The 56505-nt window shown below is 56.6% G+C and carries 61 protein-coding genes (1 of these 61 cut by a window edge); 12 read left to right on the plus strand and 49 right to left on the minus strand.

Annotation, left to right across the window (positions count from 1 at the left end):
* The first annotated feature begins 292 nt into the window (after positions 1-292).
* Positions 293-871, plus strand: coding sequence for a TetR/AcrR family transcriptional regulator (locus FHS21_RS00555; RefSeq protein ID WP_112527231.1), 579 nt, complete (start codon positions 293-295; stop codon positions 869-871).
* Here the strand turns inward: FHS21_RS00555 and tgt are convergent, their stop codons facing one another.
* Genes tgt through coaD form a run of 5 tightly spaced genes read right to left on the minus strand, consistent with a single transcriptional unit; the run spans position 872 to position 4726 of the window.
* On the minus strand, positions 872-2005 hold the full coding sequence (gene tgt / locus FHS21_RS00560; RefSeq protein WP_112527229.1) for a tRNA guanosine(34) transglycosylase Tgt: 1134 nt from the start codon (positions 2003-2005) through the stop codon (positions 872-874).
* Complete coding sequence (gene queA, locus FHS21_RS00565; protein WP_183660755.1) at positions 2002-3081, minus strand: tRNA preQ1(34) S-adenosylmethionine ribosyltransferase-isomerase QueA; 1080 nt, start codon at positions 3079-3081, stop codon at positions 2002-2004. The genes tgt and queA overlap by 4 nt, the downstream gene beginning before the upstream one ends.
* 12 nt (positions 3082-3093) lie before the next feature.
* Positions 3094-3603: a peptidylprolyl isomerase gene (locus FHS21_RS00570; RefSeq protein ID WP_112526958.1), complete on the minus strand. Its 510-nt coding sequence runs from the start codon at positions 3601-3603 to the stop codon at positions 3094-3096.
* Between the two features lie 35 nt (positions 3604-3638).
* Entirely contained in the window at positions 3639-4217 is a 579-nt protein-coding gene (locus tag FHS21_RS00575; protein ID WP_112526956.1) for a peptidylprolyl isomerase, read from the minus strand.
* A 14-nt stretch (positions 4218-4231) separates the two neighbouring features.
* Entirely contained in the window at positions 4232-4726 is a 495-nt protein-coding gene (coaD, locus tag FHS21_RS00580) for a pantetheine-phosphate adenylyltransferase (protein ID WP_112526954.1), read from the minus strand.
* A 186-nt stretch (positions 4727-4912) separates the two neighbouring features.
* Between coaD and FHS21_RS00585 the strand changes: the two genes are divergently transcribed.
* Positions 4913-5053 (plus strand): hypothetical protein, encoded by a 141-nt coding sequence (locus FHS21_RS00585; protein WP_162701844.1) that lies wholly within the window; start codon positions 4913-4915, stop codon positions 5051-5053.
* 16 nt (positions 5054-5069) lie between these two features.
* Here the strand turns inward: FHS21_RS00585 and gyrA are convergent, their stop codons facing one another.
* Complete coding sequence (gene gyrA / locus FHS21_RS00590; protein ID WP_210283302.1) at positions 5070-7787, minus strand: DNA gyrase subunit A; 2718 nt, start codon at positions 7785-7787, stop codon at positions 5070-5072.
* A 340-nt stretch (positions 7788-8127) separates the two neighbouring features.
* On the opposite strand from gyrA, the gene FHS21_RS00595 reads away from it, so the two are divergent.
* Positions 8128-8757, plus strand: a complete 630-nt coding sequence (locus tag FHS21_RS00595; protein ID WP_183660757.1) for a MarC family protein — start codon at positions 8128-8130, stop codon at positions 8755-8757.
* Between the two features lie 9 nt (positions 8758-8766).
* On the opposite strand, the gene FHS21_RS00600 is transcribed toward FHS21_RS00595, so the two are convergent.
* The 3 genes from FHS21_RS00600 to FHS21_RS00610 form a co-directional block, all read right to left on the minus strand.
* Positions 8767-9219, minus strand: a complete 453-nt coding sequence (locus tag FHS21_RS00600) for a UCP034077 family protein (RefSeq protein WP_183660758.1) — start codon at positions 9217-9219, stop codon at positions 8767-8769.
* Positions 9194-10495 (minus strand): NAD(P)/FAD-dependent oxidoreductase, encoded by a 1302-nt coding sequence (locus tag FHS21_RS00605; RefSeq protein ID WP_183660759.1) that lies wholly within the window; start codon positions 10493-10495, stop codon positions 9194-9196. The genes FHS21_RS00600 and FHS21_RS00605 overlap by 26 nt, the downstream gene beginning before the upstream one ends.
* A 74-nt stretch (positions 10496-10569) precedes the next feature.
* Complete coding sequence (locus FHS21_RS00610) at positions 10570-11463, minus strand: AraC family transcriptional regulator (protein WP_183660761.1); 894 nt, start codon at positions 11461-11463, stop codon at positions 10570-10572.
* Positions 11464-11500: 37 nt separating this feature from the next.
* Here FHS21_RS00610 and FHS21_RS00615 point away from each other — a divergent pair, with 37 nt between their 5' ends.
* Positions 11501-11908 (plus strand): DUF2000 family protein, encoded by a 408-nt coding sequence (locus tag FHS21_RS00615; RefSeq protein ID WP_112526942.1) that lies wholly within the window; start codon positions 11501-11503, stop codon positions 11906-11908.
* 7 nt (positions 11909-11915) lie between these two features.
* On the opposite strand, the gene FHS21_RS00620 is transcribed toward FHS21_RS00615, so the two are convergent.
* Together FHS21_RS00620 and FHS21_RS00625 are read right to left on the minus strand one after the other, a co-directional pair.
* A complete protein-coding gene (locus FHS21_RS00620) occupies positions 11916-12350 on the minus strand; it encodes a YqaA family protein (protein ID WP_183660923.1) in 435 nt (144 codons plus the stop codon).
* Between the two features lie 46 nt (positions 12351-12396).
* On the minus strand, positions 12397-12909 hold the full coding sequence (locus FHS21_RS00625; RefSeq protein WP_183660763.1) for a single-stranded DNA-binding protein: 513 nt from the start codon (positions 12907-12909) through the stop codon (positions 12397-12399).
* A 448-nt stretch (positions 12910-13357) separates the two neighbouring features.
* Between FHS21_RS00625 and uvrA the strand changes: the two genes are divergently transcribed.
* The 4 genes from uvrA (at position 13358) to glnA (ending at position 19181) form a co-directional block, all read left to right on the plus strand.
* A complete protein-coding gene (uvrA, locus tag FHS21_RS00630; protein ID WP_183660765.1) occupies positions 13358-16279 on the plus strand; it encodes an excinuclease ABC subunit UvrA in 2922 nt (973 codons plus the stop codon).
* Between the two features lie 28 nt (positions 16280-16307).
* On the plus strand, positions 16308-17111 hold the full coding sequence (locus tag FHS21_RS00635) for a DUF72 domain-containing protein (RefSeq protein ID WP_183660767.1): 804 nt from the start codon (positions 16308-16310) through the stop codon (positions 17109-17111).
* A gap of 251 nt (positions 17112-17362) precedes the next feature.
* The gene (locus FHS21_RS00640) at positions 17363-17701 is read left to right on the plus strand and encodes a P-II family nitrogen regulator (RefSeq protein WP_008123000.1); all 339 of its coding nucleotides are present in this window, start codon (positions 17363-17365) and stop codon (positions 17699-17701) included.
* 70 nt (positions 17702-17771) lie between these two features.
* On the plus strand, positions 17772-19181 hold the full coding sequence (gene glnA / locus FHS21_RS00645; protein WP_183660770.1) for a type I glutamate--ammonia ligase: 1410 nt from the start codon (positions 17772-17774) through the stop codon (positions 19179-19181).
* An 80-nt stretch (positions 19182-19261) separates the two neighbouring features.
* Here the strand turns inward: glnA and FHS21_RS00650 are convergent, their stop codons facing one another.
* The 3 genes from FHS21_RS00650 to crcB are packed head-to-tail and all read right to left on the minus strand — an operon-like array spanning position 19262 to position 21470.
* Positions 19262-20056 carry an ATP12 family chaperone protein gene (locus tag FHS21_RS00650; RefSeq protein WP_183660771.1) on the minus strand — a complete coding sequence of 265 codons (795 nt, stop codon included), beginning with the start codon at positions 20054-20056 and terminating at the stop codon, positions 19262-19264.
* Positions 20057-20072: 16 nt separating this feature from the next.
* Positions 20073-21059: an RluA family pseudouridine synthase gene (locus tag FHS21_RS00655; RefSeq protein WP_112526933.1), complete on the minus strand. Its 987-nt coding sequence runs from the start codon at positions 21057-21059 to the stop codon at positions 20073-20075.
* A 33-nt stretch (positions 21060-21092) separates the two neighbouring features.
* Entirely contained in the window at positions 21093-21470 is a 378-nt protein-coding gene (gene crcB, locus FHS21_RS00660; RefSeq protein ID WP_112551416.1) for a fluoride efflux transporter CrcB, read from the minus strand.
* Positions 21471-21669: 199 nt separating this feature from the next.
* Here crcB and FHS21_RS00665 point away from each other — a divergent pair, with 199 nt between their 5' ends.
* Positions 21670-23445 (plus strand): glucan ABC transporter ATP-binding protein/ permease, encoded by a 1776-nt coding sequence (locus FHS21_RS00665; RefSeq protein ID WP_112551417.1) that lies wholly within the window; start codon positions 21670-21672, stop codon positions 23443-23445.
* Between the two features lie 47 nt (positions 23446-23492).
* On the opposite strand, the gene FHS21_RS00670 is transcribed toward FHS21_RS00665, so the two are convergent.
* Together FHS21_RS00670 and FHS21_RS00675 are read right to left on the minus strand one after the other, a co-directional pair.
* Positions 23493-24806 carry a replication-associated recombination protein A gene (locus FHS21_RS00670; protein ID WP_183660774.1) on the minus strand — a complete coding sequence of 438 codons (1314 nt, stop codon included), beginning with the start codon at positions 24804-24806 and terminating at the stop codon, positions 23493-23495.
* A 218-nt stretch (positions 24807-25024) separates the two neighbouring features.
* Positions 25025-26452, minus strand: a complete 1428-nt coding sequence (locus tag FHS21_RS00675; RefSeq protein ID WP_376772049.1) for a DegQ family serine endoprotease — start codon at positions 26450-26452, stop codon at positions 25025-25027.
* A gap of 193 nt (positions 26453-26645) precedes the next feature.
* Here FHS21_RS00675 and FHS21_RS00680 point away from each other — a divergent pair, with 193 nt between their 5' ends.
* Positions 26646-27452 (plus strand): AraC family transcriptional regulator, encoded by an 807-nt coding sequence (locus FHS21_RS00680; protein WP_183660775.1) that lies wholly within the window; start codon positions 26646-26648, stop codon positions 27450-27452.
* 88 nt (positions 27453-27540) lie between these two features.
* On the plus strand, positions 27541-28152 hold the full coding sequence (locus FHS21_RS00685) for a LysE family translocator (protein ID WP_183660777.1): 612 nt from the start codon (positions 27541-27543) through the stop codon (positions 28150-28152).
* A 62-nt stretch (positions 28153-28214) separates the two neighbouring features.
* Here the strand turns inward: FHS21_RS00685 and rplQ are convergent, their stop codons facing one another.
* The 31 genes from rplQ to rpsL form a co-directional block, all read right to left on the minus strand.
* Positions 28215-28643 (minus strand): 50S ribosomal protein L17, encoded by a 429-nt coding sequence (gene rplQ / locus FHS21_RS00690; RefSeq protein WP_112526919.1) that lies wholly within the window; start codon positions 28641-28643, stop codon positions 28215-28217.
* Between the two features lie 124 nt (positions 28644-28767).
* Positions 28768-29781 carry a DNA-directed RNA polymerase subunit alpha gene (locus FHS21_RS00695; RefSeq protein WP_106716793.1) on the minus strand — a complete coding sequence of 338 codons (1014 nt, stop codon included), beginning with the start codon at positions 29779-29781 and terminating at the stop codon, positions 28768-28770.
* Between the two features lie 111 nt (positions 29782-29892).
* Entirely contained in the window at positions 29893-30282 is a 390-nt protein-coding gene (rpsK, locus tag FHS21_RS00700) for a 30S ribosomal protein S11 (RefSeq protein ID WP_008124952.1), read from the minus strand.
* A 131-nt stretch (positions 30283-30413) separates the two neighbouring features.
* Entirely contained in the window at positions 30414-30782 is a 369-nt protein-coding gene (gene rpsM / locus FHS21_RS00705) for a 30S ribosomal protein S13 (RefSeq protein WP_008124949.1), read from the minus strand.
* A gap of 212 nt (positions 30783-30994) precedes the next feature.
* Positions 30995-31645: an adenylate kinase gene (locus FHS21_RS00710; protein WP_112526917.1), complete on the minus strand. Its 651-nt coding sequence runs from the start codon at positions 31643-31645 to the stop codon at positions 30995-30997.
* On the minus strand, positions 31642-32982 hold the full coding sequence (gene secY, locus FHS21_RS00715; RefSeq protein ID WP_112551421.1) for a preprotein translocase subunit SecY: 1341 nt from the start codon (positions 32980-32982) through the stop codon (positions 31642-31644). Before secY ends, FHS21_RS00710 begins: the two co-directional genes overlap by 4 nt.
* Positions 32983-33117: 135 nt before the next feature.
* Positions 33118-33594, minus strand: coding sequence for a 50S ribosomal protein L15 (rplO, locus tag FHS21_RS00720; RefSeq protein ID WP_112526913.1), 477 nt, complete (start codon positions 33592-33594; stop codon positions 33118-33120).
* A gap of 17 nt (positions 33595-33611) precedes the next feature.
* Positions 33612-33812 (minus strand): 50S ribosomal protein L30, encoded by a 201-nt coding sequence (gene rpmD, locus FHS21_RS00725; RefSeq protein WP_106663217.1) that lies wholly within the window; start codon positions 33810-33812, stop codon positions 33612-33614.
* Positions 33813-33879: 67 nt separating this feature from the next.
* Positions 33880-34443: a 30S ribosomal protein S5 gene (gene rpsE, locus FHS21_RS00730; RefSeq protein ID WP_091922984.1), complete on the minus strand. Its 564-nt coding sequence runs from the start codon at positions 34441-34443 to the stop codon at positions 33880-33882.
* A gap of 213 nt (positions 34444-34656) precedes the next feature.
* The gene (gene rplR, locus FHS21_RS00735) at positions 34657-35019 is read right to left on the minus strand and encodes a 50S ribosomal protein L18 (RefSeq protein WP_106716799.1); all 363 of its coding nucleotides are present in this window, start codon (positions 35017-35019) and stop codon (positions 34657-34659) included.
* Between the two features lie 12 nt (positions 35020-35031).
* On the minus strand, positions 35032-35565 hold the full coding sequence (gene rplF / locus FHS21_RS00740; RefSeq protein ID WP_112526911.1) for a 50S ribosomal protein L6: 534 nt from the start codon (positions 35563-35565) through the stop codon (positions 35032-35034).
* A 25-nt stretch (positions 35566-35590) separates the two neighbouring features.
* Entirely contained in the window at positions 35591-35989 is a 399-nt protein-coding gene (rpsH, locus tag FHS21_RS00745; RefSeq protein ID WP_106716801.1) for a 30S ribosomal protein S8, read from the minus strand.
* A gap of 12 nt (positions 35990-36001) precedes the next feature.
* A complete protein-coding gene (gene rpsN, locus FHS21_RS00750) occupies positions 36002-36307 on the minus strand; it encodes a 30S ribosomal protein S14 (RefSeq protein WP_106716802.1) in 306 nt (101 codons plus the stop codon).
* A 25-nt stretch (positions 36308-36332) separates the two neighbouring features.
* The gene (gene rplE, locus FHS21_RS00755; RefSeq protein ID WP_112526909.1) at positions 36333-36890 is read right to left on the minus strand and encodes a 50S ribosomal protein L5; all 558 of its coding nucleotides are present in this window, start codon (positions 36888-36890) and stop codon (positions 36333-36335) included.
* Complete coding sequence (gene rplX / locus FHS21_RS00760) at positions 36883-37194, minus strand: 50S ribosomal protein L24 (RefSeq protein WP_106716804.1); 312 nt, start codon at positions 37192-37194, stop codon at positions 36883-36885. The genes rplE and rplX overlap by 8 nt, the downstream gene beginning before the upstream one ends.
* Before the next feature lie 10 nt (positions 37195-37204).
* A complete protein-coding gene (gene rplN / locus FHS21_RS00765; protein WP_008124924.1) occupies positions 37205-37573 on the minus strand; it encodes a 50S ribosomal protein L14 in 369 nt (122 codons plus the stop codon).
* A gap of 84 nt (positions 37574-37657) precedes the next feature.
* Positions 37658-37900: a 30S ribosomal protein S17 gene (gene rpsQ / locus FHS21_RS00770; protein WP_112526907.1), complete on the minus strand. Its 243-nt coding sequence runs from the start codon at positions 37898-37900 to the stop codon at positions 37658-37660.
* An 11-nt stretch (positions 37901-37911) separates the two neighbouring features.
* The gene (rpmC, locus tag FHS21_RS00775) at positions 37912-38112 is read right to left on the minus strand and encodes a 50S ribosomal protein L29 (RefSeq protein ID WP_008124920.1); all 201 of its coding nucleotides are present in this window, start codon (positions 38110-38112) and stop codon (positions 37912-37914) included.
* Positions 38113-38124: 12 nt separating this feature from the next.
* Positions 38125-38538, minus strand: coding sequence for a 50S ribosomal protein L16 (rplP, locus tag FHS21_RS00780; protein WP_106716806.1), 414 nt, complete (start codon positions 38536-38538; stop codon positions 38125-38127).
* Positions 38539-38578: 40 nt separating this feature from the next.
* A complete protein-coding gene (gene rpsC / locus FHS21_RS00785; protein ID WP_112526905.1) occupies positions 38579-39289 on the minus strand; it encodes a 30S ribosomal protein S3 in 711 nt (236 codons plus the stop codon).
* Positions 39289-39678: a 50S ribosomal protein L22 gene (gene rplV, locus FHS21_RS00790; protein WP_112526903.1), complete on the minus strand. Its 390-nt coding sequence runs from the start codon at positions 39676-39678 to the stop codon at positions 39289-39291. The genes rpsC and rplV overlap by 1 nt, the downstream gene beginning before the upstream one ends.
* A gap of 2 nt (positions 39679-39680) precedes the next feature.
* The gene (gene rpsS, locus FHS21_RS00795) at positions 39681-39959 is read right to left on the minus strand and encodes a 30S ribosomal protein S19 (protein WP_008124912.1); all 279 of its coding nucleotides are present in this window, start codon (positions 39957-39959) and stop codon (positions 39681-39683) included.
* A 15-nt stretch (positions 39960-39974) separates the two neighbouring features.
* Positions 39975-40808 (minus strand): 50S ribosomal protein L2, encoded by an 834-nt coding sequence (rplB, locus tag FHS21_RS00800; protein ID WP_112526901.1) that lies wholly within the window; start codon positions 40806-40808, stop codon positions 39975-39977.
* 20 nt (positions 40809-40828) lie between these two features.
* Positions 40829-41122, minus strand: coding sequence for a 50S ribosomal protein L23 (locus FHS21_RS00805; protein ID WP_106716810.1), 294 nt, complete (start codon positions 41120-41122; stop codon positions 40829-40831).
* The gene (rplD, locus tag FHS21_RS00810; protein ID WP_183660779.1) at positions 41119-41739 is read right to left on the minus strand and encodes a 50S ribosomal protein L4; all 621 of its coding nucleotides are present in this window, start codon (positions 41737-41739) and stop codon (positions 41119-41121) included. Before rplD ends, FHS21_RS00805 begins: the two co-directional genes overlap by 4 nt.
* The gene (gene rplC / locus FHS21_RS00815; protein ID WP_112526897.1) at positions 41739-42491 is read right to left on the minus strand and encodes a 50S ribosomal protein L3; all 753 of its coding nucleotides are present in this window, start codon (positions 42489-42491) and stop codon (positions 41739-41741) included. The genes rplD and rplC overlap by 1 nt, the downstream gene beginning before the upstream one ends.
* 25 nt (positions 42492-42516) lie before the next feature.
* Positions 42517-42825 (minus strand): 30S ribosomal protein S10, encoded by a 309-nt coding sequence (rpsJ, locus tag FHS21_RS00820; RefSeq protein ID WP_008124902.1) that lies wholly within the window; start codon positions 42823-42825, stop codon positions 42517-42519.
* 63 nt (positions 42826-42888) lie between these two features.
* On the minus strand, positions 42889-44064 hold the full coding sequence (gene tuf / locus FHS21_RS00825) for an elongation factor Tu (protein ID WP_114429373.1): 1176 nt from the start codon (positions 44062-44064) through the stop codon (positions 42889-42891).
* A gap of 65 nt (positions 44065-44129) precedes the next feature.
* Positions 44130-46217 carry an elongation factor G gene (gene fusA / locus FHS21_RS00830; protein ID WP_112531263.1) on the minus strand — a complete coding sequence of 696 codons (2088 nt, stop codon included), beginning with the start codon at positions 46215-46217 and terminating at the stop codon, positions 44130-44132.
* A gap of 33 nt (positions 46218-46250) precedes the next feature.
* Entirely contained in the window at positions 46251-46721 is a 471-nt protein-coding gene (rpsG, locus tag FHS21_RS00835; protein ID WP_099999168.1) for a 30S ribosomal protein S7, read from the minus strand.
* 60 nt (positions 46722-46781) lie between these two features.
* Positions 46782-47153, minus strand: coding sequence for a 30S ribosomal protein S12 (gene rpsL / locus FHS21_RS00840; protein WP_008121760.1), 372 nt, complete (start codon positions 47151-47153; stop codon positions 46782-46784).
* 499 nt (positions 47154-47652) lie between these two features.
* Here rpsL and FHS21_RS00845 point away from each other — a divergent pair, with 499 nt between their 5' ends.
* A complete protein-coding gene (locus tag FHS21_RS00845; protein WP_112531265.1) occupies positions 47653-47934 on the plus strand; it encodes a hypothetical protein in 282 nt (93 codons plus the stop codon).
* Positions 47935-48278: 344 nt separating this feature from the next.
* On the opposite strand, the gene rpoC is transcribed toward FHS21_RS00845, so the two are convergent.
* Positions 48279-52487 (minus strand): DNA-directed RNA polymerase subunit beta', encoded by a 4209-nt coding sequence (rpoC, locus tag FHS21_RS00850; RefSeq protein WP_112531266.1) that lies wholly within the window; start codon positions 52485-52487, stop codon positions 48279-48281.
* 140 nt (positions 52488-52627) lie between these two features.
* Positions 52628-56505, minus strand: the 3' portion of a protein-coding gene (gene rpoB, locus FHS21_RS00855; RefSeq protein WP_112531267.1) for a DNA-directed RNA polymerase subunit beta. 280 nt of this gene lie beyond the right edge of the window; only the last 3878 of its 4158 coding nucleotides appear in the window; its start codon lies beyond the right edge, outside the window; it ends in the stop codon at positions 52628-52630.

A 56505-nucleotide genomic window follows, 5' to 3' on the forward strand; every position in this document is an offset into this window, starting at 1 on the left:
CCAACGAAGACTAGGATTCCGACTGCCGTGGGTAGTATGTAACCCTTGAACTCCGGAGCCTTTGTCCACACTAATCCACTGATCACCGCGACCAGGATTAGAACGATTAGGGGTGCAATGTAGCGCTTAATCATGGAAAGGCGGCTCCAACAAAACAATGGCCAGCAAAAAGTCTGCCAGCCTGTCATATGAATGTGAATCGTGTGGACTTGATGACCACGCGCAATGTACTGTACCGTCCGGACGGTAATGTCAATACGGGCGATAAATGCCCTACATCGAAAGCGTTGGAATGGCGAGTGATACCCTCTCTACAAAAGACAAGATCCTGCAAGCAGCAGCCGAAATCGCCAAGGAAGTCGGGCCTGTGCACCTTTCACTCGATGCCGTGGCCCGGCGGGCGGGTCTTTCAAAGGGAGGATTGCTCTATACGTTTCCGACCAAGGCCAAATTGCTCGAAGCACTCGTTGAACAACACGTTTCGGAGTTTGACGAATCACTGCGCAAGGAAGAGGCGGCCCGAAAACACGGTCCCAACAGCGTCGTTCTAGCGTGCATCGCCGTCTATAGGGCAGAGTTTCTTTGCAACGAACCGGAGCCTTCCGGTATTCTTGCGGCCATCGCCAACGATCCGGGATTTCTTGAGCCAATCCGGCGATACAACAAGCAGCTTCTGCAGCGTATGCGCGAGAACGCAGAAGATCCTACGCTTGCAATGATGGTGTTTTTGACGATCGAGGGGCTACGCAGCCTAAAATTGTTCGAAATGGGTCTGCTCAGTAAGGACGAACAGATCGCCGCAATCGACCGGTTAAAGAACCTGTTCGAACCGGCTGATGCTCAAACGGCAGACGTGCCCGTTACCGCCTGATCACGCAAATAGGGGTATATCGCCCCGCGCCCACGCGACTTGAGTTTCTTCCGTGAAGCGATTGAAATTGCTTGATTCTATAGCGTCACGTATACCCTGCATCAGTTGCTGGTAATAGGAAAGATTGTTCCACGTCAGCAGCATGGCGCCAAGCGCTTCCCCTGATTTGACCAGATGATGCAAATAGGCGCGGCTGTAGTCGCGCGCCGCCGGACAGGGCGACTCCTCGTCCAAAGGACGCGGATCATCCGCGTGTCGCGCATTGCGCAGGTTGACCTTGCCGCGCCGGGTAAAGGCGAGACCGTGGCGCCCTGCCCGCGTTGGCATCACACAGTCGAACATGTCGATGCCACGAGCCACCGATTTCAGGATATCGTCCGGTGTGCCAACACCCATGAGATAGCGCGGCTTGTCGTCCGGAAGTTCCGGACAGGTGACGTCGAGCATTTCCAGCATGACGTCTTGCGGCTCTCCAACCGCCAATCCGCCCACGGCATAGCCTTTCAGATCCATGCTCTTCAGCGCCTGCGCAGAGCGAATACGCAGATCGGCGACATCACCGCCCTGAACGATGCCGAACATGGCTTTGCCGGGCTGGTTGCCAAAGGCAGTCTTGCAGCGTTCTGCCCAGCGCAGCGACAGTTCCATAGCTCGCTGGATGTCTTTCGGTGTCGATGGTAAGGCCACGCATTCGTCGAGCTGCATCTGGATATCCGAATCCAGCAGCCCTTGAATCTCGATCGAGCGCTCTGGCGTCATCTCATACGCACGACCATCGATATGCGAGCGAAACGTCACGCCGCTTTCAGTCAGCTTGCGCAATTGCGCCAGCGACATGACCTGAAACCCGCCAGAATCCGTCAGTATTGGCGGCTGCCAGCGCGCAAACTCATGCAATCCACCAAGTTTCGCCACACGCTCGGCGCCCGGCCTCAGCATCAGATGATAGGTATTACCTAGGATGATATCGGCACCAAGGTCACGCACCTGGTCCATATACATGGCTTTGACAGTTCCACCGGTGCCAACCGGCATGAAAGCCGGAGTGCGCACAGTCCCGCGCGGCATGGTAATTTCGCCGCGGCGCGCCTTGCCATCCGTGGCAATCAGTTTGAATTCGAAATTTTCGCTCATGATGCGGATCGCCATAACAGGCTTGCATCGCCATAGGAATAGAAACGGTAGTTATTCTTGACGGCATATTGATAGGCTGAATGCATCCGCTCGAACCCGCTGAAGGCCGAAACCAGCATGAACAGCGTGGAACGTGGCAGATGAAAATTCGTCATCAGCATGTCGACTGCACGAAACTTATAACCTGGGGTAATGAAAATATCCGTCGGACCCGACCATGGCCCGATAACGCCATCTTCGCCCGTTGCACTTTCAAGCAGACGCAGCGATGTGGTTCCGACGGAAACGATCCTCCCGCCTCGTGCTCTAACCGCGTTGAGGGCATCTGCCGTGCGCTGATCGACCGTCCCGATTTCCGCATGCATCTTGTGATCGGCTGTATCGTCGGCCTTGACGGGGAGAAACGTCCCCGCCCCCACATGCAGCGTAACGAAATGCTCTTCGATCCCGCGCTTCTTCAGATCGTCCAGCAGTTCGGGTGTGAAATGCAGTCCTGCAGTCGGTGCAGCAACGGCACCTTCTTCCCGGGCGTAAACGGTCTGGTAGTCTTCGCGATCACGCACATCATCGGCACGTTTCGAAGCAATATAGGGTGGCAGCGGAATATGCCCAACCGCGGCAATTGCCTGGTCGAGATCGGCACCACCGAAATCGAAAACCAGTAGTGCTTCGCCCGCATCGCCTTTCTCAGTGACAGTCGCCTGCAAAGACCCAAGCAGACAGGCATTGTTACCGTGGCCGAAGTCGATCCGCTCCCCCTCCTTGATGCGCTTTGCCGGGCGCAGGAAGGCCTTCCAGCGATCTGGTCCGGTCCGCATATGGAGCGTCGCGCCAATCTGTGCTTTCACACCTTCGCGCTCGCGAAAGCCTTCAAGTTGTGCCGGTATCACCTTGGTATCATTGAATACCAGTGCGTCGCCAGCCTTCAGAAAATCACCAAGATTGTGAACTTGACTGTCCTGGAATTCAGAACCGTCCGCCCGCACAAGCAAAAGCCGCGCTGAATCGCGCGGCTCTGCAGGTCTCAACGCGATGCTCTCCTCGGGCAGATCGAAATCGAAAAGATCAACGCGCATAATGCATCAATATTATTCGGTGTCTGCAGCAACGCGCATGGAAACGATGGAATCCGGATCCTGCACCGGCTCGCCGCGCTTGATCTTGTCGACGTTGTCCATACCCTCGATGACCTGGCCCCACACCGTGTACTGACGGTTGAGAAATGCCGCATCGTCAAAGCAGATGAAGAACTGCGAATTGGCAGAATTCGGGCTTTGCGAACGCGCCATCGAACAAGCGCCGCGGCCATGGTTGGCATTGGAGAATTCAGCCTTGAGATCCGGCTTGTCCGAGCCACCCATGCCGGCACGGCCCGGGTTGAAGGAACTTCCGCCCTGCTTGCCGAATTTGACGTCGCCGGTTTGCGCCATAAAGCCATCGATTACGCGATGAAAGACGACGCCATCATAGGCGCCTTCCCGTGCGAGTTCCTTGATACGCTCGACATGTCCGGGCGCGAGGTCCGGATACAGTTCGATAACGACATCGCCCTTTGTGGTTTCGAGAAGGATGGTGTTTTCTGGATCTTTGTAAGCCATATCCGGCAATCTCCTGATTTTATTGAATTGCGTGATTACTTGCCCGCGCCAACGGTGACCTTGAGCATCTTGTCGGGGTTGTCGACAGCGCCATTATCTGCCTCCGAGCCCTTCTTGATCTTGTCGACGATATCCATGCCGCTCGTGACCTTGCCAACGACTGTATATTGGCCATCCAGCGAGGGGTACTCTTTGAACATGATGAAAAATTGCGAATTTGCAGAATTTGGACTTTGAGCCCGTGCCATGCCAACTGTTCCGCGCACGAAAGGTTCCTTCGAGAACTCAGCGGGCAGATCGGGCCGTGTCGAACCGCCGGTGCCTGCAGCCTGCGGATTGAAGCCTTTTTCCGTATTGCCGTACTGGACGTCGCCTGTCTGTGCCATGAAGCCTGGGATGACCCGGTGGAACACGACATTATTATAGGCGCCTTCCTTGGCGAGCGCCTTGATCTGCTCGACATGTTTCGGCGCCAGATCGGGGAGCAGCTCGACCTTGACGTCGCCGTCCTTGAGCTTGATCGTCATCGTGTTGGCGTCGTCTGCACGCGCCAGACTTGCAAATGACAGGGATGAGACGGCAGCAACGAGAAGCGCTGTGCGAAATACGGACATGGAAAACTCCGGGGTCAGGATTTGAATTTTGTCTTGAGTGCGTCGGCTACAAGAGCGGGAACGAAATGGCGAACGTCGCCGCCCATGGCTGCAATCTGGCGAACCAATGTGGCAGTAATGGTGCGAACCGCCGGATCGGCCGGCAGGAATACCGTTTGTAGCTCGGGCGCCATCTTGCCGTTCATTCCGGCCATCTGCATCTCATAGTCGAGATCGGTACCATCGCGCAAACCGCGAACCATCAGGGACGCCCCGTATTTGCGTGCAGCGTCGATCAGCAAACCATCGAATGCAATAACGTCGATCCGCTCGCCATCCCTGCCGAAAACATCCGTCGCAACGCGCTTGATCAGATCGACGCGTTCTTCGAACGAAAACAGCGGCGCTTTACCCGGGTGAACACCGATCGCCACGAAAACCTTGTCCGCAAGCCGAAGCGAGCCCTGCAGGACATCCATATGGCCGTTGGTAATGGGATCGAATGATCCTGCATAGATCGCGATTGTCATGCCGCTTCGTAGCCTTTTTGTCTGGCGCTTTCAATGGTCGGCAATCGATCAGATGAACGGGAGATGAACGTGGCAATCAGCAAGCATTCAGGCACTCTCAACTATGTGTGAAAAAATCAGATGAAACCATTTCGAAGTTAGCACGTTGCTAACCATGAAAGACAGCAAGATCGAAGGGACAAATTCATGTTTATTCTTCTAAGCATTGCTATGATGGTTGCCATGATGGTTTCAGCATTGATCATGATTATCGAAGAGAACAAAAAACGGGAAGCCCCAATTAAGACTTCCCGTTTTGGTGTCTATCATCCCCGTCGCGATCACTGATCGCAAACAAACAGCTCTAGATTTCTTCAGAGCCGTCTGTTGTGTCCGGTGATACGACTTCACCTTCAAGTACGGTTTCAGCCTCGATTTCATCGGTTTCGGTTTCCGAAATCCGCTCTACCGAAACAACCTTCTCGCCATCGGCTGTATTGAATATCGTGACGCCCTTTGTGGAGCGCCCGGCAATACGGATGCCGTTGACCGGCACACGGATCAGCTGCCCCCCATCGGAGACAAGCAGGATCTGATCCGACGCGTCTACAGGGAACAAGGATACGAGCTTGCCAATTTCATCCGTCTTCGACGTATCGGTCGCGCGAATACCCTTGCCACCCCGCCCAGAAACGCGGAACTCATAGGACGATGAGCGTTTGCCGTATCCGTATTCGCTAACTGTAAGCACAGTCTGCTCGCGATCACGCAGTTCGGAATAGCGTTCCGGCGACAGGTCCGCAACGTCCGTTGCTTCCTCACCAACGAGTGCCACCTCTTCCGCGTCGTCCGCACCCTGTGCGCGTCGATCCGCTGCTGCCTGCTTCAGATAGGCCGAGCGTTCGGCAGGACTTGCCTCGACGTGCCCGAGGATAGCCATCGATATGATTTTATCGCCTGGAGCCAGCGAAATACCGCGAACGCCGATTGAGTTGCGACCGACGAAGACACGCACATCGGTTACCGGGAAGCGGATGCACTGACCACCGGCGGCAGTCAGCAACACATCATCGAATTCGTCACACGTATCGACGCTGAGGATTTCGTCGCCCTCGTCCTCCAGCTTCATCGCGATCTTGCCATTGCGATTGACCTGTACGAAGTCCGACAACTTGTTGCGGCGCACCGTCCCACGTGTCGTGGCAAACATCACGTCGAGATTAGCCCAGCTTGCCTCATCCTCCGGCAGCGGCATGATTGTGGTAATGCGTTCGCCCTGTTCGAGCGGCAGCATGTTGATCAAGGCCTTGCCGCGCGATTGCGGTGTGCCGATCGGCAGGCGCCAGACCTTTTCCTTGTAGACGATACCGCGCGAAGAGAAGAACAGCATCGGCGTATGCGTGTTGGCGACGAAGAGCCGTGTGACGAAATCCTCGTCCTTCATCGACACGCCCGAGCGGCCCTTGCCGCCGCGGCGCTGTGCGCGATAGGTCGCCAGCGGAACGCGCTTGATATAACCGGCATGGCTGACGGTCACGACCATGTCTTCACGGGCGATGAGATCTTCATCGTCCATGTCGGCGCCGCCATCGGTCAATACCGAGCGGCGCGGTGTGCCGAATTCATCGCGAATGGCGATCAATTCATCCTTGACGATGCCCATGATTCGCAGGCGCGATGCCAGGATCTCAAGGTAGTCGGCAATTTCGACACCGATCTTATTGAGCTCATCTGCGATTTCGTCGCGTCCGAGTGCTGTAAGGCGCTGCAGGCGCAGATCGAGAATGGCACGCGCCTGCTCTTCCGACAAATTGTAGGTGTTGTCGTCGTTGAGCTTGTGGCGCGGATCGGCGATCAACTGGATCAACGGCGCGACATCACTCGCAGGCCACCGGCGTTCCATCAACTGATCGCGGGCCGTCTGCGGATCCGGTGCCCGGCGGATCAACGCGATGATCTCATCGATATTGGCAACGGCAATCGCAAGACCAACCAGTACATGAGCGCGGTCACGCGCCTTGCGCAGCAGGAATTTGGTGCGGCGGCTGACGACTTCCTCGCGAAAGCTGACGAAAGCCCGCAGAATGTCGAGAAGGTTGAGTAGCCCCGGCTTGCCGCCGTTGAGCGCAACCATGTTCGCGCCAAAAGACGACTGCAGTGGCGTGAAACGATAAAGCTGGTTGATGATCACGTCAGTGACGGCATCACGCTTCAGTTCGACCACAACGCGATAGCCGTCGCGATCGGATTCATCGCGAATGTCGGAAATGCCTTCGATGCGCTTGTCGCGCACCAGATCGGCCATCTTCTCGATCATCGTCGCCTTGTTTACCTGATAAGGCACCTCGGTGATGATGATGGCCTCACGATCACCCCGCATGCTTTCGACAGCGACCTTGCCGCGCATCAGGATCGAGCCGCGGCCTGTACTGTAAGCCGAGTAAATACCGGAACGGCCAAGGATCAGGCCACCGGTCGGAAAATCCGGACCTGGAATATGTTCCATCATTTCCGGCAGTTCGATGGCCGGATTGTCGATCAGCGCTATGCAACCGTTAATGACCTCGGCCAGATTGTGCGGCGGAACGTTCGTCGCCATGCCGACGGCAATGCCACCAGAACCATTGACGAGAAGATTGGGGAAGCGCGCCGGTAGAACAGTCGGCTCTTGCTCGCGGCCGTCATAATTGTCCTGGAAATCGACAGTTTCCTTGTCGATATCGGAGAGCAGCGACTCCGTCACCTTCTCCAGACGGCACTCTGTGTACCGCATCGCCGCGGGGGAATCGCCATCGATCGAACCGAAATTGCCCTGCCCGTCAACCAACGGATCACGCAATGACCAGTCCTGCGCCATACGGACGAGCGCATCATAAATCGAAGCGTCGCCATGCGGATGGTATTTACCCATCACTTCACCGACGACACCTGCCGACTTGCGATAGGACCGGTTCCACGACAGGCCCATCTCGTTCATCGCATGCAGTATACGTCGATGCACAGGCTTCAGGCCGTCGCGCACATCGGGAAGCGCACGGCTAACGATCACGCTCATCGCGTAGTCGAGATAGGAGCGCTGCATTTCCTCGATGATGGAAATCGGCTCGATCCCGAAGGACGGTCCAGGTTTATCGTCTTCGGAGCCAGGAGGTGGAGTTAAATCAGACACGAGGCACTCATCTTTCGGATAGAATCAATCTTTGATCTTATAGAGGCTTTTCAAGCCAAAAGCCAATAAACGGCACGTTAATACACAGCTGAAAACCCTTTAAAATCAATGGGATAAAATGGCATTTCTCATGCGGTGAAAAACTTCTGGTCTGAATCGCACGTTTCTCGACGTTGGATAGCGAATCCGGTAGGTTGAATCCGGGACAACAGTTGGGTTGGTGCAGCTTTAACCAGAAAAGAAAAGCAAAATCGTGGCGTACTCAGACACCATCCTCAATGCCTTTGTGACGCTCATGGTAACGATTGATCCGCCCGGTCTCGCACCATTGTTTCTGGCCCTGACGACGGGCATGAACCGGGCGGAACGCAGTCAGGTTGCCCTCCGGTCCAGCCTCACGGCATTTATCGTTCTCACCGTTTTTGCAATTGCCGGTGCACAGATACTTGCCCTCTTCGGCATTACGCTCGGCGCCTTCCGCATTGCGGGTGGTCTGCTTCTCTTCTGGATAGCCTTCGAGATGATCTTTGAGCGGCGTAACGAGCGCAAGGAGAGAAGTGCGGAGGTTGCGATTACAAAGGATCACATCCGTAACATTGCCGCCTTTCCTTTGGCGATACCGTTGATTGCCGGTCCAGGCGCGATTTCCGCTACTATTCTTCTTGCCGGAACGCTTTCGAGTGCCACATCGCGACTGGCGTTGATCGGCATAATCCTGATCTGCATAGCCTCGTGCTACATTGTGTTTTTTCTTGCCGAGCGTATCGACCGTTTTCTTGGTGAAACGGGCCGTTCGATATTGACCAGACTACTCGGCGTAATTCTCGCCGCCCTCGCAGTCCAGTTCGTAGCGGACGGCATCCGGACCCTCGTCAACAGCTGATACCAGGCTCTAATAACCCGGGCTTATGCGGACATCGACGCCGTCGCTAAATACGACCGTCAAGGGCGTGCCTGCGATGACGTCCCCCAGTTCGGGTGCAATCGCCAAAGGGACTGCCTTGTTGACGGTTTCCAGCGCCGAAGACACGAACGCCTCCTGGATGACGCGGTCGCCGCCCGGCGTTCTGAAAGTGACGCGCGGCATTGCGATGACCGTACCATCCCGCCGCAATGCAAAGCGCAACGTCACGCCCATATCTTCGGAGCCAGTTGGCCGGACCCAACAGGCAAGAAGTGCCGAACCGATTTCTCTTGTTGAATAGATCGGTTCGCTTTTGCCGCAAGTTTGTTCGGATGCCAATGCCGGCGTCAGACCGGGCACTGCGAGAGCCATTGCCGCCGAAAGGAACCACCGCAGGGACCGCATGACAACCAATTCAGCGCGCCTCTGCTTCGGGTCCATCCGCCGCATCCCTTTGCGTGATCAATCGTGCGCTGCGAACACCGCTGACAGAAATCCACAGCCAGCTCAATGCCACGGCCAACCGGTTGCGTACGCCGATGAGAAAATAGATGTGTGCCAAGCCCCAGAGCCACCAGGCAAGATAGCCCTTCAGTTTGATCCAGCCGAAGTCTGTGACCGCCGCGCGCTTGCCGATCGTCGCAAGATCGCCGGCATGGCGATAAACAAACGGCCGCGACGTCTGATCACCGGCTAGCCTTGCCTTGATGATTTCAGCGATGTGCTTACCCTGCTGTTTCGCTGCCGGCGCAATCCCCGGCACGGTGCCCTTGTCGCCGTTCGGAACCGTTGCAGTATCGCCGATCACAAATATTTCCGGATGGTCCGGCGCGGTCAAGTCGGGATTGACGACAACGCGCCCTGCTCGATCGGATGGCGCGCTCAGCCATTTAGCTGCGGGAGACGCCTGCACGCCGGCCGCCCAGATGATGGTCCTGGCACGCAGCGACTGGCCGCCGAATTCAACGCCGTCGGCATGACATTCTGTGACCGGATGGCCGAGATGAACAGTTACGCCCAGCTTTTCCAGTGCTCGCTTCGCATAGGCCGACATATCTTCGCTGAACGCAGGCAGCACGCGGGGGCCACCCTCGATCAGCACCACTTGCGCCTCTGCGGGGTCTATCACTCTGAAGTCGCCCTTCAACGTATCACGCGCGAGATCGGCTATTGTTCCGGCAATCTCGACCCCGGTGGGCCCACCGCCAATGATCACCAGGGTCAGATATTCCATGCACTTGGCAGGATCCGGTTCGCGCTCGGCCTTTTCAAACGCCGTAAGAATGCGTCGGCGGATCATCGTGGCGTCTTCGAGTGTCTTCAGACCGGGTGCATACGGCTCCCAATCATCATGACCGAAATAGGCGTGGCGTGCGCCGGTCGCCAGCACCAGCGTGTCATAGGGAATTGTCTCGCCGTCCGCGGTGGAAACAGTCCGGGCAGCTGTATCGACACTTTCAACGGTGCCGAGCAAGGTTTTGACGTTCTTGTATTTTCGCACGAGGTGCCTGATCGGCCAGGCAATTTCGGAGGTCGCCAATGTCGATGTTGCGACCTGATACAGAAGTGGTTGGAACAGATGATGGTTACGCTGATCGATAATTGTGATGTCGATATCGACGTTCCGGAGATTATAGACAGCCTCCAGGCCGCCGAAACCTCCGCCGACGACGACAAGGCGGTGTTTGGTGTGGGATGGCGTCTGGATTTCAGTCATGATGAGGCTCCGATGCGCAGACCGAGACCTGTCTAACAGACCGATTGCCATGCGACAATTGCATGAAATACCGATCAGGGATGAGTTATCGAGAGGTCTCTTGGAGGTTCGACGCCAATCAGTGCGGCCCAACGTCCGGGCGTCATGCCGAAGGCTTTCTTGAATTGCCGGTTGAGATGGCTTTGGTCGGTGAATCCCGTTTCCACCGCGATCCCGGCAAGCGGTTCACCTGTCTTGATCATCTCCCGGGCCCGTTGCAGGCGCCGCATCAACAAAAAGCGATGGGGGCTCGTTGCATAGAGTGTACGGAAGTGCCGGGACAAAGCGTAGCGATCAAGGCCGCTTACCGCTTCAAGCTCATCCGATCGTACAAGGCGCAAGGCGTGCTCTTCGAGATAATCGCGTGCCAATTGCGTTTGCCGGATCGCCGGCGCGCCCAGCGGCCTTGCATGCTGTCTTGCATGCCGCGCCAAGCCGAGGGTCAGCTGTGAAACGACATCATCGACCAGTAGTTCGTCCAGCTCCTCGTCGAGATTGCCGAGAGCTGCAGCCAAGGCACCATGTAGCGCCGGATCAGCAATGACAGGATCGTTGACGAATGGCAGCGCACCTTGGCGGTCGCCCAGCGATTGCAGCGCAAGCGCCGGTTCCAGATAGAGCATGCGATAGCGCAGGCCATCATCGGTGCCGGCCGCGCCATCATGCATCTCGTCGGGATGGATTACGATGATATTGCCGGGCATGCTATGGCGCCGTTCTCCGCGATACCAGAACGTCTGCACGCCGTGCAGCGTAACGCCGATCGCATAGGTGTCGTGCCGGTGCAAATCATAGGCATTACCGGCGAACCGCGCTTCGATACGCTCAAGGCCCGGATTGGACGGCGCAGATGTAATTGCGTCCTGCGCGGGAAGTTTGCACAAACGTCCAAGACCACGCGCGGCCTCTGCGCCTAAAACGTCTTGCATAAGCTCACTCTTCCATGACTGACGGAGAATTATATCGATGTTCGATACCAAAATTGCAATCGTATTGCGAAACGACATGGCGCCATGGCAGGCATTGAATGTGACAGCGTTTCTGACAAGCGGCATTGTTGCGCAATCGCCCGACGTGATCGGTGAGCCTTATCGTGACAGGGCCGGGAACACTTACAATCCGCTTTCCATCCAGCCTGTGATTGTGCTGGCGGCAGATCAGGCAACGATTTCAAATATTCACCGGCGTTCGCTCGAACGCGACATCAAAACCTGTCTCTATATCGAGGAGATGTTCTCGACTGGCCACGACGCGGCCAACCGTGCTGTCTTTGCACAATTCGCGCCGGATGACGCAAAGGTCGTCGGCATCGCCATGCGAGCCGACAAGAAACTGGTCGACAAGATTACCAAAGGCGCCAGAATGCATCCATGAAAGCAGTTCAAAAGCCCGTTGTGATTGCAAAAACCACGAGGTAGCGGGCAATCTTGGCAATCGCCACAAGTACAACGAAACTGAGCAAGGGTTCCCGCAGAGCGCCCGCAACCACTGTCAGCGGATCGCCAATGATCGGGGCCCAGCTCAAGAGCAGCGTCCACCTGCCATAACGATGATACCAGGAGGCGGCGCGATCGAGCTGCGCGTGGCTGGCGGGAAACCATTTGCGGCCGCGAAACCTGTCAATTCCGCGGCCAAGCAGCCAGTTGACCACCGAGCCAAGGACGTTACCGATACTGGCCACCGCTATCAGCGCTGCCGGCGAATATGAGTTGCTAAGGAGAAGTCCGGCGAGTGCCGCCTCCGACTGCATCGGAAGGACAGTCGCCGCAGCGAAGGCTATTGCGAATAGCCCAGCATAAACGCCCAGATCACTGATCATGACTGGGCGCTGTATCGTTCATTTGGGTCTTATTGGATCTGGATCAGAACGGGATTTCGTCGTCGAGATCGCGCGAGAAATTGCCGCCTGCACTCGACGAACTGCTCGACGATGCACTGGAACGGCCGAAATCCGAACCCTCATTGTCCGATACCTGGCCGCGGCCCGAATTGTCGAACGAACGTCCACCGCCGGCATTTTCACCGCGTGAATCGAGCATCTGCAATTCACCACGGAACTTCTGCAGCACGACTTCTGTCGAATAGCGGTCGTTACCAGTCTGATCCTGCCACTTGCGAGTCTGCAGAGCACCTTCAAGATAGACCTTCATGCCCTTCTTCAGGTACTGCTCGGCAACCTTGGCGAGATTGTCATTGAAGATAACCACGCTGTGCCATTCGGTCTTTTCCTTGCGCTCGCCGCTGTTCTTGTCGCGCCAGCTTTCCGACGTCGCGATGCGAAGGTTGACGACCGGATCGCCAGAACCGAGCCGCCGGACTTCCGGGTCAGCGCCAAGATTTCCTACCAAAATGACCTTGTTGACACTGCCTGCCATGATCTGAACTCCATAAATTCCGCTTTTAAAATTTTCGCCATCATACAGAAGCCGCATTCAAGACGGGGCAACTGATTACCGCTATCCACAATATACAGTCCCGGGTCACGCTCGCATCGACAGCCACCAAAACCCTCCTGCCAGATTTGTCAGGAGACTTGTCGCGCTTCCAACGCAGCCACGAACCGCAACGCACCTGGTTTTTTACAGCCAACGCTTGAACAAGACTGCTTTCACACCCTGTCAGCACTATGTCAGGAGAGCATCCACAGTTTGTTCTTTTTTTGTTCTATCACTTGCTCTAACAATGTCAACATGGCTATGGTGATTCTAACAGGGTTAGGGTCAGGACCTCGTAAAGCGGAGAAGACTTTCTAAATATAGGAAAGCCGCTCGCTGAGGGCCATAACTCCTTCCAAATAGCGCGCCCTCTCAAAGGCAAACACATATGAGCGATCAGAAGTACATTTCCATTCGCGGTGCCCGCGAACATAATTTGAAGAACATCGATCTTGATCTGCCGCGCGACAAGCTGATTGTCATGACCGGCCTTTCAGGGTCGGGCAAGTCGTCGCTCGCGTTCGATACGATCTATGCCGAAGGGCAGAGGCGTTATGTCGAGAGCCTGTCCGCCTATGCGCGGCAATTTCTTGAGATGATGCAGAAGCCTGACGTCGACCAGATCGACGGCCTGTCGCCGGCGATTTCCATCGAGCAGAAGACAACCAGCCGCAACCCACGATCGACGGTAGGCACTGTCACCGAGATTTATGATTATCTGCGCCTGCTCTATGCGCGTGTTGGCATTCCTTATTCTCCCGCCACCGGTCTGCCAATCGAAAGCCAGACGGTCAGCCAGATGGTCGATCGTGTGCTGGCACTCGAAGAAGGTACGCGTCTTTTCATTCTCGCGCCGATTGTCCGTGGCCGGAAAGGTGAATACCGCAAGGAACTCGCCGATCTGCAGAAGCGCGGCTTCCAGCGCGTCAAGGTTGACGGCATTTTCTACGAGATCGCCGATGTTCCGGCGCTGGACAAGAAATACAAGCACGACATCGACGTGGTGGTGGACCGTATCGTCGTGCGGCCCGATATGTCCGCTCGTCTTGCCGACAGTCTCGAGACGTGCCTGAAACTCGCCGATGGCATTGCTGTTGCGGAATTCGCCGACAAGCCGCTTCCGGCCGACGAAACGGCCAGTGAATCCGCCAACAAATCCAAGAACGATACGCATGAGCGGCTGATGTTTTCGGAAAAGTTTGCCTGTCCGGTTTCGGGGTTCACCATTTCCGAGATCGAGCCGCGGCTGTTCTCGTTCAACAATCCCTTCGGCGCTTGCCCGACCTGCGATGGCCTGGGGACACAAAAGGCCATCGATCCCACGATGATCGTGCCGGACGAAAGCCTGACATTGAAAAACGGCGCCATCGCTCCGTGGTCCAAGTCGAGTTCGCCCTATTACAATCAGACGCTGGACGCGCTCGGTACCGCCTATGGCTTCAAGCTTGCTGATCGTTGGCGCGACCTGAGCGAGGAAGCCCAAAAAGCCATTCTTTACGGTACGGGGAGCCGCGAGGTTCAATTCGCCTATGATGACGGTCTGCGTTCCTACCGCACCACCAAACCATTCGAAGGGGTCATTCCCAATCTGGAGCGCCGCTGGAAGGAGACGGACTCCGCTTGGTCGCGCGAGGAGATAGAGCGGTTCATGTCGGGCACACCCTGCCCCGCTTGCAATGGCTATCGGCTCAAGCCCGAGGCTCTCGCGGTCAAGATCGGCGGTCTGCATATCGGTCAGGTCACCGAGAAATCCATTCGCCATGCGGATGCGTGGTTCCGCGACGTCGACAAGACATTCAATGAAAAGCAGACGGAGATCGCCGCACGTATTCTCAAGGAGATCCGCGAGCGCCTGCGCTTCCTCAATGATGTCGGGCTCGACTATCTGGCATTGTCGCGCAATTCCGGCACGCTGTCCGGCGGTGAAAGCCAGCGCATCCGATTGGCTTCGCAGATCGGCTCCGGCTTGACTGGCGTGCTTTATGTGCTTGATGAACCGTCCATCGGCCTGCATCAGCGTGATAACGAGCAGCTCCTCAAGACACTCCGCCACCTGCGCGATCTCGGTAACACCGTCATCGTCGTCGAGCACGACGAGGATGCGATCCTCACTGCCGATTATGTGGTCGATATCGGCCCGGCTGCGGGTATCCATGGCGGCGAGATCATTGCGCAAGGCACGCCTGCCGATATCATGGCCAGCCCGAAATCCCTGACCGGCAAGTATCTGTCCGGCGAGATCGAAGTTGCGGTGCCTTCCGAGCGGCGCAAGATCAACAAGAAGCGCATCAAGATCGTCGGCGCGCGCGGCAACAATCTGAAGAACGTCTCGGCTGAAATTCCGCTCGGCACGTTTACGGCGGTTACCGGCGTGTCCGGCGGCGGCAAATCGACATTCCTGATCGAGACGCTGTTCAAGGCCGCCTCGCGCCGCATCATGGGTTCGCGCGAACACCCGGCCGATCATGACCGCATCGACGGGCTGGAATTTCTCGACAAGGTCATCGATATCGACCAGTCGCCGATCGGCCGCACGCCGCGCTCCAATCCCGCGACCTATACGGGTGCGTTTACCCCGATCCGCGACTGGTTTGCCGGTCTTCCGGAAGCAAAAGCGCGTGGCTATCAGCCGGGCCGTTTCTCGTTCAACGTCAAGGGCGGACGCTGCGAGGCGTGCCAGGGCGACGGCGTGATCAAGATCGAGATGCACTTCCTGCCGGACGTCTACGTTACCTGCGATGTGTGTCATGGCAAGCGCTATAATCGCGAGACGCTGGAGGTCCTGTTCAAGGGCAAGTCGATCGCCGACGTCCTCGATATGACCGTCGAGGAAGGTGCGGAATTCTTTGCCGCCGTCCCGGCCGTACGCGACAAGCTGCAGACGCTGGCCAAGGTCGGCCTCGGCTATATCCACGTCGGCCAGCAAGCAAATACCTTGTCCGGTGGCGAGGCCCAGCGCATCAAGCTCGCCAAGGAATTGTCGCGCAAAGCGACCGGCCGTACGCTCTATATTCTCGATGAACCCACCACCGGCCTGCATTTCCACGATGTGGCGAAGCTGCTTGAAGTGCTGCACGAACTCGTCGACCAGGGCAACACAGTCGTCGTGATCGAGCACAATCTCGAAGTCATCAAGACAGCGGACTGGGTCATCGACCTTGGACCACACGGCGGCGATGGCGGCGGTGAGATCGTGGCAGTCGGCCGGCCCGAGGATATTGTCGAGGCCGAACGCTCCTATACCGGCCAGTTCCTCAGGGAGCTTTTGCGACGGCGTCCTGGGCACAAAGCGCAAGCCGCGGCAGAATAATCAATCTATCTTCAAGGGAGGAGAGAAGATGACCAGCGGAACCATAAGGGCGGGCATTGGTGGCTGGATTTTCGAGCCTTGGCGCGGCACCTTTTATCCAAAAGGTCTCTCCAAAACCAAGGAACTCGACTATGCAGGCCAGCATCTGCAGACGATCGAGATCAACAGCACCTATTACGGTACGCAGAAGCCTGAGACGTTCGCCAAATGGGCGAGCCAGGTGCCGGATGGTTTCGTTTTCTCGGTCAAGGGCAATCGCTTTGTCACCAATCGCCGTGTTCTCGCCGAAGCCGGCGAGTCGATGCAGCGCTTCATCAAATCCGGTATAGCCGAGCTTGGCGACCGGCTCGGGCCGCTGATCTGGCAATTTGCCCCAACAAAGAAATTCGATGCGGATGATTTTGGCGTCTTTCTCGATCTCTTGCCAAAAAACGAATCCGGCCTCCCCCTGCGCCACGCGGTTGAGGTCCGCAATCCTTCCTTCATCGATCCAGACTTCATTGCTCTTGCCCGCCAGAAAGGTGTGGCCGTGGTTTATGCGGAACATTTCGAATATCCGGAAATTGCCGATGTGACCGCTGATTTCGTCTATGCCCGTCTGCAGAAGGGTGATGATGCCATCGATACCGCCTACCCCGCCAAGGCGCTCGACAAATGGGCAGATCGCGTCAAACATTGGGCAAAGGGCGATGTACCGGATGATCTGCCACTGGCCTCTCCCAAGCAGCACCCGGAAAAGCACCCCCGTGATGTTTTTGTCTACTTCATCCACGAAGGCAAAGTGCACGCCCCGCAGGCAGCACAGGCGCTAACCCAGCGTTTGAACGCATAACTCAAGTCGCTGACGCACGGTCTCTGTCTATAAAGTATGCAATCTGCAAATTTTTTCATCAACTTGCTGCATCTCTGGTTGTGCTTTACGGTGACGGCTTAGGCAGAAGGGCAGAACATCTGCCGCCTTCACTCGATAAACTCAGGTTCGTGGAAATATTTAAACTATTCAACCGAGTTGGCATGCTTCCTGCTTTTTGAAGTGAAAGCGGGCAAGAGGTCCGTTTCTATGCATAGGGAGATTGTTCTCTGATGAAGAAAATCGAAGCCATCATCAAACCATTCAAACTGGATGAGGTGAAAGAGGCACTGCAGGAAGTGGGGCTTCAGGGCATCACAGTGACCGAAGCGAAGGGCTTTGGCCGTCAAAAGGGTCATACCGAATTGTATCGCGGCGCTGAATATGTCGTCGACTTCCTGCCGAAGGTGAAAGTCGAGATCGTTTTGGGCGACGAATCCGTCGAGGCCGCCATCGAGGCGATCCGCAAAGCTGCACAGACCGGCCGTATCGGCGACGGAAAGATCTTTGTATCCAACATTGAAGAAGTTGTGCGCATCCGGACCGGAGAGTCCGGCATCGACGCCATCTGATCCCAATACCCTCCGCTGGCACGTTCGCGCCGGCAACCAATATCATCGTCGCTGAACAAGGAAAATTGATATGACGACCGCTAAAGATATTCTGAAACAGATCAAGGACAACGACGTAAAATTCCTTGATCTCCGCTTCACTGATCCAAAGGGGAAGCTGCAGCACGTGACGATGGATATTGCTGAAGTTGACGAAGACATGTTCGCCGATGGCGTTATGTTCGACGGCTCTTCCATTGCCGGCTGGAAGGCCATCAATGAGTCCGACATGGTTCTCATGCCAGACACCGATACGGTTCACATGGATCCGTTTTTCGCGCAGTCTACCATGGTTGTCCTTTGCGACATTCTCGATCCGATCTCGGGCGAATCCTACAATCGCGATCCGCGCGGCACGGCCAAGAAGGCCGAAGCCTACATGAAGGCAGAAGGCATCGGCGACACCATCTTCGTTGGCCCGGAAGCCGAATTCTTCGTTTTCGACGACGTCAAGTACAAGGCAGATCCCTACAACACTGGCTTCAAGGTCGACTCTACCGAACTGCCGTCGAACGACGATACCGACTACGAAACCGGCAACCTTGGCCATCGTCCGCGCATCAAAGGCGGTTATTTTCCGGTCCCGCCAATCGATAGCGCGCAGGATATGCGTTCGGAAATGCTCACTGTCCTCACGGAAATGGGCGTGCGCGTTGAAAAGCACCACCACGAAGTGGCTGCCGCACAGCACGAGCTTGGCATCAAGTTCGACGCCCTCACCCGCAACGCCGACAAGATGCTGATTTACAAATACGTCGTGCATCAGGTCGCCAATGCCTATGGCAAGACAGCGACTTTCATGCCGAAGCCGATCTTTGGTGACAATGGTTCGGGCATGCACGTGCACATGTCGATCTGGAAGGAAGGCAAGCCGACTTTCGCCGGCAACGAGTATGCCGGTCTGTCTGAAAGCTGCCTGTTCTTCATCGGCGGCATCATCAAGCATGCCAAGGCTATCAACGCTTTCACCAATCCGTCGACCAACTCCTACAAGCGTCTGGTTCCAGGCTACGAGGCTCCGGTCCTGCTGGCCTACTCGGCGCGCAACCGCTCGGCATCGTGCCGTATTCCGTTCGGCTCCTCGCCGAAGTCTAAGCGCGTTGAAATTCGCTTCCCGGATCCGACAGCCAATCCTTATCTCGGCTTCGCCGCCATGCTGATGGCCGGTCTTGATGGCATCAAGAACAAGATCCATCCCGGCCAGCCAATGGACAAGGACCTTTACGATCTTCCTGCAAAGGAACTCAAGAAGATCCCGACCGTCTGCGGCTCGCTGCGTGAAGCCCTCCAGAGCCTCGACAAGGACCGCGGCTTCCTGAAGGCCGGTGGGGTGTTCGATGACGATCAAATTGACTCATTCATCGAACTGAAGATGGCCGAAGTGATGCGTTTCGAAATGACACCGCATCCGGTCGAATACGACATGTACTATTCGGTCTGATCTGGCCGAGATTTCAAAAAAGAACCCCGGTGCAAGCCGGGGTTTTTTATCCAAGCGCTGTTAGAAACGACAAGACCAGATTACGAAGCCGAAACAGCTTCCAGCATTTTCACCGCTGCGCTCATCTCGCGTTCACGCACAGCGCGGCGGGCAGCGGCTTCGGCGTCTTCGCCCCAATGCTCGATCGTCCAGTCCTCATCAACGTGCGCGAGCCTCCAGGCTTCATCGCCGGAAATCTCGCCTTTGGCGACGGCGAGCGCCATGATTGCCGAGCCGGTCAGTGTCGTGATCGTATGCAGGGCGGCGATGGCGAACGGGTCGTTGAACTGGCCGAGGTGAACACTGAAAGCGCCGAGCGCCTCACGCGGCTGCTCCACATGCATAACACCTTCCGCCAATACGAAGCGCGCGCCGAGGTCCGATGCCGCCCAATCGATGAGCGGATCCCAAAGTTCGGTCTGGCGATTGACCAGCCGTTCGGGCGAACCGGCGCGATAGCACAACATGTCGGATGACGCGAAGCGCAACACATCCTCCAGCACCGCCTGCGCATCATTTGCGATCCCGTCGATCGCCGTATTGGCAAGCCGTGTCGCTGGCATCCGTGCCGGGTCGATTTCCTTTTCCTGTGCGGAAAATTCGTCGGCAATCAACTGCGCCGCCGCTCGCGTCGGCAGTGCAAGGGTCTGCCGGGCCGGTGTCTTGACCGCGCGGCCATCCAGCTTGACAGCAAACATTCCCTCATGCTCGGCCACTGCGGCTTCTTTGTAAAAGCGCTTTGGCAAAGGCATTTTCGACTGGATCTGCGCGCGGCGAACAGGATCCGGATCGGAAAGGTCCTGTTTCTTGTCCATGTTGAAGAGGTCGTTACGCATCGTGACAGTCCGCTGATTAATTGTCTTCGTCGCCGTCGCTCTCATCGAGTCCCAGCAGGTTCCAGGTCTGTACCATATGGGGTGGCAATGGCGCGGTTACATCGATGATGCCGCCCGACGGGTTGGGAACACGGATCCGGCGCGCATGCAGGTGCAGGCGGTTCTGGATACCGCCCGGGAAAGACCAGTTCGTATCCGCTTCGAAATATTTCGGATCCCCGATGATCGGGCAGCCGATGTGGGCAGCGTGCACGCGCAATTGGTGCGTGCGGCCCGTATAGGGTTCCATCTCCAGCCATGTCAGAACCTGTCCGGCGGACTCGATCACACGATAATAGGAGACGGCGTGATCTGAATCCGGTTCGCCATGCTGGGCAACGCGCATTCGATCGCCATCTGGCGTCGTTTCCTTGACCAGCCAGGTGGTGATCTTGTCCTCGCGCTTGCGCGGTATACCCTTCACCAGGGCCCAGTAGGTTTTCTTTGTCTCACGCTCGCGAAAAGCTGCAGTCAGCGCCTGCGCTGCGCCGCGTGTGCGGGCGACAACGAGAACGCCCGACGTATCGCGGTCGAGCCGGTGGACAAGCCGAGGCTTTTCGCCCTTCTTGTTGCGCCAGGCTTCCAGCATGTCATCGACATGGCGATTGACGCCGGAGCCACCCTGCACCGCCAGACCCGCCGGCTTGTTGAAAACGAAAACCTTCGGATCTTCATAGAGCAGCATCTGCTTCAGGACATCGCCATCATCCCGGCCGCGGATGCTCTTGCCAGTCAGATGGCCTTCGGCTTTGGAATCAACCGGCAGCGGAGGGATGCGGACTGTCTGCCCCGCCTGCAGCCTTGTGTCGGATTTGGCGCGTGATCCATCGATCCTTATCTGGCCGGACCGCAGCAATTTCTGCAGATGCCCGAATCCCAAACCAGGAAAATGTACCTTGAACCAACGGTCGAGGCGCATTTCCGCCTCACCCGTATCGACTGTCTTCTGTTCTACCGCTGCCATAACTCTGCCTTTCGATCAGGCATGCGAATAGCACTAACCGGTCAACCGTGCGAGCCATAATCCTAAAAACAGGGCGCCAATGCTCAAGATCACACTCGCGAGCATATAGGAAAGAGCGATTGCGAGTTCGCCGCGCTCCCAAAGCACCGCGACATCCAGCGAAAATGACGAAAACGTCGTGAAGCCGCCTAGAATCCCGATGGCTATAAAGAGCCGCAGTTCAGGCGACCCTTCGAAGCGGCGGGCGAGAAGCTCGATGAAAAGCCCCATGAGAAAACCGCCAATGACATTCACCGCCAGTGTGCCGTATGGGAAAGCCACGCCGAAGGCCCGCGCCATCCCGACGCCGACAAGATATCGCGCGACAGATCCGATAGCTCCACCTGAAGCCACAAGTAGTATTGCGTTCATTTTACATTCAGCCTGCGCAGTTTATGTTGCCAACTCAATTGGTTGAATCATCACGGGACGTTACGCGACGTAGAAAAATGTTCCACACAGGAACGAGGAACTGGCATAACTTTAGAGCATTGAATATTGCGGTGCACAAGAGTCTGATGCAGTGTCATTTCTACAGCGTGAGTAGCGGCCCCAGTAGCGGAGTGGCAAAGTGTCATTGTTAAACATCTATTGGAAATCGCTCCAATATCTCGGCGCTGAAAAGCGCGCGACTGTGTTTATCTGCGCCGTAAACGTCGCCTTGGCATTGACGATGCTGTTTGAGCCGTTGCTTATGGGCCTCGTCATCCAGGCAATTGCCGACAAGGCGGACGTATGGCTCCCCCTTACTCAATTGGCCGCAGTTGGATTGTTCCATATCGGCGCGAATGTCCTGGTTGCGCGCGAGGCCGACCGCCTGGCGCACCGGCGCAAACTTGCCGTACTCACTGAGTCTTACAATCGCGTGATCAGCATGCCGCTTTCGTGGCACCACCAGCGTGGCACGTCCAATGCGATGCATACGCTTTTGCGCGCAATCGAGACTTTGTTTGGCCTGTGGCTCGAATTTATGCGCACGCATCTTGCAACCGCGGTGGCTCTGATGGGGCTCATTCCTTTGGCTTTGGCGCAAGACTGGCGTCTGGCTTCGGTATTGGCGGTTCTCGGTGCCGTTTACGTCCTCGTGAGCCGCTTTGTTACAGCCAAGACCAAGGACGGTCAGGCGCAGGTCGAGCGCCATCACATTACGGCCTTCAGCCATGTTACAGACTCGATGGGCAATATCTCTGTATTGCAGAGCTACAATCGTATCGACGAAGAAACGCGCGCCCTGCAGTCCTACGCGAAGCAACTGCTTGCCGCGCAATACCCTGTGTTGAACTGGTGGGCCTTGGCCGCCGGTATCAATCGCATGGCATCTACAATATCCATCCTCGTGGTTCTGGCCCTCGGCGCCCATTTCGTCATTCAAGGTGAAATGCTGGTCGGTCAGGTCGTGTCGTTCATCGGCTTCGCCACACTGCTGATCGGTCGTCTCGACCAGCTCAGTGCGTTCGTCAACCAGATTTTCGCGGCCCGCGCCAAGCTGGAAGACTTCTTCGAAATGGAAGCATCGGCTGCCTATGCGGTCGAGCCGAAGACGGCGCACGACATCGATAATGTCAGCGGCGACGTCGAGTTCGAGAATGTTTCCTTCGAATTCGCCAATTCGACACAGGGCCTGAAGAACGTTTCGTTCAAGGCCAAGGCTGGGCAGACTGTCGCCATCGTCGGCCCGACCGGTGCTGGCAAGACGACCCTGATCAATCTCTTGCAGCGTGTGTACGATCCGAAGGAAGGCCGTATTCTGGTCGATGATATCGATACGCGTACGGTTAGCCGCCGGTCGCTGCGCAACGCTATTGCGACGGTGTTCCAGGATGCGGGCATGTTCAACCGTTCGATCGAAGACAATATCCGCGTTGGTCGCCCGAAGGCTAGCGACGAGGATGTGCTTGCTGCGGCCGAAGCCGCCGATGCGAGCGACTTCATTCTCGCGAAGTCTGCCGGCTACGGGACTGTTGTCGGCGAGCGCGGTTCGCAACTCTCCGGCGGTGAACGTCAGCGTGTCGCTATCGCCCGCGCCATCCTCAAGGATGCGCCGATCCTCGTGCTCGACGAGGCGACCAGCGCGCTCGACGTCGAGACGGAAGCACGCGTCAAGGTTGCGGTGGACAAGCTGTGCCAGAACCGCACGACCTTCATCATCGCTCACCGTCTCTCGACTGTCCGCGATGCCGACATCGTGCTCTTCATGGACCAGGGCGAAATCGTCGAGTCCGGCAGCTTCGATGCACTGGCGCGCCAGAACGGCCGCTTCAGTTCGCTGCTCAAGGCAGGTGGCCTGAAACTCGACGACGATACGGCAAATGTAACGCCCTTCCCGCGCAAGCCGGAAGCTGCTTAACCGACAAGCATCACACATAAAGAAAGGCCGCTTTTCAGCGGCCTTTCTTATTCCTCGCCGCGTTCCCGCCGCAGCTTGTTCCAATAATCAATGCGCTTGCGGATCTCGCGTTCGAACCCGCGTTCCGGCGGATCGTAAAACGTCTGCCGGCCAAGCGCTTCCGGAAAATAATTCTGGCCTGAAAAAGCTTCGGGTTCATCGTGGTCGTAGGCGTAACCCTTGCCGTAGCCCTCGCCCTTCATCAGCTTCGTCGGCGCATTGAGGATATGCTTCGGCGGCACGAGCGAGCCGTTTTCCTTGGCCGCACGTGTTGCCGCCTTGTAAGCCAGATAGACCGCGTTGGATTTCGGCGCGGTGGCGAGATAGACGCAAGCCTGCGCCAGCGCCAATTCGCCCTCCGGCGAGCCCAGATAATCGTAAGCGTCCTTGGCGGCATTGCAGATCACAAGCGCCTGCGGATCGGCCATGCCGATATCCTCGCTTGCCATGCGGACGAGCCGCCGCCCGAGGTAGAGCGGGTCTTCACCCGCATCGAACATCCGGCAAAGATAGTAGAGCGCTGCGTCGGGGTCCGACCCGCGAACGGATTTATGCAGCGCCGAGATCAGATTGTAGTGACCATCCTGGCCTTTGTCGTAGACCGGCGCGCGCCGCTGCACGATCTGCTGTACCCGTTCCGCGTCGAACACCTCGCCGTCACGCGCCGCGCGCCAGACTTCCTCGGCCAGCGTCAGGATTGCCCGCCCGTCGCCATCGGCCATGCGCACAAGGCTCGCCCGCGCCTCGTCATTCAACGGCAGGGCTTTGCCTTCGTGACCCTCCGCGCGCTCGAGCAGAGCGGTCAGGCTTGCCTCGTCATGCGGATGAAAGACCAGCACCCGAGCACGCGACAACAAGGCCGCATTCAATTCAAAGGACGGGTTCTCCGTTGTCGCGCCGACAAGGACGATCGTGCCGTCCTCCATCACCGGCAAGAACGAATCCTGCTGCGCCCGGTTGAAGCGATGTATTTCGTCGACGAAGAGCAATGTCTGGCGGCCGGACATTTTTCGCGATCGCGCCATGTCGAAGACCTTCTTCAGGTCAGCCACACCGGAGAAGATCGCGGAGATTTGTTCGAAAGCGAGGTTGGTCTCGTTCGCAAGAAGCCGCGCCACGGTCGTCTTGCCTGTTCCGGGTGGCCCCCAGAAGATCATCGAGCCAAGCGAGCCGGACGCGATCATCCGCGTCAATGCGCCTTCGGGCCCGGTCAGATGCTCCTGACCAGTGACTTCGCCCAGAGATTTTGGCCGCAATCGGTCCGCAAGCGGCCGGCTTCTGTCCAACGCCGGATCGTCATTGACCGAAAACAGGTCAGCCATATTCTGTCGCCTCCACGGATGCCGCTTTATCTCTCCCCTTGTGGGAGAGAAAGGATTTTTCTCGGATTTAGCCTCTTTGCTAAATCCTTAGAAAATCCAAGGGAGGGGATTTGCCTCCGCAGCGCTTGATCCCCTCTCTCTTGCGATTTCTAGCACTTAGCAAGGGCTAAGATGCTGAAATCGCATTCTCCCCCACAAGGGGGAGATAAGCTTTATGTTTAGCGAATGATTTGCCGGATTATGGCACCGCCGCGCTCGAATTCGAAGCGCCAAAGCGAAGGATCGCTGGACATCGCCTTGCTCAATTCGGCGATTGTCTGGATTTCAACTCCATTCACACCGCGAATGATATCTCCAGGACGCAAACCTATACGCGCAGCCGGCGAATTGCGGGTCACCTTGTCCACCGCCACACCGTCAGTGTCAGCAGGCAACTGCAGGCGAGTGGCGCTGCTTGGCGTCAGCTTCAGGACGAGCGCGCCCGACAGCGGGTTCTTGCCCCCGATCATCAGCTGATTGTCGGGGGAGTCGGCACGGGGCTTTTCGAGCGAAACCGTCACCGTCTTTTCCGTTGCCCGGCTGAGCACACCGAGTTTCACGGCCTTGCCAATTCCGGCTGTCGTCAGGCGGTAGCCAAGCCCGTCGGGATTTTCGATCCGCACGTCATCGACAGTCAAAACCACATCGCCGACGAGAAGCCCGCTCTTTTCCGCGGGGCTGCCCTTCGTGATGTTGGTCACCAATGCACCGTAGGGTTGCTTCATGCCCAGACCTTCAGCCACATCGGGTGTCACATTCTGGAAAGTAGCGCCAATATAGGGCCGCTCGAACCTGTCCGCGCCTCCCTTCGCCGTCTCAACAACGGCGCGTACCATATTGGCGGGAATAGCAAAACCGATACCGACCGATCCGCCGGAGCGCGAGAATATCGCCGTATTGATACCGATGAGCTTGCCATCCATGCCGATCAGCGCGCCACCGGAATTGCCGGGATTGATCGCCGCATCGGTCTGGATAAAGAAATCGAAATCTGAAATGCCAACCCGCGTGCGCGCCTGCGCCGAAACGATGCCGCTCGTCACTGTCTGACCGACGCCGAAGGGATTGCCAATGGCGAGTACAAGATCACCGACTTCGACCTTGTCAGAATCCCCCAATCCCAAAGACGGCAATGGCTCGCCCGCGTCGATCTTCAAAATTGCAAGATCGGTCGATTCATCCTTGAGCAGAACCTTCGAGTCGAACTCACGCCCATCGGATAGTGCCACTTTCACCGTATCGGCATCGCGGATCACGTGATTGTTGGTGACAATAATCCCGGAAGGATCGGTAATCACGCCTGAACCAAGCGACGATTGTACGCGCGGCGGTGCATTGAATTGTCCGCTACCGAAGAACTGCTCGAAAAAGGGATCACCGGCAAAGGGCGAGCGCGTTTGCACCTCATGTGCCGCGTAGACATTCACAACCGCACCTGCCGTCTGCTTCACCAGCGGCGCAAAGGAGAGCTGCAACTCGTTGCGTGTCGTGGGCAACTGCTTGGCCGTATCCGTTGCTGTTTGCGCATGGAGCGGCATCACCATTCCGGAGAATATGGCGGTACAAAAGAAAAGTGCCCGCGCTGATGCAGCGGCTTTGGAACTCATATCAATCTCCCGGTACATGATGAATCAATCAAAACTGTCTCGACCAATGTGGTGATTTCGAAGCGAGATATCAGCGAAGAAACAAAGCAAATTTGAGACATAAGGTACCAGTTGCGATGCGCACGACACCGTCTTCATGCATCGCCATATTTGGGATAAGAATAAAACGACGGTATCCCGAGACAATGAGGACATGCAAAAAGGCCAGTTCAAGATATTTCCATGCGAAGTTGCCGGTATCGAGGTGGTCGAAGCTGCCACGAACCATGCCTTTCCACGCCATTCGCATGAGCAATATGGAATCGGCGTCATTCATCAAGGCGCACAGAAATCCCTGAGCGGCCGCGGCCAAGTGGAGGCGGGTCCCGGCGACGTCATCACCGTTAATCCCGGCGAGGTTCACGATGGCACGCCGATCGGCGATGCCGGACGTTCATGGCGCATGCTCTATTTCGATCCAGCGATCATCAACGATGCCATTGACGACATGAATGAAGGCGCCATCAAAACCCGCGAGTTCATCCGGCCCGTGATGAGCGACGCAAATGTCGCGAACGTTTTCCAGCGCCTCTTCTCGATCATGACCACAGCTAATTCGCCTGAACTCCAGCGCGAAGAACTCATGTTGCAATTGCTCCCCGCGATTATCCGCGAACGCAATGAACAAGACGGTTCAAGCCACGCGTTTGCCGCTATCCACCGCGCAAGGAATTTGATCGATGACGCGCCGACTTTCCCCGTAACGCTGACTGATTTAGCACGAACAAGTGGATTAAGCCGGTTTCAGGTCCTGCGCGGCTTTGTCAAGGCGATCGGCTTCACACCACATGCCTATCTCATGCAACGCAGGATCGACTTGGCCCGCCGTCTGATCGCGAGCGGATCGCCGTTAGCCGATGCGGCTGCCACGAGCGGTTTCGCTGATCAGAGCCACATGACCCGCCTATTTGTGCGCAAGTATGGACTCTCTCCCGGCGCCTACGCTGCCGCTTTTGCCTGATTTTCCACTCCAGCTGCAATCCTGTTCAAGACGAATGCCTCCTGATCGGCTTCAGTTCATTCTCTGAGCATGCAGAAGGAGAATAGTTGTGGGTCTCGAATTCCTCATCACTTCATTGGTCATCGTCATCTCGCCCGGTACGGGTGTCGTCTACACCCTTGCGACAGGCCTTTCGCGCGGTGCCCGGGCGAGTGTCGCGGCGGCTTTCGGCTGTACCATCGGCATCATTCCGCACATGGCGGCAGCTATCGGAGGGCTAGCGGCAATTCTCCACACCAGTGCCCTCGCCTTCCACACTTTCAAATATGCCGGCGTTGTCTATCTGCTCTATATGGCCTGGAACGCCTTGCGCGAGAAGGGCTCGCTGAATGTCGACGGCGAAGCTGGAGAAAAGTCGCTGATGCAGGTGACGATCACCGCGATCCTTATCAATATCCTCAACCCGAAATTGTCGATTTTCTTCCTGGCATTCCTGCCGCAATTCGTCAGCGCCACCGAGCCGCATCCCCTCCGGCGCATGCTTGTCTTAAGCGCCGCTTTCATGCTGATGACCTTCGTCGTGTTCGTCGGCTACGGCTTTTTCGCCGCCTCGGTCCGCGATCAGGTCATCTCGCGTCCGCGCATCTTGACGTGGATGCGCCGCAGTTTCGCCGGAGCGTTTGTGGCACTGGGCGTAAAGCTGGCGCTTGCCGATCGGTAGCAAACAGAAAAAGGGAGCGTGAGCCCCCTTCTCAATTTCTCAAATCTAGTTCGAAGCGTTGCTTACGCTGCTTCGGCTTCGCTTTCGCGTTCGGCTTCAACGCGGGCCAAATCCTTGGAACCCTTGGCGTTGACATCGCGATCGACGAATTCGACAACTGCGAGCGGTGCATTGTCACCGGCGCGGAAGCCTGCCTTCATGATGCGGATGTAGCCGCCATTGCGCTGGCCATAGCGCGGAGCAAGCGTATCGAACAGCTTGGCTACGAGCTTGGCATCGCGGATGGCCGAAATGGCCTGACGACGAGCGTGCAGATCACCGCGCTTGCCGAGTGTGACAAGCTTTTCAACGATGGGACGAATTTCCTTGGCCTTGGGCAGCGTTGTCACGATCTGCTCATGCTCGATCAGTGATGCAGCCATATTGGCAAACATCGCCTTGCGATGGCTGGCAGTCCGGTTAAGCTTGCGGCCTGAATTACCGTGGCGCATGAGCCTTCTCCTTAGTTTCTCTTTTTCGGGCTCATGGCCCGGGCTTTAAATTCGGGCTGAGCCCGGGTGGTTTATTTATCGCAATTCCCGTTGGAAAACCGGCGTCCACTTTTCCTGGAATTGCTTAGTACTGGTCTTCGTAACGCTTCGCGAGATCTTCGATGTTCTCTGGCGGCCATGAAGGAACTTCCATACCGAGATGGAGACCCATGGAAGCGAGAACTTCCTTGATTTCGTTCAGCGACTTGCGGCCGAAGTTCGGTGTGCGCAGCATCTCTGCTTCTGTCTTCTGGATGAGATCGCCAATGTAGACGATGTTATCATTCTTCAGGCAGTTTGCCGAGCGAACCGAAAGTTCGAGTTCATCGACCTTCTTGAGCAGTGCAGGATTGAACGCGAGTTCGGTAACCTGTTCCTGCTGAACTTCCTTCTGCGGCTCGTCGAAGTTGACGAAGATCGCGAGCTGGTCCTGGAGAATACGCGCTGCATAGGCAACAGCATCTTCACCGGAGATCGAACCATCGGTCTCGATCGAGAGGATCAGCTTGTCATAATCGAGAACCTGGCCCTCGCGGGTGTTCTCGATCTTGTAGGATACCTTGCGGACCGGCGAATAAAGGCTATCGACCGGGATCAAGCCGATCGGAGCGTCTTCTGCGCGGTTGCGGTCAGCCGGAACGTAGCCCTTGCCGGTGTTGACGGTGAATTCCATGCGGATTTCAGCGCCTTCATCGAGCGTGCAGATAACGTGATCCGGATTGAGGATCTCGATATCGCCAACAGTCTGGATGTCGCCGGCCGTAACGACGCCCGGGCCCTCCTTGCGGACGACCATGCGCTTGGGCCCATCGCTCTCCATGTGGATAGCGATTTCCTTGATGTTGAGGACGATGTCCGTCACATCTTCACGCACGCCGGGGATCGACGAGAATTCATGCAGAACGCCGTCGATCTGTACAGCTGTCACGGCAGCGCCGCGCAGCGAGGACAGGAGCACACGGCGCAAGGCGTTGCCGAGCGTCAAGCCATAGCCGCGTTCCAGCGGCTCAGCGACGACCGTTGCCTTGGTCTTCGAGCCGGAGGTCTGGAACTCGACCTTGTTCGGCTTGATCAATTCTTGCCAGTTCTTCTGGATCATCTATTTTTCCTTCATCCTTGCCTTTACCACCATCCAATCGTGGCATTGAGGCGTGGAAACCGCAGAGGAGCTGAAAGCCAGCTCTTGCGGCCTATGCTTGTCGCAATAAAATTATACGCGGCGACGCTTCCGCGGGCGGCAGCCATTGTGCGGGATCGGCGTCACATCGCGGATCGATGTAATCGTGAAACCGGCAGCCTGCAGTGCGCGCAGAGCCGACTCACGGCCGGAGCCAGGTCCGCAAACCTCGACTTCGAGCGAGCGCATGCCATGTTCCTGCGCCTTCTTGGCGCAATCCTCAGCAGCCATCTGGGCAGCGAAAGGCGTGGACTTGCGTGAGCCCTTGAAGCCCTGTGCACCGGCGGAAGACCAAGCAATCGCATTGCCCTGTGCATCCGTGATGGTGATCATCGTATTGTTGAATGTCGAATTAACGTGGGCGACGCCCGACGAAATATTCTTGCGCTCGCGACGGCGAACGCGCGTGGCTTCTTTGGCCATGGTAGTCCTTTCAGTTGATCTCGACGCCTCCGTATTTCCAGAGGCTACACCGTGGTTTCAGTTAAAGTGCGAAACCAGCACTTGTTCGCCCGAAAAGACGAAACCGGCGCAGCGAACCGCGCCGGAAAATCTTACTTCTTCTTGCCGGCAATTGCCTTGGCAGGACCCTTGCGGGTACGCGCATTGGTATGCGTACGCTGACCGCGAACCGGCAGCGAGCGGCGATGACGCAGGCCGCGGTAGCAGCCCAGATCCATCAGACGCTTGATGTTCATCGAAACTTCGCGGCGCAGATCACCTTCAACATGGTAATCGCGATCGATTGTTTCACGAATCTGCAAGACTTCCGCATCGGTCAACTGATTGACGCGACGCTCTGCAGGAATGCCGACTTTCTCGACGATTTCCTGTGCAAACTTTTGACCAATCCCGTGAATGTACTGAAGCGCGATAACCACGCGCTTGTTCGTCGGGATGTTGACGCCAGCAATACGAGCCACGCCTGTTCTCCTTGTTAACCGGCAGAGCTGGATGGCCAATGCGGCAGCCAGATGACGGGATGAAAATTATATTCGGGGACAAACACAAACGATCAGCCCCGAACCTCTCTTACCGGATCGGCGCCGACCGCTTTATATTCCCAAGCGAATTTGCGCCGTACTTGAAGGAATCGCCGTGAAAAGTCAACTCCTTCGATGAAATTATGTCAGACTTATAAATCCGACAGAATTTTTTCGATCGATGCGGTGACATCGTCCATGTCAGCCATGCCATCGACCTTCCTCAGCTTGCCCTTGGCATAGTAGTAGCCAATCAGCGGTGAGGTCTGCTTGTAGTAGGCCTCGAGGCGCGTGCGCACCGTTTCGGCATTGTCGTCCGGACGGCGCTTGAATTCCGTCGAACCGCATTTGTCGCAGACACCCGCCACATGCGGCTTCTTGTTGGTGTCATGATATCCGGTGCCGCACTTCGCGCAGGAATAGCGGCCGGATATACGCTCGACGAGGACGTTGTCATCAACTTCGAGCTCGATGACGCAATCGAGTTCGAGGCCCTTGTCGGCCAGCATTTGCTCGACCGCGTCTGCCTGGACCAATGTTCTCGGATAACCGTCGAGGATGAACCCGTTGACCGCATCCGGCTGATCGATGCGTTCCGAAACGATCGCGTTGACGATCTCGTCGGACACCAGCTTGCCGGCATCCATGACAGCCTTAGCACGCAAACCGACATCGGTTCCGGCCCTTACCGCGTCACGCAACATGTCCCCCGTGGAGAGCTGCGGTACACCAAATTTTTCTACCAAGCGCTGAGACTGAGTTCCCTTACCTGCCCCCGGTGGTCCGAGAAGTATTAATCTCATCTGTTGCGTTTCCCTCCCCGGAGCTTCGACTTCTTGATCAGCCCTTCATACTGGTGCGCAATCAGATGACCCTGGATCTGTGCAACCGTATCGAGCGTAACGCTCACGACAATCAACAGCGATGTACCGCCGAGATAGAAAGGAACACCAGCCCACGAGATCAGGAACTCAGGCAGCATGCAGATGACGACGAGATAGATTGCACCGAGAACCGTGACACGCGTGAGAACGTAATCGATATATTCAGCCGTACGCTCGCCGGGGCGAATGCCGGGGATGAAACCCGAATGCTTCTTCAACTGGTCGGCTGTGTCCTTCGGATTGAACACAAGCGCCGTATAGAAGAAGGCGAAGAAAACGATCATCGCTGCATAAAGCGCCATATAGGCAGGCTGGCCATGACCGAGCGACGACAGGATGGTCGTTGCCCAGGCTGGCATCTGATGGCTCTGCGCGAAGCCGGCAATTGTTGCTGGCAACAGCAGCAGCGAGGAGGCGAAGATCGGCGGAATAACACCGGCCGTATTCAGCTTCAGCGGCAGATGCGAGGTATCGCCCTGGAACATGCGATTACCGACCTGACGCTTCGGATACTGGATCAGCAGGCGGCGTTGTGCACGCTCGACGAAAACAATGATGCCGATGACGGCGACCGTCAGAACGATGATCGCAAGGATGATGCCGGTCGACAGCGCACCCGTCCGGCCAAGTTCCAGAGTACCGGAAATGGCCTGCGGCAGGTTGGCGACGATGCCGGAGAAGATGATCAGCGAGATACCGTTACCAATGCCGCGTGCGGTAATCTGCTCGCCCAGCCACATCAGGAACATGGTGCCGCCGACAAGCGTGATCACCGTCGAGAACATAAAGAACGGTCCGGGATTGGTAACGATACCCTGACTGCCCTGCAGGCCCGCGGCAATCGCGTAGGCCTGAACCGTTGCCAGAAGCACGGTACCATAGCGCGTATACTGGTTGATGACCTTGCGGCCCTGCTCGCCATCTTTTTTCAGCTGTTCAAGCGCCGGAACGACCGACGTCATCAGCTGGACGATAATCGAAGCCGAAATATAGGGCATGATGCCGAGTGCAAAGATCGCCATGCGCGCAACAGCGCCGCCGGCGAACATGTTGAACATGCCGAGAATGCCCTGCGACTGATGGTTGAACGCCTGGGCATAGGCGGCAAGGTTGATACCCGGTAGCGGGATATAGGTTCCGAGCCGGTAGACCAGCAATGCGCCAAGCGTAAACCAGATGCGCTTCTTGAGCTCATCGGCCTTCGAGAAAGCAGAGAAATTGAGATTTGACGCGAGCTGTTCAGCGGCTGAAGCCATTATAGTCTCCGGTCTGTGCCCGTTAGAGCGCCGTCCTGGCCCCGATATCGGGAATCAACGGTCTTACCCAGATATGTGCCCTTAAGAAAAGGTACAAGCGGCGATCACGAAGAACGCCGCTTGTATAGTCATTTTTTACTCGGCAGCTGCAGGAGCAGCTGGAAGCTTGACGGTACCGCCGGCCTTTTCGATCTTTTCGATCGCAGCCTTCGATGCACCGGAAACCTCGAACGTCACAGCAGTCGTGATCTCGCCATCGGACAAGAGACGGACGCCATCCTTGGCGCGGCGAATAATGCCGGCGGCCTTGAGAGTATCGAGCGTAACCGTTGCCTTGGCATCGAGCTTCTTGGCATCGATGGCAGTCTGGATGCGGCCGACCGAAACCGTGTTGAAGTTCTTCGAGAAGATATTGGTGAAGCCGCGCTTTGGCAAGCGGCGGTAGAGTGGCATCTGTCCGCCTTCGAAACCGTTGATGGCAACGCCCGAACGCGACTTCTGTCCCTTCACACCGCGGCCGGCAGTCTTGCCGGAACCGGAACCGATACCACGGCCAACACGCTTGCGTGCCTTGGTGGCGCCTGGATTTTCACTCAGATCATTGAGTTTCATTTGTCTAATCTCCGGTATCAAGCCTCGTCCACGACGCGGACGAGATGTTGAACCTTTGCAATCATGCCGCGAATTGAAGGCGTATCTTCAAGCGTACGGCGGCGATGCATCTTATTGAGGCCCAGGCCGATCAGCGTTGCGCGCTGTTCTGCCGGACGGCGGATAGGGCTGCCGATCTGTTCGACCGTAACCGTCTTACCCTTCTTCTTCTCAACCATGACTTTGTCCTTTAGTCTCTACAGTGAGCAGGAGCCAGTGGCCCTGCCCTGCTGCGCCAATTATGGCCTATTCTTCCGAACCGACCACATCGCGGCGGCGAGCCTGCAGTGTCGAATACTTGATACCGCGCTGGGCAGCGATGTCCTTCGGGTGCATCTGATGCTTCAAGGCATCGAATGTCGCGCGAACCATGTTGTATGGGTTCGACGAACCGAGCGACTTGGCAACAACGTCCTGTACGCCAAGCGTCTCGAAGACGGCGCGCATAGGACCACCGGCGATGATACCTGTACCAGCTGTGGCTGCACGAAGCAGAACCTTGCCGGCGCCATGACGGCCTTCAACATCGTGATGAAGGGTACGGCCCGAACGCAGAGGCACGAAAATCATTTCGCGCTTGGCGGACTCAGTTGCCTTGCGGATAGCTTCCGGCACTTCGCGTGCCTTGCCATGACCGAAACCAACGCGGCCCTTCTGATCGCCGACAACGACGAGAGCAGCAAAGCCAAAACGCCGGCCGCCCTTGACGACCTTGGCGACGCGGTTGATGTGTACGAGCTTGTCAACGAATTCGCTATCGCGCTCTTCGTTGCGGCCGCGATCTTCGCGGCTTCTCTTTTCCTGTGCCATGCTCCTAATTCCTTTTTCTTTTCCGGTAGCACGAATGATTTTACCGTGCCGTGCACCCACTTGGATCCACATAGGCCGCAGTAACGGTCCTTGTTGCGCAGAAGTCCAGCAAACCGTCCGGTTCAGGGGGGCTTATGCGCTATCGAAGTCCGGCTTGCAAGAGGCGAGCCCCTGCAGTTCCGGACTTCGAAATTTTTGCCTTAAAAGCTCGTCTTAGAAACTAAGACCTGCTTCACGGGCAGCTTCAGCAAGTGCCTTGACACGGCCGTGGTAAATGTAGGCGCCACGATCGAAGACAACTTCCTTGATGCCGGCTTTAACAGCGCGCTCTGCAACGAGCTTGCCGATCAATGCCGCTGCGTCCGAATCTGCACCGGTCTTCAGCTGGCCCTTGAGGTCAGCTTCGAGAGTGGATGCGGATGCAATTGTATGACCACGCGCATCGTCGATGACCTGCGCATAGATATTCTTCGAAGAACGGTGGACGCTGAGCCGCGGACGGTCACCGGCAACCGCCTTGAGCTGGCGGCGAACACGCGAAGCGCGACGCTGAATGATTTCTTTCGGCGATGCCATGACACGAATTCCTTACTTCTTCTTACCTTCTTTACGAACGATCTTCTCGCCCGCATATTTCACGCCCTTGCCCTTGTAAGGCTCTGGGCTCCGATATTCGCGAATCTCGGCTGCGACCTGGCCAACCTGCTGCTTGTCGATACCGGTCACGACGATTTCCGTCGGCTTCGGTACGGCAACAGTGATGCCTTCCGGCACCTTGTAGACAACTTCATGGCTGAAGCCGAGCGACAGCTGCAGGTTCTTGCCCTGCATTGCCGCACGATAGCCGACGCCGCTGATTTCGAGGCGCTTTTCGAAGCCGTCCTTAACACCTGTGAAGATGTTGACGACCATGGTGCGGCTCATGCCCCACTTCGAACGAGCAACCTTGGTGTTGTCACGCGGATTAACGCTGACAGCACCGTCTTCGAACTTGACTACAACATCGTCGTTGGCGACGAAGCTGAGTTCACCCTTCGGGCCTTTGGCCTTGATGGTCTGGCCGTCTACGCTGGCTGTTACGCCTTGCGGGACTGCCACTGGTTTTTTACCGATACGAGACATTTTTCAAACCTTTTCAAGCCGGTGCTTAGAATATACGGCAGAGCAGTTCGCCGCCGACATTCTGTTCACGTGCCTCGTGGTCTGCCATGACGCCCTTCGGCGTCGACAGGATCGAAATACCAAGTCCGTTCGCGACCTGCGGGATCGACTTGACCGAAACGTAAACGCGACGGCCAGGCTTCGAAATACGGGTGATCTCGCGGATCACCGGCACGTTCTCAAAATACTTCAGTTCAATTTCGATCTCGGACTTGCCGTTGTCGAAATCAACCTGGCTGTATCCGCGGATATAGCCTTCAGCCTGAAGAACATCCAGAACGCGGGCGCGCAGCTTGGAGGCCGGGGTCGAAACCTTGCCCTTCTTGCGCATGGTTGCGTTACGGATACGGGTCAGCATATCGCCGAGAGGATCTGTCATAGACATCTGTCTTCTCCCTTACCAGCTCGACTTCACGATGCCAGGCACCTGGCCGAGCGAACCCAGCTGGCGCAATGCGATACGCGACATTTTGATCTTGCGGTAATAACCGCGCGGACGGCCCGAAACTTCGCAACGGTTGCGAATACGAACCTTGGCGGAATTGCGTGGCAGCTCTGCCAGCTGGATGGTGGCGCGGAAGCGCTCATCCAGAGGAAGCGACTGATTCATCACGACAGCCTTCAGGCGCGAACGCTTTGCAGCGAAACGCTTTACCAGAAGACCGCGGCGCTTGTTCTTTTCGACTGCGCTCGTCTTTGCCATTTCAAATACCTCGCTACGCTTGCCGTTACTGGCGGAAAGGGAAGTTGAAGGCGCGCAGGAGAGCGCGTGCTTCATCATCCGTTTTTGCAGTCGTACAAACGATGATGTCCATGCCCCAGATCTGATCAACCTTGTCGTAGTTGATTTCCGGGAACACAATGTGCTCCTTGATGCCCATGGCGAAGTTGCCACGACCGTCAAAGCTCTTCGGGTTCAGACCGCGGAAATCTCGAACGCGCGGGAGCGCGATGTTGATCAGGCGATCGATGAATTCATACATGCGCTCTTTGCGAAGGGTGACCTTCGTTCCGATCGGCATATTCTCACGAACCTTGAAGGTTGCGATCGAATTGCGCGCACGGGTAATAACCGCCTTCTGGCCGGCAATCAATGCCAGATCTTCAGCTGCGACAGTTGGCTTCTTGGAGTCGGCAGTTGCCTCGCCCACACCCATGTTGAGAACAACTTTGGTGATGCGCGGGATCTGCATCTCGTTGTCGTATTTGAACTCCTCGAGAAGCGCCTTACGTACCACTTCCAGGTACTGCTTCTTCAGACGGGGTTCGATCTTTGCATCAGCCATCGATCAGATCTCCTGAACGCTTTGCTACACGTACCTTCTTGCCGTCCTCGAGGATCTTGAAGCCAACGCGGGTCGGCTTTCCATCCTTGTCGGCGATAGCAATGTTCGACAGATGGAGCGGCGCTTCTTTCGAAATGATGCCGGCTTCCTGGGTCTGTGTCTGCTTCTGGTGACGCTTTACAAGATTAACGCCGCGAACGAGCGCCTGCTCGTCCTTCGGCAAAACTTTGATTACTTCGCCGGTACGGCCCTTGTCCTTACCAGCTAGAACGACAACGCGGTCGCCTTTACGGATCTTCTGCATCGTCTGCTCCTTACAATACTTCTGGAGCCAGCGAGATGATCTTCATGTGGCTCTTTGCGCGAAGTTCGCGCGGAACCGGTCCGAAGATACGGGTGCCGATAGGCTCTTTCTTGTTGTCGATCAGGACAGCAGCGTTCTTGTCGAAACGAATAACGCTACCATCTGCGCGACGGATGTCCTTGGCGGTACGAACAACCACCGCCTTCATCACGTCACCCTTTTTCACACGGCCGCGCGGAATTGCTTCCTTGATCGAAACGACAATAATGTCGCCGACCGAAGCATATTTCCGCTTCGAACCGCCCAGCACCTTGATGCACATGACACGACGTGCGCCGGAATTATCCGCGACGTCGAGGTTTGTTTGCATCTGAATCATGACTAGCCGCCTTCTTCTTGTTCAACCGGACTGGGCTTTCCTTGCCCCTCGCGATTGCTGCGTCTTACATACAGATCGTTAGTATTAAGTTGCGGGGGCGTCGGTTACGACAACCCAGCATTTGTCTTTCGAAATCGGCTTGGATTCCTCGATGGAAACCATATCGCCAACCTTGAACTGGTTGCTCTCATCGTGCGCCTTGTACTTCTTGGACTGGCGCACAGTCTTCTGGAGGAGCGGGTGCGAATAGCGCCGCTCGACCTTGACCACAACGGTCTTGTCGTTTTTGTCGCTCACGACAACGCCCTGCAGAATGCGTTTAGGCATGGTTTTCTTCCTTAAGCCTTGCTCTCGACCGCTTTTTGGCGGGCGACAGTCTTGATGCGCGCAATATCACGGCGGATCTGCCGGACGCGAGCGGTTTTTTCCAACTGGCCGGTTGCCTTCTGGAAGCGCAGGTTGAACTGCTCTTTCTTCAGGGAACCCAACTCTTCATTCAACTGATCGAGGCTCAAGGCCCGAACTTCTGCGGATTTCATAACATCCACCCCTTATTCTGCGATGCGCTGAATAAAGCGCGTCTTGACCGAAAGCTTGGCCGCTCCGAGACGGAGGGCTTCACGAGCAGTTTCTTCCGAAACGCCGTCGAGCTCGAACATGACACGGCCTGGTGCGACACGGGATGCCCAATAGTCAACCGAACCCTTACCTTTACCCATGCGGACTTCAGTAGGCTTCGATGTGACCGGCACATCCGGGAAAATCCGGATCCACACACGACCGGCACGTTTCATGTGACGGGTAATTGCACGGCGAGCGGCTTCGATCTCACGCGCGGTAACGCGGTTCGGCTCGAGGGCCTTCAGGCCGAAAGCACCAAAATTAAGGTCCGTGCCGCCTTTCGATGCGCCGTGGATACGGCCCTTGAACTGCTTGCGGAACTTTGTGCGCTTAGGCTGCAGCATTGTTCTCTACTCCAAAATTCTCGTTTCCGAAAGACGCTATTTAAGCGTTTTCGCGGCGACGGCCCGAACCCTGATGGCTGGCATCACCTTCAACAGCGCGGCGTTCGGAAGCCATTGGATCATGCTCAAGGATTTCGCCCTTGAAGACCCAGACCTTGACGCCGCAAATGCCGTAGGCAGTGTGTGCTTCAGCAGTTCCGTAATCGATATCGGCACGAAGGGTATGCAAAGGCACGCGGCCTTCACGGTACCATTCCATACGCGCAATTTCCGCGCCGCCGAGACGGCCCGAACAATTGATACGAATGCCTTCTGCACCAAGACGCATTGCCGACTGAACGGCACGCTTCATGGCACGGCGGAAAGCAACACGACGTTCCAGCTGCTGCGCGATCGACTGCGCAACGAGAACTGCGTCTGTTTCCGGCTTGCGGACTTCAACGATATTGAGCGTTGTGTCACCATTTGTCATTTCTGACAGCTTGCGGCGCAACTTCTCGATATCGGCGCCCTTCTTGCCGATGATCAGACCCGGACGCGCAGCATGGATCGTGACGCGGCACTTCTTGTGCGGACGCTCGATCACCACCTTGGAGATGGCTGCCTGCTTCAGTTCGTCCATCAGATACTTGCGGATCTTCAGGTCTTCATGCAGCAGCTTGCCGTATTCACCGGTGTTCGCGTACCAACGCGAGTCCCAGGTGCGGTTGATGCCGAGGCGGAAGCCAATCGGATTAATCTTCTGGCCCATTATGCGGCCTCCCCTTTTTCCTCAGCTTCGCGAACGACGATCGTCAGATGCGAGAATGGCTTCTCGATCCGGCTTGCACGACCGCGACCACGAACATGGAAGCGCTTCATCACGACTGACTTGCCTACATAGGCTTCAGCAACAACCAGCGTATCAACATCCAGGTCGTGGTTGTTTTCTGCGTTGGCGATAGCCGATTCGAGAGTCTTTTTCACCGTGCCTGCAATGCGCTTGCGCGAAAATTCCAGGTCGGCAAGAGCGGCGTTAACCTTCTTGCCACGGATAAGAGCAGCCACCAGATTAAGCTTCTGAGGGCTGATGCGGAGCGTGCGGGCAACGGCTTTCGCCTCGTTGTCCTTAAGCTGGCGCGGAGCCTTAGCCTTGCCCATCGTTATTTCCTCTTCGCTTTCTTGTCCGCGCCGTGCCCGTAATAGGTACGCGTCGGAGCGAATTCACCAAACTTGTGTCCGATCATCTCTTCGTTGACCGAAACCGGAACATGCTTGTTACCGTTGTACACGCCGAAGGTCAGACCGACGAACTGCGGCAGGATCGTGGAGCGACGGCTCCAGATCTTGATAACTTCACTGCGACCGCCCTCACGTACCTTCTCAGCCTTCTTGAGAAGATAGCCATCGATGAACGGGCCTTTCCAAACTGAACGAGCCATTTCAGACTACCTCTCTTACTTCTTGCGCTGATGACGCGAACGAGCGATGAACTTGTCCGTCGACTTATTGGAGCGCGTCTTCTTGCCCTTCGTGGGTTTGCCCCACGGAGTAACCGGATGACGTCCGCCAGACGTACGGCCTTCACCACCACCGTGGGGGTGATCGACCGGGTTCATGGTAACACCACGATTGTGCGGCATCCGGCCAAGCCAACGGCTGCGACCTGCCTTACCAAGGTTGATGTTGCCATGGTCAGGGTTCGATACCGCACCGACCGTCGCAAAGCACGAACCGTGGACGAGACGCTGTTCACCTGAGTTCAGGCGAAGGATTGCCATGCCCTGATCGCGGCCGACGAGCTGCGCATAGGTACCGGCGGAGCGAGCGATCTGACCGCCCTTGCCTGGCTTCATCTCTACATTGTGGATGATGGTGCCGACCGGCATTGCCTGCAGCGGCATCGCATTGCCTGGCTTCACGTCCGTTTGTGCGCCAGCAATAACGCTATCGCCAACGGCCAGACGCTGCGGCGCCAGGATGTAGCTCAGCTCACCGTCTTCGTAGCGGATGAGCGCGATGAATGCGGTCCGGTTCGGATCGTATTCAAGCCGCTCGACCTTGGCAGCCACGTCATGCTTGCGACGCTTGAAGTCAACGAAGCGGTATGTGCGCTTGTGCCCGCCACCCTGGAAACGCACGGTAATGCGACCGGTGTTGTTACGACCACCCTTCGACGACAGACCTTCGGTCAAAGCCTTGACAGGCTTGCCCTTGTAAAGCTCCGAACGGTCCACGATGACCAGCTGACGCTGGCTTGGTGTGGTTGGATTATAATGTTTGAGTGCCATTGTCTTTACTCCACGGCCCCTCAGAGACCAGTCGAAACATCGATCGACTGCCCTTCGGCAAGCGTCACGACTGCTTTCTTGACATCACTCTGGCGCCCGACGATGCCGCGGAACCGCTTCACCTTGCCTTTGCGCACAGCTGTATTGACTGCAGTAACCTTCACGCGAAACAGCGCTTCGACTGCGGCCTTGATTTCCGGCTTCGTTGCCTTCTTGGCTACGTTGAAGACGACCTGGTTATGTTCGGAAACCAGGGTCGACTTCTCGGTGATGACCGGGCTGACGATCACGTCGTAGTGGCGAAGATCAGTCATTTGAAACGCTCCTCGAGAGCTTCAACTGCTGCCTTGGAAAGCACGAGCTTGCCACGACGCAGGATGTCGTAAACATTGATGCCCTGAATTGGCAGAACATCGATGTTCGGGATGTTCGAAGCGGCACGGCGGAAATTCGCATCGATCTCGGCACCGCCGATGAGAAGCGCATTTTCGAGGCCAAGCTTGGCGAACTGCGAAACAAGTACCTTGGTCTTGGCTTCGGCCGACAGAAGATCATCGACGATGATCAGGTCGGAAGCCTTTACCTTGGTGGACAGGGCATGACGAAGTGCAAGTGCGCGCACCTTCTTCGGCAGGTCATGATCGTGGCTGTGAACAACCGGACCGTGAGCCTTGCCACCGCCGCGGAACTGCGGAGCACGTGCCGAATGGTGACGGGCGCGGCCCGTACCCTTCTGCTTGTACATCTTGGCGCCGGTCCGTGCGATTTCCGAACGGCCCTTTGCCTTGTGCGTGCCCTGCTGCTTGCGAGCAAGCTGGTAACGGACCATGCGCTGAAGGATATCGTCGCGCGGCTCAAGACCGAAAATCTCCTCGGAGAGTTTCACCTTGCCGGCTTCTTTGCCTTCAAGTGTTGTGATCGAAAGGTCCATTATTCGGCTCCCTCGGTTGCCTGTGCGACTTCTGCATCAGACACGGCTGCTTCAATGTTTGCGCCCTCGTCGACTGCAAGCGCCCGGAGACCAGCTGGCTTGGGAGCATTGTCCGGCAGCGCTTCCTTGACGGCATCGCGTACCAGTATCCATGCACCCTTGGAACCTGGAACAGCACCACGAACCAGAATAAGGCCACGATCGAGGTCCGTCGAAACGACTTCGATGTTCTGTGTGGTGATACGGGTCGAACCCATATGACCAGCCATCTTCTTGCCCTTGAACACCTTGCCCGGATCCTGACGCTGACCGGTAGAACCGTGAGCGCGGTGGGTGACCGAGTTACCGTGCGTTGCGCGGTGACCGCCGAAGTTGTGGCGCTTCATGGAACCGGCAAAACCCTTGCCGATAGAAGTACCAGTCACATCGACCTTCTGGCCGGCAACGTAATGTTCGGCTGTGATCTCAACGCCGACATCAAGAAGATTGTCGACAGAGACGCGGAATTCCGCGACTTTAGCCTTTGGCTCGACTGAAGCCGTCGCGAAGTGACCGCGCAAGCTCTTCGTCGTATTCTTTACCTTGGCCAGACCTACACCGAGCTGAACGGCAGTGTAGCCATTCTTCTCGACTGTACGCTGAGCCACAACCTGACAATTCTCCATCCGGAGTACTGTCACCGGCACATGCTCACCTGCGTCGTTGTAGACGCGAGTCATGCCCAGCTTCTGTGCAATTACACCTGAACGCATCGGTTCGTCCTTCCGTCCTCAAGCCTTACAGCTTGATCTCGACATCAACACCAGCGGAAAGATCGAGCTTCATCAGCGCGTCAACAGTCTGCGGGGTTGGGTCTACGATATCGAGAAGACGCTTATGAGTGCGCATCTCGAACTGTTCGCGGCTTTTCTTGTCGATATGCGGCGAGCGGTTAACCGTGAACTTCTCGATCCGCGTAGGAAGCGGGATCGGTCCGCGCACATTGGCACCGGTACGCTTGGCAGTCGACACGATCTCCCGCGTCGAATCGTCAAGGATCCGATGATCAAACGCCTTGAGGCGAATGCGGATGTTTTGACCGTTCATTTCATCTTTTCCTTGTTTAGCGGCGACGCCTTGTAACAGGCGCCGTCCGCATAAAACCTTAAATTACTCAATGATCGACGAGACGATGCCTGCACCGACGGTGCGGCCACCTTCACGGATAGCGAAGCGCAGCTTCTCTTCCATGGCGATCGGCACGATCAGCGTCACATCAACTGCGATGTTGTCGCCGGGCATGACCATTTCCGTGCCTTCCGGCAAAGTCACAACACCCGTCACGTCGGTCGTGCGGAAGTAGAACTGCGGACGGTAGTTGGAGAAGAATGGCGTGTGACGGCCACCTTCGTCCTTCGTCAGGATATAGGCTTCTGCCTTGAACTTGGTGTGCGGCTTGACCGAACCTGGCTTGGCAAGGATCTGGCCGCGCTCGACGTCTTCACGGCCAACGCCGCGGATCAGCGCACCGATGTTGTCGCCGGCCTGGCCCTGGTCGAGCAGCTTGCGGAACATCTCGACGCCGGTCACCGTCGTCTTCGTCGTCGGCTTGATGCCGATGATCTCGACTTCTTCACCAACCTTGACGATACCGCGTTCAACGCGGCCCGTTACAACCGTACCACGGCCGGAGATCGAGAAAACGTCTTCGATCGGCATCAGGAACGGCAGGTTGATCGGACGCTCTGGCGTCGGAATGTACTTGTCGACTTCCGCCATCAAGGCACGGACGGCGTCTTCGCCGATTTCCTTGTTTGAGTCTTCAAGCGCAGCCAGAGCCGAACCCTTGACGATCGGAATGTCGTCGCCCGGGAAATCGTACTTCGACAGAAGCTCGCGTACTTCGAGCTCGACGAGTTCGAGAAGTTCGGCATCGTCAACCTGGTCGACCTTGTTCAGGAACACGACGATCGCCGGAACGCCAACCTGACGGGCAAGCAGGATGTGCTCGCGGGTCTGCGGCATCGGGCCGTCGGCAGCCGAAACGACCAGGATCGCGCCATCCATCTGTGCCGCGCCGGTGATCATGTTCTTCACATAGTCGGCGTGGCCGGGGCAATCGACGTGCGCATAGTGACGGGCTGGCGTCTCATATTCGACGTGTGCCGTCGAAATGGTGATGCCGCGCGCCTTTTCTTCCGGCGCTGCGTCAATCTGGTCGTACGGCTTGTACTCACCGAAATACTTCGTAATCGCTGCCGTCAACGACGTCTTGCCATGGTCAACGTGACCAATCGTGCCAATGTTGACGTGCGGCTTGTTACGTTCAAACTTGCTCTTAGCCATCTGAGCTCTCCGTTAACTGTTCGCCTGCTCAGGCTTTACTTCAACTGTCACGCGCAACCTTATGGTTACGCAAACTTCTTCTGAATTTCCTGCGCGACTGCTGCCGGTACAGGTTCATAGTGATCGAACTGCATGGTGTACTGTGCACGTCCCTGGCTCATCGAACGCAGGTTGCTCACATAACCGAACATGTTGGCCAGCGGCACCTGTGCATTGATGACGGTCGCAATACCACGCGGCTCCGTACCGAGGATCTGACCACGACGTGAGTTCAGATCGCCAATCACGTCACCGACGTAATCTTCAGGCGTAACGACTTCGACCTTCATGATCGGCTCGAGCAGCTGGGCACCAGCCTTCTGCGCACCTTCGCGGAACGCAGCGCGAGCTGCGATTTCGAAGGCGAGAACCGACGAGTCCACATCATGGTATGCACCGTCGATCAGCGTGGCTTTCACGCCGAGCATCGGGAAGCCTGCGAGCGGACCCGCACCCATGACGCTCTGGATACCCTTTTCAACACCCGGGATGTACTCCTTCGGAATAGCACCACCGACAATCTTCGATTCGAAGATGAAATCGTCGCCGTCATGCGGCTCGAAGATAACCTTGATACGGGCGAACTGACCCGAACCACCGGACTGCTTCTTGTGGGTGTAGTCGATCTCGGCCTTGCGGGTGATCGATTCACGGTAGGCAACCTGGGGGCTACCTGTATTTGCCTCGACCTTGAACTCGCGACGCATACGATCAACGAGAATGTCAAGATGAAGTTCGCCCATGCCCGAGATGATGGTCTGGCCGGATTCTTCGTCAGTGCGGACGCGGAACGAAGGATCTTCAGCAGCAAGACGATTAAGCGCGAGGCCCATCTTTTCCTGGTCGGCCTTGGTTTTTGGCTCTACCGAGATCGAGATAACCGGCTCGGGGAATACCATGCGCTCAAGGATAACCGGCTTCAACGGATCGCAAAGCGTATCACCCGTTGTGGTTTCCTTGAGGCCTGCGAGAGCAACGATGTCGCCGGCAAAGGCTTCTTCGATGTCTTCACGCGAGTTGGAATGCATCTGCAGCATGCGGCCGATACGTTCGCGTTTTTCCTTGACCGTATTGTCGAGCGAAATGCCCTTGGTCAGCTTGCCGGAATAGATGCGGCAGAAGGTCAGCGAGCCAACGAACGGATCGTTCATGATCTTGAAGGCGAGCATGGAAAGCGGCTCGTCGTCGGAAGACTTGCGGGTCGTTTCCGCATCGGTCTTCGGATCGATGCCCTTGATGGCGGGAACGTCTACCGGCGAAGGCAGATATTCAACAACACCGTCAAGCAAAGGCTGTACGCCCTTGTTCTTGAATGCCGAACCGCAGAATACCGGATGGAACTCAACGCGGCATGTGCCGATGCGGATCAGAGCGCGCAGAGCGTCATTGTCCGGCATGTTGCCTTCGAGGTAGGCTTCTGTTGCGGCTTCATCGACTTCTACGGCAGTCTCGATCAGCTTTTCGCGATATTCTTCAGCCTGGTCCTTGAGATCGGCAGGGATTTCAACAACGTCCCACTGTGCGCCGAGCTGTTCGTCGCGCCAGACAAGTGCCTTCATCTCGATGAGATCGACAACGCCCTTGAACTCTGTCTCGGCGCCGATCGGCAGCTGCATGACGAGAGCCTTGGCACCAAGACGGGTCTTGACCATCTCGACGCAGCGATAGAAATCGGCACCGGTCTTGTCCATCTTGTTGACGAAGATCATGCGCGGAACATGATACTTCTCGGCCTGACGCCAGACAGTTTCAGTCTGCGGCTCAACACCGGCATTGGCATCGAGAAGCGCAATCGCGCCGTCGAGAACGCGCAGCGAACGCTCTACTTCAATGGTGAAGTCGACGTGGCCAGGCGTATCGATGATGTTGAAACGGCGCATCTTGCCGTCACGGCCCTTCCAGAAAGTGGTGGTGGCAGCGGACGTGATCGTGATGCCACGCTCCTGCTCCTGCTCCATCCAGTCCATGGTTGCGGCGCCATCGTGGACTTCACCGATCTTGTGCGACTTGCCGGTGTAATAAAGAATACGCTCGGTAGTCGTGGTCTTGCCGGCGTCGATGTGCGCCATGATACCGAAATTCCGGTAGTCTTCGATTTTATATTCGCGAGCCATGATATGGTGCCTCTAGGACTAATGTTTTCGCAATTACCAGCGGTAATGCGAGAATGCGCGGTTGGCTTCTGCCATGCGATGCGTGTCTTCACGCTTCTTCACAGCCGAGCCGCGGTTGTTTGCAGCATCGAGAAGTTCACCGGACAGGCGATCAATCATCGTCGTCTCATTACGGCCGCGTGCTGCATTGATCAGCCAGCGGATGGCAAGAGCCTGACGGCGCTCCGGACGAACGTCGACCGGAACCTGATACGTTGCACCACCAACGCGGCGCGAACGAACTTCAACGTGCGGCGCTACATTGTCGAGAGCCTGATGGAACAGGGCAACCGGCTCCTGCTTGCTCTTGCTCTCAACTGACTCCAGCGCACCGTAAACGATACGCTCAGCAATCGACTTCTTGCCATGATGCATGACTGCATTCATGAACTTGGTCAGAACGAGATCGCCGAACTTAGGATCCGGATTGATCTCACGCTTTTCTGCACTATGGCGTCTGGACATATTCTTTGTCTCTTATCTGCATCGGGTTGACCTACCTGGTGGCCAAAGTCCCGGAAAATCTTACTTCGGACGCTTCGCACCGTACTTGGAACGGCGCTGCTTGCGGTTCTTGACGCCCTGGGTATCCAGAACACCACGGATGATGTGATAACGAACACCCGGCAAATCCTTTACACGGCCGCCGCGGATCATCACGACAGAGTGTTCCTGAAGGTTATGCCCCTCACCCGGAATATATCCGATGACTTCAAATCCGTTCGTCAGACGCACCTTGGCGACCTTACGCAGAGCCGAGTTCGGCTTCTTCGGGGTCGTCGTGTAGACGCGAGTGCAAACGCCGCGCTTCTGCGGGTTTTCCTGCAGAGCAGGGACTTTATTGCGCTTGACCGGCGCAGTGCGCGGCTTGCGGATCAACTGGTTTACGGTAGGCATTCAACCTTCCCTCTTTGTAATGCGTATCAAAGCGCTAGCGCTTTGGCACAAATCTCGTATCTTCGCCCGTCAGGGCCGTTTCAGCGCCATGCTCATGCACGAATTCGGGCAACTAAACCACCGCAAGGGTGGTTGCCCGAATAAAAGCAGAGGAAGCCCTAAAGGCCTCATGCGAGCGGCAAATTGCATTTCGATCGTAAAACGAACCCTGTTTGAGATGAACTCCAGAGCGTGTCGCTCCGAAACGGCCAATCTCACATCGGCTCAGATGGGCTGCTGATACTGTGTCCCCGGGCTTTCGTCAAGCCTGAAGCCACAATATTATTAAGGTTTGCAGCGTTTGCAGGCTCTTGCGGGCCTGAATGTAAGATAGTTTCGCCGGACGTGCATTATTTCAAGCAATATTTCGTATCTTGCACAGGGATTTCGTGGCGTTCGGTGACTTGGCGCGCCCATTTGTCTATTCTGGACGTCAATTCGCAGAATCAGGAACATTTCAATGTCTTCATCACCAGCCGAGTCGAAAACAGTGCATCTCATCGTTGCGGATGTCTGGAAGGACAAGGACGACGAGCCTCGCCAGGTTCACCTGCTGCTGATGAACGACGATGCCGACGGGCTGGTAGAACTGGCGCTGAAAATTCTCGCCAATTCCGGCTACGAGGAAGCCGAGCTCCTGGAGATCGGTACCTTGACCGAAGCGCCCGAAGAAGAACCCCACCTTTCCGCCTGGAAGACCGCCCTCACCGGCCAGGCGGCGCTGATCGAGTTCAACGAGTAGGGATTTGGCTTCTCGTCATACGTTCAATTACGTCTGGTGCAGCCTGCGGTTGAGTTGATGGCATGCCACACCAGCTCTATGAGCCTCGGCGGATGACGCACAATTGAGCTCTGCACCGAAGGGTTTGATTTTTGGATAACCCACATCGATCCCCGCAAGGTTTTCGCACGAGAAGACTCAAATCTCACATAAGAACCGCCGAAACCTCCACAAGAAATGGCGAATCTGGCGCAAGAATTTCCACTCTTAGTAGAATTTTAGTTGTGCTCGATTGAGACCCCGCATGAAAAAGGCCGCCGCGGATTGCTCCGCGGCGGCCTTTTGGTTTGGTGTTGGCTGCCAGCTTATTCGGCCGGCTGGCCTGTCATGTCCGTCAGCATCGGGCCGGCTTTCGCGGCGCTTGCTCCGGCTTCCTTGCGGCGCTCGTCGATGATCAATTCGTCGCGAGCTCCGGCAATGCGGCGGATCTGCTTGACGGTGCCGCCGGTACCTGCCGGGATCAGACGTCCAACGATGACGTTCTCCTTCAGGCCCTGCAGAGCATCCATCTTGCCAGCAACAGCGGCTTCCGTAAGGACGCGTGTTGTTTCCTGGAAGGACGCTGCCGAGATGAACGACGGGGTCTGGAGCGAGGCCTTGGTGATGCCGAGCAGCACCGGAGTGCCGTAGCCTGGCTTCTTGCCATCCTCTTCCAAACGCTCGTTAATTTCGTCCAACTCGATCCGGTCGACGTGATCGCCGGAGATGAACCCGGTGTCGCCCGACTCGGTGATCTCGACCTTCTGCAGCATCTGACGAACAATCACTTCGATGTGCTTGTCGTTGATCAGAACGCCCTGCAGACGATAGACTTCCTGGATTTCGTTGACTAGGTAGGAAGCCAAAGCCTCCACGCCCTTGATCGCCAGGATGTCGTGCGGTGCAGGATTGCCGTCGAGGATATAGTCACCCTTTTCAATGGCATCGCCATCCTGAAGATGGAAAGGCTTGCCCTTGGGGATCAGATACTCGACTGGCTCCACAGTTTCGTCGTTCGGCTCGATGACGATGCGGCGCTTGTTCTTGTAGTCGCGGCCAAAACGAACCGTACCATCGATTTCGGCGATGATAGCGTGGTCCTTCGGACGACGGGCTTCGAACAGTTCCGCAACGCGCGGCAGACCACCGGTGATGTCCTTGGTCTTGGCGCTTTCCATCGGAATACGGGCAAGAACGTCGCCCGCCTTCACATGCGAACCAGGCTCGACCGACAGGATCGATTCCACCGACAGCTGGAAGCGAGCATCGCCGCCCTTTGCCAGTTTCAGAACCTTGCCGTTCTTGTCCTTGACGACGATCGCCGGCTTCAGATCGGAGCCGCGCGGGGTCGAGCGCCAGTCGATAACCACGCGCTTCGTGATACCGGTGGACTCGTCCGTCGTTTCCGTAACCGAAAGGCCATCGACCATGTCTTCGAATTCGACATGACCTTCGACTTCCGTCATGACCGGGCGGGTATAGGGATCCCACTCGGCAACACGCTGGCCGCGCTTAACATTGTCGCCGTCATCGACGTAGATACGCGAACCGTAGGTGACGCGGTGTGTTGCGCGTTCCTTGCCAGTCGCATCCACAATGACAACAGCCATGTTGCGGCCCATGACGACCAGATGGCCATCCGAGTTGCGCACGACATTACGGTTGCGGATCTGCACCGTGCCTTCATAGCTGGCTTCAAGGAACGACTGATCGACCACCTGCGCAGTACCACCAAGGTGGAACGTACGCATCGTCAACTGCGTGCCTGGCTCACCGATGGACTGAGCAGCGATAACGCCGACAGCCTCACCCTGGTTGACCGGGGTACCACGGGCCAGATCGCGGCCGTAGCACTTGGCGCAGATGCCGCCACGGGTCTCACAGGTGAGAGCCGAACGGATGCGGATCGACTGAACACCAGCCTTTTCAATGGCATCGATATCGAACTCGTCGATGATGTTGCCACCCTTGACAAGCACGTCACCCGAAACCGGATGCAGGATGTCTTCAAGTGCCGTACGGCCAAGAACACGCTGGCCAATCGTCGCGACCACCTGGCCGGCATCGACGATCGGCTGCATGGTGAGGCCCGTTGTCGTGCCGCAATCAACCGAGATGACGATGCAATCCTGCGCGACGTCAACGAGACGGCGTGTCAGATAACCGGAGTTGGCCGTCTTCAAGGCGGTGTCGGCAAGGCCCTTACGGGCACCGTGGGTCGAGTTGAAGTACTCGTTCACGGTCAAGCCTTCCTTGAAGTTCGAAATGATAGGCGTTTCGATGATTTCGCCCGAAGGCTTGGCCATCAGACCGCGCATACCACCCAGCTGGCGCATCTGGTTCGGCGAACCACGAGCACCCGAGTGCGACATCATGTAGATCGAGTTCATCTGCTTCTGGCGGCCAGTAACAGGATCGAACTCGACGGCCTTGATGCGCGCCATCATTTCGTCGGCGACCTTCTCGGTGCACTTGCCCCAAGCGTCCACGACCTTGTTGTACTTCTCGCCCTGAGTGATCAGGCCGTCATTGTACTGCTGTTCGTATTCCGTTGCCAAAGCTTCGGTTTCAGCAACCAGCTTCGCCTTGGTTTCCGGAATGACCATGTCGTCCTTGCCGAAAGAGATACCGGCACGGCAAGCATGACCGAAGCCAAGCTGCATGATGCGATCGCAGAAAATGACCGTCTCTTTCTGTCCGCAATGGCGATAGACCGTGTCGATCATCTTGGAGATGTTCTTCTTGGTCATTTCTTGATTGCAGATGTCGAAAGGCACGTTGTGGTGCTTCGGCAGAAGCTCACCGATGATCATGCGGCCAGGAGTGGTCTCATAAATCTTCGACGTCGGTTTGCCGTCTGCATCAATGCTCTTGAAGCGGCCCTTGATCTTTGTATGCAGGGTCACTGCACCGCTGCCGATAGCGTGGTGAAGTTCGCCCATATCGGCAAAGGCCATGCCCTCGCCCGGCTCCTTCGCCGCAACGATCGACAGATAGTACAGGCCGAGGACCATGTCCTGTGACGGAACGATGACCGGCAGACCGTTTGCAGGATGCAGGATGTTGTTCGTCGACATCATCAGAACGCGGGCTTCAAGCTGCGCTTCCAGAGAAAGCGGAACGTGGACAGCCATCTGGTCGCCGTCGAAATCCGCATTGAAAGCGGTACAGACGAGCGGATGCAGCTGGATTGCCTTGCCTTCGATCAGGATGGGCTCGAACGCCTGGATGCCAAGACGATGCAGCGTCGGAGCACGGTTCAGGAGAACCGGATGCTCGCGGATGACTTCGTCGAGAATATCCCAGACTTCCGGCTTTTCCTTTTCAACCAGCTTCTTCGCCTGCTTGACGGTCGAGGAGTAACCCTTTGCGTCGAGACGGGCATAGATGAACGGCTTGAAGAGCTCGAGCGCCATCTTCTTTGGCAGACCGCACTGATGCAGCTTCAACTCCGGACCGGTCACGATAACCGAACGGCCGGAATAGTCGACGCGCTTGCCGAGAAGGTTCTGACGGAAGCGGCCCTGCTTGCCCTTGAGCATGTCGGAGAGCGACTTCAGCGGGCGCTTGTTGGCACCGGTGATGACACGGCCACGACGACCGTTGTCAAACAACGCATCAACCGATTCCTGAAGCATGCGCTTCTCGTTACGGATGATGATGCCAGGAGCGCGCAATTCGATCAGGCGCTTCAGACGGTTGTTACGGTTGATAACGCGGCGATAAAGGTCGTTGAGGTCGGACGTCGCAAAACGTCCGCCATCCAGCGGAACCAGCGGACGCAGGTCCGGCGGGATCACCGGAACGATCTTCATGATCATCCATTCCGGACGGTTACCCGATTCCAGGAAGTTCTCGACGATCTTCAGACGCTTCATGAGCTTCTTCTGCTTCAGATCGGAAGTCGTTGTTGCGAGTTCCTCACGCAGATCTCCGGCGATCTTTTCCAGATCCATCGAAGCCAGAAGTTCATGAATAGCCTCGGCACCGATCAGTGCGGTGAAGGAATCCTCACCATACTCATCGACCGCGATCATGTATTCTTCTTCCGAAAGAAGCTGATGCTCCTTCAGGGCAGTCAGGCCCGGCTCGGTCACAATATAGTTCTCGAAATAGAGAACGCGCTCGATGCCCTTCAAGGTCATGTCGAGCAATGTGCCGATACGGCTAGGCAGAGACTTCAGGAACCAGATGTGCGCAACCGGGGCTGCGAGTTCGATATGGCCCATACGCTCACGGCGAACGCGTGACAGCGTGACTTCCACACCGCACTTCTCGCAGATGATGCCCTTATATTTCATGCGCTTGTACTTGCCGCACAAGCATTCATAGTCCTTGATCGGCCCGAAGATCCGAGCACAGAAAAGACCATCCCGCTCAGGCTTGAAAGTGCGGTAGTTGATCGTCTCCGGCTTCTTGATCTCACCGTATGACCAGGACAGAATCTTCTCAGGGCTGGCGATCGATATCCGGATGGAATCGAATGCCTGCACAGGCACCTGAGGATTGAAAAGATTCATGACCTCTTGGTTCATGCCGTTTCTCCATGGGGCAAAGAGTGCCCTCTACTTGCGATGGATATCCGCCGCCGCGGTCCATCTAGATCAAATGCCGCTTCCTCAGCGGCCCGAAAAACTGGTCGGGTGCGCGAGCATTGCCGCGCACCCTTCCCTTTTTACTCTGCAGCGTCAGGCAATGCCTGCTGTTGCTGTTCTTGGGCACGAGTATCGTCCAGCTCGACATTGAGACCGAGCGAGCGCATTTCCTTGACGAGAACGTTGAAGCTCTCCGGAATGCCGGCTTCGAAAGTATCGTCGCCACGGACGATTGCTTCGTAAACCTTCGTGCGACCGGCGACGTCGTCGGACTTGACCGTAAGCATTTCCTGCAGCGTGTAAGCTGCACCGTATGCTTCCAGAGCCCAGACCTCCATTTCACCGAAGCGCTGACCGCCGAACTGGGCTTTACCACCCAGAGGCTGCTGGGTAACGAGCGAGTAAGGTCCGATCGAACGAGCGTGGATCTTGTCGTCGACCAGATGGTGCAGCTTCAGCATGTAGATGTAGCCGACGGTCACCTGACGATCGAAAGTCTCACCCGTACGTCCGTCATAAAGCGTCGATTGACCCGAAGAATGCAGGCCCGCCTGTTCCAGCATCACATTGATGTCCGGTTCATGCGCACCGTCAAACACCGGCGTTGCAATCGAAACGCCACGCTTCATCTGTTCGCCAAGACGAATGATGCTCTCATCGTCATAGTTGCGAACCGGCTCGTTGCGGTCATTGTCCGGAATGATCGATTCAATCGTCATTCTCAGCGGAGCAATATCGCCCTGTTCACCCTGTGCGTGCTGTGCCTTGTAGGCCTCGATCAGTTCCCCGATCTTCCTACCCATTCCGGCGCAAGCCCAGCCCAGATGCGTTTCGAGGATCTGCCCGACATTCATCCGGCTTGGCACGCCAAGCGGATTGAGCACGATATCGACATGCGTTCCGTCTTCAAGGAACGGCATATCTTCAACAGCGGCGATACGCGAAACAACGCCCTTGTTACCGTGACGGCCAGCCATCTTGTCGCCTGGCTGAATCTTGCGCTTCACAGCGACAAAGACCTTGACCATCTTCATGACGCCTGGAGGCATCTCGTCGCCGCGCTGGACCTTTTCGACCTTGTCCATGAAACGCTGCTCGAGCAATTTCTTGGAGTCATCGTATTGGTTGCGCAGAGCTTCGATTTCGCCCTGGATCTTCTCGTCCTCGACAGCAAACTGCCACCACTGGGAACGCGGGTATTCACCCATGACGTCCTGTGTAACGACAGTGCCCTTCTTGAACGCCTTCGGTCCGGCAACAGCAGACTTGCCATCGAGAACGTCGGCCAGACGGCCATAGACGTTGCGGTCAAGGATCGCCTGTTCGTCGTCGCGGTCCTTGGCCAAACGCTCGATTTCCTCGCGTTCGATCGCCATGGCGCGTTCGTCCTTCTCAACGCCGTGGCGGTTGAAAACGCGAACTTCCACAACAGTACCGTAGGTCCCGGGCGGCATGCGCATCGAGGTATCACGAACGTCCGAAGCCTTCTCACCGAAGATGGCTCGCAGAAGCTTCTCTTCCGGGGTCATCGGGCTTTCGCCCTTCGGTGTGATCTTGCCGACGAGGATATCGCCCGGCTGAACTTCCGCGCCGATATAGACAATGCCAGCTTCGTCCAGGTTCTTCAGTGCTTCTTCCGAAACGTTCGGAATGTCGCGCGTGATTTCTTCCGGTCCGAGCTTCGTGTCGCGGGCCATGACTTCGAACTCCTCGATATGGATCGAGGTGAAGACGTCATCCGAAACGATCTTTTCAGAAAGAAGGATGGAATCTTCGTAGTTGTAGCCATTCCACGGCATGAACGCGACGAGCACGTTGCGGCCGAGCGCCAGATCGCCCAGATCCGTCGAAGGACCATCAGCGATGATGTCACCCTTCTCGATCCGGTCGCCAACACGAACCAGCGGACGCTGATTGATGCAGGTGTTCTGGTTCGAACGCTGGAACTTCATCAGGCGATAGATATCGACGCCCGACTTGCCCGGCACGAGGTCTTCCGTGGCACGGATAACGATACGGGTCGCATCGACCTGATCGACAATACCAGTACGGCGTGCACCGATAGCGGCACCGGAGTCGCGAGCGACGACCGGCTCCATGCCCGTTCCAACAAACGGCGCTTCGGCACGAACCAGCGGAACGGCCTGACGCTGCATGTTCGAGCCCATCAGAGCGCGGTTGGCGTCATCGTTCTCAAGGAACGGAATGAGCGCCGCTGCAACCGAAACAAGCTGCTTCGGCGAAACGTCCATCAGATCCACGTTTTCACGCGGCGCCATCAGAACTTCACCCGCATGACGGCAGACAACGAATTCATCCGTGAATGCGCCGGAAGCATCCAGTTCCACATTGGCCTGTGCCACGTGATACTTGGCTTCTTCCATCGCAGACAGATAAACCACCTCGTCCGTGACCTTGCCGTCGATGATCTTGCGGTACGGGCTTTCAATAAAGCCGTACTTATTGACCCGGGCAAAGGTTGCGAGCGAGTTGATCAGACCGATATTCGGGCCTTCCGGCGTTTCAATCGGGCAGATACGGCCATAATGCGTCGGATGAACGTCGCGGACTTCGAAGCCGGCGCGCTCGCGGGTCAAACCGCCGGGTCCCAATGCCGAAAGACGACGCTTGTGCGTGATCTCGGACAGCGGGTTGGTCTGATCCATGAACTGCGAAAGCTGCGAGGAACCGAAGAACTCACGAACGGCGGCGGCTGCCGGCTTCGCGTTGATCAGGTCCTGCGGCATTACCGTGTCGATTTCAATGGACGACATACGTTCCTTGATGGCGCGCTCCATGCGGAGCAGACCAACACGGTACTGGTTTTCCATCAATTCGCCGACCGAACGCACACGGCGGTTGCCGAGATTGTCGATGTCGTCGATTTCGCCGCGGCCATCGCGCAGATCAACCAGCATCTTGACGACAGCCAGGATGTCTTCCTTGCGCAGGATGCGAACAGTGTCTTCCGCATCGAGATCGAGACGCATGTTCATCTTGACGCGGCCAACAGCTGAAAGATCGTAGCGCTCACTGTCGAAGAACAACGACTTGAACATTGCTTCGGCGGAGTCGATCGTTGGCGGTTCACCCGGACGCATGACGCGGTAGATGTCGAACAGTGCGTCCTGACGGTTCTCGTTCTTGTCAACGGCAAGGGTGTTGCGGATATAGGGTCCGATATTGACGTGATCGATATCGAGAATGTTGATCTCGGAAACGCCCGTGTCGAGCAGAACCTTGAGTGTCTTCTCGTCGAGTTCATCACCGGCTTCGAGATAAACTTCACCCGTCTCCATGTTGACGATATCTTCGGCGAGATAGGTGCCGAGCAGATCGTCTTCTGTCGCCTTGATGAACTTCAAGCCCTTTTCAGCAAGCTGCTTGGCACTGCGTGCCGTCAGCTTCTTGCCTGTTTCGAGAACAACCTCGCCCGTATCGGCATCCACGACGTCCGTAGTAGCCTTGAAGCCGCGGAAGCGATCCACGGAGAACGGAATACGCCAGGTATCGCCATCGCGGTTAAACGTGAGCGTATTGTAGAAAGTCGACAGGATTTCTTCCGAATCCATGCCAAGCGCCATCAACAGCGACGTCGCAGGGATCTTGCGGCGGCGGTCGATACGCGCATAGACGACGTCCTTGGCATCAAATTCGATGTCGAGCCAGGAACCGCGATAAGGGATAACGCGCGCAGCAAACAGCAGCTTGCCGGACGAATGCGTCTTGCCCTTGTCGTGATCGAAGAAGACGCCCGGCGAACGATGCATCTGCGATACGATCACGCGCTCGGTGCCGTTTACAATGAACGTGCCGTTATCGGTCATGAGCGGCATATCGCCCATGTAAACGTCCTGTTCCTTGATGTCCTTGATCGACTTCGCGCCTGTATCCTCATCGATATCGAACACGATGAGGCGCAGCGTCACCTTGAGCGGCGCAGCGTATGTCAGATCGC

The sequence above is a fragment of the Phyllobacterium trifolii genome, from assembly GCF_014192095.1.
Taxonomy (GTDB): Bacteria; Pseudomonadota; Alphaproteobacteria; order Rhizobiales; family Rhizobiaceae; genus Phyllobacterium; species Phyllobacterium trifolii.

Excerpts from the sequence above, each read along its gene's own strand:
- FHS21_RS00555 (WP_112527231.1), top strand. The coding sequence starts at position 293 with ATGGCGAGTGATACCCTCTCTACAAAAGACAAGATCCTGCAAGCAGCA.
- tgt (WP_112527229.1), bottom strand. The coding sequence starts at position 2,005 with ATGAGCGAAAATTTCGAATTCAAACTGATTGCCACGGATGGCAAGGCG.
- queA (WP_183660755.1), bottom strand. The coding sequence starts at position 3,081 with ATGCGCGTTGATCTTTTCGATTTCGATCTGCCCGAGGAGAGCATCGCG.
- FHS21_RS00570 (WP_112526958.1), bottom strand. The coding sequence starts at position 3,603 with ATGGCTTACAAAGATCCAGAAAACACCATCCTTCTCGAAACCACAAAG.
- FHS21_RS00575 (WP_112526956.1), bottom strand. The coding sequence starts at position 4,217 with ATGTCCGTATTTCGCACAGCGCTTCTCGTTGCTGCCGTCTCATCCCTG.
- coaD (WP_112526954.1), bottom strand. The coding sequence starts at position 4,726 with ATGACAATCGCGATCTATGCAGGATCATTCGATCCCATTACCAACGGC.
- FHS21_RS00585 (WP_162701844.1), top strand. The coding sequence starts at position 4,913 with ATGTTTATTCTTCTAAGCATTGCTATGATGGTTGCCATGATGGTTTCA.
- gyrA (WP_210283302.1), bottom strand. The coding sequence starts at position 7,787 with ATGCAGCGCTCCTATCTCGACTACGCGATGAGCGTGATCGTTAGCCGT.
- FHS21_RS00600 (WP_183660758.1), bottom strand. The coding sequence starts at position 9,219 with ATGGACCCGAAGCAGAGGCGCGCTGAATTGGTTGTCATGCGGTCCCTG.
- FHS21_RS00605 (WP_183660759.1), bottom strand. The coding sequence starts at position 10,495 with ATGACTGAAATCCAGACGCCATCCCACACCAAACACCGCCTTGTCGTC.
- FHS21_RS00610 (WP_183660761.1), bottom strand. The coding sequence starts at position 11,463 with ATGCAAGACGTTTTAGGCGCAGAGGCCGCGCGTGGTCTTGGACGTTTG.
- FHS21_RS00615 (WP_112526942.1), top strand. The coding sequence starts at position 11,501 with ATGTTCGATACCAAAATTGCAATCGTATTGCGAAACGACATGGCGCCA.
- FHS21_RS00625 (WP_183660763.1), bottom strand. The coding sequence starts at position 12,909 with ATGGCAGGCAGTGTCAACAAGGTCATTTTGGTAGGAAATCTTGGCGCT.
- uvrA (WP_183660765.1), top strand. The coding sequence starts at position 13,358 with ATGAGCGATCAGAAGTACATTTCCATTCGCGGTGCCCGCGAACATAAT.
- FHS21_RS00635 (WP_183660767.1), top strand. The coding sequence starts at position 16,308 with ATGACCAGCGGAACCATAAGGGCGGGCATTGGTGGCTGGATTTTCGAG.
- FHS21_RS00640 (WP_008123000.1), top strand. The coding sequence starts at position 17,363 with ATGAAGAAAATCGAAGCCATCATCAAACCATTCAAACTGGATGAGGTG.
- glnA (WP_183660770.1), top strand. The coding sequence starts at position 17,772 with ATGACGACCGCTAAAGATATTCTGAAACAGATCAAGGACAACGACGTA.
- FHS21_RS00650 (WP_183660771.1), bottom strand. The coding sequence starts at position 20,056 with ATGCGTAACGACCTCTTCAACATGGACAAGAAACAGGACCTTTCCGAT.
- FHS21_RS00655 (WP_112526933.1), bottom strand. The coding sequence starts at position 21,059 with ATGGCAGCGGTAGAACAGAAGACAGTCGATACGGGTGAGGCGGAAATG.
- crcB (WP_112551416.1), bottom strand. The coding sequence starts at position 21,470 with ATGAACGCAATACTACTTGTGGCTTCAGGTGGAGCTATCGGATCTGTC.
- FHS21_RS00670 (WP_183660774.1), bottom strand. The coding sequence starts at position 24,806 with ATGGCTGACCTGTTTTCGGTCAATGACGATCCGGCGTTGGACAGAAGC.
- FHS21_RS00675 (WP_376772049.1), bottom strand. The coding sequence starts at position 26,452 with ATGAGTTCCAAAGCCGCTGCATCAGCGCGGGCACTTTTCTTTTGTACC.
- FHS21_RS00680 (WP_183660775.1), top strand. The coding sequence starts at position 26,646 with ATGCAAAAAGGCCAGTTCAAGATATTTCCATGCGAAGTTGCCGGTATC.
- rplQ (WP_112526919.1), bottom strand. The coding sequence starts at position 28,643 with ATGCGCCACGGTAATTCAGGCCGCAAGCTTAACCGGACTGCCAGCCAT.
- FHS21_RS00695 (WP_106716793.1), bottom strand. The coding sequence starts at position 29,781 with ATGATCCAGAAGAACTGGCAAGAATTGATCAAGCCGAACAAGGTCGAG.
- rpsK (WP_008124952.1), bottom strand. The coding sequence starts at position 30,282 with ATGGCCAAAGAAGCCACGCGCGTTCGCCGTCGCGAGCGCAAGAATATT.
- FHS21_RS00710 (WP_112526917.1), bottom strand. The coding sequence starts at position 31,645 with ATGAGATTAATACTTCTCGGACCACCGGGGGCAGGTAAGGGAACTCAG.
- secY (WP_112551421.1), bottom strand. The coding sequence starts at position 32,982 with ATGGCTTCAGCCGCTGAACAGCTCGCGTCAAATCTCAATTTCTCTGCT.
- rplO (WP_112526913.1), bottom strand. The coding sequence starts at position 33,594 with ATGAAACTCAATGATCTGAGTGAAAATCCAGGCGCCACCAAGGCACGC.
- rpmD (WP_106663217.1), bottom strand. The coding sequence starts at position 33,812 with ATGGTTGAGAAGAAGAAGGGTAAGACGGTTACGGTCGAACAGATCGGC.
- rpsE (WP_091922984.1), bottom strand. The coding sequence starts at position 34,443 with ATGGCACAGGAAAAGAGAAGCCGCGAAGATCGCGGCCGCAACGAAGAG.
- rplR (WP_106716799.1), bottom strand. The coding sequence starts at position 35,019 with ATGGCATCGCCGAAAGAAATCATTCAGCGTCGCGCTTCGCGTGTTCGC.
- rplF (WP_112526911.1), bottom strand. The coding sequence starts at position 35,565 with ATGTCTCGTATCGGTAAAAAACCAGTGGCAGTCCCGCAAGGCGTAACA.
- rpsH (WP_106716801.1), bottom strand. The coding sequence starts at position 35,989 with ATGTCTATGACAGATCCTCTCGGCGATATGCTGACCCGTATCCGTAAC.
- rpsN (WP_106716802.1), bottom strand. The coding sequence starts at position 36,307 with ATGGCAAAGACGAGCGCAGTCGAAAAGAACAAGCGCCGCGGTCTTCTG.
- rplE (WP_112526909.1), bottom strand. The coding sequence starts at position 36,890 with ATGGCTGATGCAAAGATCGAACCCCGTCTGAAGAAGCAGTACCTGGAA.
- rplX (WP_106716804.1), bottom strand. The coding sequence starts at position 37,194 with ATGCAGAAGATCCGTAAAGGCGACCGCGTTGTCGTTCTAGCTGGTAAG.
- rplN (WP_008124924.1), bottom strand. The coding sequence starts at position 37,573 with ATGATTCAGATGCAAACAAACCTCGACGTCGCGGATAATTCCGGCGCA.
- rpsQ (WP_112526907.1), bottom strand. The coding sequence starts at position 37,900 with ATGCCTAAACGCATTCTGCAGGGCGTTGTCGTGAGCGACAAAAACGAC.
- rpmC (WP_008124920.1), bottom strand. The coding sequence starts at position 38,112 with ATGAAATCCGCAGAAGTTCGGGCCTTGAGCCTCGATCAGTTGAATGAA.
- rplP (WP_106716806.1), bottom strand. The coding sequence starts at position 38,538 with ATGCTGCAGCCTAAGCGCACAAAGTTCCGCAAGCAGTTCAAGGGCCGT.
- rpsC (WP_112526905.1), bottom strand. The coding sequence starts at position 39,289 with ATGGGCCAGAAGATTAATCCGATTGGCTTCCGCCTCGGCATCAACCGC.
- rplV (WP_112526903.1), bottom strand. The coding sequence starts at position 39,678 with ATGGGCAAGGCTAAGGCTCCGCGCCAGCTTAAGGACAACGAGGCGAAA.
- rpsS (WP_008124912.1), bottom strand. The coding sequence starts at position 39,959 with ATGGCTCGTTCAGTTTGGAAAGGCCCGTTCATCGATGGCTATCTTCTC.
- rplB (WP_112526901.1), bottom strand. The coding sequence starts at position 40,808 with ATGGCACTCAAACATTATAATCCAACCACACCAAGCCAGCGTCAGCTG.
- FHS21_RS00805 (WP_106716810.1), bottom strand. The coding sequence starts at position 41,122 with ATGACTGATCTTCGCCACTACGACGTGATCGTCAGCCCGGTCATCACC.
- rplD (WP_183660779.1), bottom strand. The coding sequence starts at position 41,739 with ATGGACCTTTCGATCACAACACTTGAAGGCAAAGAAGCCGGCAAGGTG.
- rplC (WP_112526897.1), bottom strand. The coding sequence starts at position 42,491 with ATGCGTTCAGGTGTAATTGCACAGAAGCTGGGCATGACTCGCGTCTAC.
- rpsJ (WP_008124902.1), bottom strand. The coding sequence starts at position 42,825 with ATGAACGGTCAAAACATCCGCATTCGCCTCAAGGCGTTTGATCATCGG.
- tuf (WP_114429373.1), bottom strand. The coding sequence starts at position 44,064 with ATGGCTAAGAGCAAGTTTGAACGTAACAAGCCGCACGTCAACATTGGC.
- fusA (WP_112531263.1), bottom strand. The coding sequence starts at position 46,217 with ATGGCTCGCGAATATAAAATCGAAGACTACCGGAATTTCGGTATCATG.
- rpsG (WP_099999168.1), bottom strand. The coding sequence starts at position 46,721 with ATGTCCAGACGCCATAGTGCAGAAAAGCGTGAGATCAATCCGGATCCT.
- rpsL (WP_008121760.1), bottom strand. The coding sequence starts at position 47,153 with ATGCCTACCGTAAACCAGTTGATCCGCAAGCCGCGCACTGCGCCGGTC.
- FHS21_RS00845 (WP_112531265.1), top strand. The coding sequence starts at position 47,653 with ATGTCTTCATCACCAGCCGAGTCGAAAACAGTGCATCTCATCGTTGCG.
- rpoC (WP_112531266.1), bottom strand. The coding sequence starts at position 52,487 with ATGAACCAAGAGGTCATGAATCTTTTCAATCCTCAGGTGCCTGTGCAG.